This is a genomic window from Amycolatopsis stemonae (assembly GCF_054781455.1).
On record NZ_BAAGUJ010000008.1, the window covers coordinates 165,506 to 221,059 of the forward strand.

The following is a 55,554-nucleotide window of genomic DNA, read 5'->3' on the forward strand; positions in this document are numbered from 1 at the left end:
CTTGAGGACCACGGTGTTACCGGTGGCCAGCGCCGGGGCGATCTTCCAGGCCAGCATCAGCAGCGGGAAGTTCCACGGGATGATCTGGCCCGCGACGCCCAGGGGCTTCGGGTTGGGCCCGTAGCCCGCGTATTCCAGCTTGTCCGCCCAGCCGGCGTGGTAGAAGAAGTGCGCCGCCGCCGTCGGGACGTCGGAGTCGCGCGACTCCTTGATCGGCTTGCCGTTGTCGAGGCTCTCCAGCACCGCCAGTTCGCGTGAGCGCTCCTGGATCAGCCGCGCGATGCGGAAGAGGTACTTGGCGCGCTCGGTGCCCGGCATCTTGGACCACACCGAGTCGTACGCCTTGCGCGCGGCCTTCACCGCGGTGTCCACATCGGACTTCGACGCGGTGCCGACCTCGGCGAGGACCTCTTCGGTGGCCGGGTTGATGGTCTTGAGCGGCTCACCCGAGCCGTCGACGAACTGGCCGTTGACGAACGGCTTGTAGTGGTCCTTCAGGTTCGCGATGGCGCGCGACTCGGGCGCCGGTGCGTACTCGAAAACGGGCATCAGTCCACCGTCACGTAGTCGGGGCCGCTGTAGTGGCCGTCCACCTGGGTGCGGCGCTGCAGCAGCAGGTCGTTGAGCAGGCTGGACGCGCCGAAGCGGAACAGGTCCGGGACCAGCCACTGCTCGCCGGCGACCTCGTGCACCGCGACGAGGTACTTGATCGCGTCCTTCGTCGTCCGGATGCCGCCCGCGGGCTTGACGCCGCGCAGCTCGCCGGTCGTCACGAACCAGTCGCGGACGGCCTGCAGCATGATGTGCGTGACCGGCAGCGTCGCGGCGGGGGAGACCTTGCCGGTGGACGTCTTGATGAAGTCGCCGCCGGCCAGCAGTGCCAGCCACGACGCCCGGCGCACGTTGTCGTAGGTCGCCAGCTCGCCGGTCTCGAGGATGACCTTCAGGTGGGCGTCGCCGCACGCGGCCTTGATCGCCTGGATCTCCTCGAAGACGTCCATGTACCGGCCTTCGAGGAAGGCGCCGCGGTCGATCACCATGTCGACTTCGTGCGCGCCCGCGTCGACGGCGATCTTGGTGTCGGCCAGCTTGATCTCGCGGCTGGTGCGCCCGGCGGGGAAGCCGGTGGCGACGCTCGCGACGTGCACCCCGCTGCCCTTGAGCGCTTCGACGGCCGTGGCGACCATGTCCGGGTACACGCAGACGGCGGCGACGCGCGGGGTGTCCTGGCGCTCGGGATCGGGGCGGACCGCCTTCGCGGCGAGCGCCCGGACCTTGCCGTGGGTGTCGGCGCCCTCCAGCGTGGTCAGGTCGACCATGGAGATGGCGGTGTCGATGGCCCACCGCTTGGCGTCCTTCTTGATGCTGCGCGTGCCGAGGCCCGCCGCGCGCTGCTCGACGCCGACCTGGTCGACACCGGGCAGCCCGAGCAGGAACCGGCGCAGGCTCGCTTCGTCGCGAGTCGCGTCCGCCAGCGGTGCCGGGGTGGCCGGCGCCGCTGACGTGCTGGTCGTGGCTGTCATGCCGCTGAGTCTAGGCGGCGGGTCCGACAGTGTGCGGGGTCCGGAGGTGGGTCACTCGGTGTGACGTTATCGGCAGGTCGTGTCACGTTGGTGGCCGGGGACCAAGGAATGTCGCAACAACTGTGGTTCTATTTAGGCGAGAAAAGTGGTTGGCGCGGGTTGGGAGCCGAGATGACTGCTCTGCCTGACTGGATGGAGCTTCCGGTCACGGGCTTGAGTGTCGCCGATTACGATGCGTTGCCAGAAGAAATCTGCCGTCGCATCGAGATCGTTGATGGAGCCATCGTCGTGAACCCGGCACCTCGCCGCCCGCACCAGATCTTCGCCAGACGGTTGGCGAACGTCCTCGAGGCGGCATCCGGCCCTGACCTCGAGGTCGCCACCGACGTCGACCTGCGGCTGCGTGACGTGCCGCTGCTCAACCGGCGTCCGGATGTCGTGGTGTACAGCTCGAGCTTGCCGGGCGAAGCGGTGCTCAGGCCGGAACATTGCAGTCTCGTGGTCGAGGTCATGTCACCCGGCTCGGTCACCGCGGACCAGATCGACAAGCCCGGCGAGTACGCCGCCGGTGGGATCCAGCACTTCTGGCGCGTCGAGAACACCGACGACCCCGGGAAGCTCCGTGTCTTCCGCTACCAGCTCGACCCCACGACCAAGACCTACGCGCCCGCGGCCGTGCACGACGGGCCGTTCACCGTGACCGACCCCTTCACGGTGAACGTCGACCTCGCCGGGCTGCTCTAAGCGCCTTCGATCTGCGGTGGTTCCGACCGCTTGGCCGGCTTCCGGTAGACGACGACCCCGCCCCAGAACCCGAGCCCGTTGATCTTCACCGTCGGTGCGGTCGGCGGTGCGGGTGGTGCCCCCGACTTGTCCTCCAGCACGAACCCGCCCATGAAGCCGATTCCCGTGACGTCCACGTTGATGTCGTCCGGGACCGTGATCTGGATGCCGCCCATGATGGCCACGGCCGTGATCGTGCACTGGCGGTCCGCGAAACGGGCTTGGCGCAGGTCGATCTCCGTGCCGCCCCAGAACGCGAAGCTGTTGTGTTGCGGGGGGAGGACCCAGCTGCCCTTGCGGACCGCGCCCGACAGCACGCCGATCGACACCGGGCTGCCCGGGTGGCCGCCGATGCGCTGGTCCGGGAAGGCCAGCGCCCGCGTGGTCGCCGGCTCGATGGCCGCCGGCGACGTGGGGAGGTCCGCCGTCACCGGTTTGAGTTCGCCGAGCGTCTTCGCCGCGTAGACCGTCGAGAGCCGCTCTTCCAGCTCGTTCACCGTGATCCGCCCTTCCGAGAGGGCGTTGTGCAGCACCTGCGCGACGCGTTCACGGTCCGCGTCGGAAGCCCGCATCTGGTCGGGCGTCAGTTCGCTCACCCGGGGCAGCCTAGCGGCGAAAACCACCCTGTGTGTCCATCTTCCGGAGGACACTGAGCCCATGGTCGAGTTTCCGGACGGCACCCGCGTACGAGGCCGGGGGCTGGGCAAGCCACGCCCGGAGGGACCCGAGCCGGATTTCGGGCTCTACCTGGGTACGAGCCGGCTGCGGCGCAAGCACGGTGGCGGCATCACGTGGCCGCACGAGTGGATCACCTGGCCGGACTTCCTGCTGCCCGTCAACCCCGAAGAAGCCCGCGAAAAGATCAAAGCCCTCCACGCGCGTGCCAAGACCGAATCCGTCGAAGTCGCCTGTTACGGCGGCGCGGGGCGCACCGGCACGGTCATGGCCTGCCTGGCGATCCTGTCCGGCGTCCCCGCACACCAAGCCGTCGCCTGGACACGAGAGCACTACCACGAACGCGCCGTCGAAACGCCCTGGCAGCGCGGCTGGGTGAAGAGCTTCGCGAAACGACTAGATTGACCCGCATGGATGTGCACGTCGTCGACCACCCCCTCGCGAAGGCCCGGCTCTCCACGATGCGCGACGCGCGCACGGACAGCGCCGCGTTCCGGGCCGCGCTGCACGAGCTGACCGTCATGCTGGTCTACGAAGCCACGCGCGACGTGCCGGTGAAGACCGAGCGGATCCACACGCCGGTCGCCCGCACCGAGGGCTACACGCTGGCCAAGCCGCCGCTGCTGGTCCCGGTCCTGCGGGCCGGCCTCGGCATGGCCGACCAGGCGCACAAGCTGATCCCGGACGCGCAGATGGGCTTCGTCGGCCTCGCGCGCGACGAGGAGACGCTCAAGCCGACGCCGTACCTCGAGTCGCTGCCGGAGTCGCTCGCCGACCGGCCGGTCCTGGTGCTCGACCCGATGCTCGCCACCGGCGGCTCGATGGAGTACACGATCCGGCTGCTGACCGACCGCGGCGCCGACGACGTCACGGCCATCTGCGCGCTGGCCGCGCCGGAAGGCCTGGCGCACCTGGAGAAGACCGGCCTGCCGGTCCGGGTGGTCACGGCCAGCATCGACGAGCGCCTCAACGACTCGGGCTTCATCGTGCCGGGCCTGGGCGACGCGGGTGATCGCCAGTACGGCGCCGTCTGAGCCGTTGCCGGTCCTGAAGTGGCGGTGGATCGCCGTGACGGCCGCCGGGGTCGCGGTCGTGACGGCCGGGTTGCTCTGGCTCTTCCTGGCCTGGTCCGGGCAACCGGACGCGCCGGTGCGCATCGACGCGGTCAAGACGGCGTTCGGCGTGGGCGCCGGCGCGGGCGGGGTGTTCGCGCTGTGGCTGGCGACGCGCCGCCAGCGCACGCTCGAGTTGCAGCTCGCCGAGACGACCCGCGTCGCGGGGGTGACCGAGCGGGACCTGGAGGAGCGGCGCGTCACCGAGCTGTACACCAAGGCCGTCGAGCAGCTCGGCAGTGACAAGCCGCCGGTGCGCCTCGGCGGGCTGTACGCGCTGGAGCGGCTCGGGCAGGACAACCCGAAGCAGCGCCAGACGATCGTGAACGTGCTGTGCGCCTACCTCCGGATGCCCTTTGACGGCCCGCCCGCGGGGCTCAGGGGCACGACCGCCCGCCGGCTGGCCGAGGACCCCGACGCGGGCGAAACGCTGGTCCGGCTGGCCGCGCAGGACCTGCTCAAGGCGCACCTGACCCACGACGCGGCCGGCTACTGGCCCGGTATGTCGCTCGACCTGCAGCGGGCCACCCTCGTCGACTTCCGGCTGAGCGGCTGCAGCGTGGAGGCCGCGGACTTCAGCCGGGCGAAGTTCGTCGGCGCGGTCCACATCCGCGGCACGACCTTCGCGCGCCGGACCGGCTTCTACGGCACGGAGTTCACCGCGCTCGCGAACTTCGACCGCACGGTCTTCGCCGAAGGTGCGTTCTTCACCCGGGCGCACTTCGGCGGCGACGCCGTCTTCACCCGGACCCGGTCAGGCGGCCGGTTCGAGTTCGCGAACGCCGTCTTCGACGGTGAAGCCGAGTTCGAAGACGGCGAGCACGCCGGCCTCGAACTGGCGGGGGCGGAGTTCGGTCAGGACAGCGGTTCCTGAGGCCGCAGCCAGCCGGAGGCGTTCGCCCGCAACGCCGTTTCGTACGAGCTCGTGACGTCGAAGCCCTCCGGCAGGTTGCCGGTCAGTTCCAGGGAGACGAGCCCGTGCACGAAGGCCCAGCAGCCGACCGCGACGGTCTCCGGGGGGACGTCGAGGAAGACGCCGTCGGCGATCGCGCGGCGGATGATCGCCTCCAGGGGCTCCAGCGTTTTGCGGGCCAGCTTCTCGGCGTCTTCGTTGGGCTCGAACCCCGGCAGGGACTTCGTGAACATGATCCCGTAGAGGTTCGGGTCGGCCAGCGCGCTGGCGCGGTAGGCGCTGCCGAGCGCGACGAGGTCTTCGACCGGGTCGCCGGTCAGGGGCGTGCCCGCCATGCGGGCGCCGAAGCGCCGGAACCCTTCCGTGTAGAGCGCGTTCACCAGTTCGGGTTTGCCGCCGAAGAGGGAGTACACGGCGGTGGTCGACGTGCCGGCGTCGGCGGCAAGCTTGCGCAGGGAAAGCGCCTTCGGCCCGTCGGCAGCGATGAGCTCACCGGCGCGGTCGAGCAGTTTCAGCCGCAGCGCTTCGTCGTGCGTGCGTGGTCGAGCCATCCACGCAGCGTAGCGCAACACTGTTATGAATCGCCAGGCCGGGAGTTGACCTGGAGTGCACTCCAGGTCGTAGTGTCGAGGTCATGAGCTACTCGATAGCGGAAGCCGCGCGACGTAGCGGACTGTCCATCGACACCCTCCGGTACTACGAGCGCATCAAACTGCTCGACCCGCCCGCCCGCGACACCGCCGGGCGCCGCGCCTACTCCGACGAGGACCTCGGCTGGCTGGGGTTCCTGACCAAGCTGCGCACCACCGGGATGCCCATCAAGAGCATGCGCGAGTACGCGTCGCTGCGCCGGCACGGCGTGGCCAGCGCGGGCCGCCGCAAGGCCCTGCTGGTGGAGCAGCGCCGGTCGGTCGCCGAGCGGATCGCCGAGCTGCAGGCCTGCCTCGACGTCCTCGACTACAAGATCGACAACTACGCCCAGGTCGAGCGCAAGGTGCTCGGCGTCGAACCCGGCATGGAGGAGATTTCCGCGTGAAGACCAGGAAGCTCGGCGCCCTGGAGGTCAGCGCCCAGGGGCTCGGCTGCATGGGGATGAGCCAGTCCTACGGCGTCCGCGACGACGAGCAGGAGTCGGTCGCGACGATCCACCGGGCGCTCGACCTCGGGGTCACGCTGCTGGACACCGCGAACGTCTACGCCAACGGCGTCAACGAGGAGCTGGTCGGCCGCGCGATCGCCGGCCGGCGCGACGAGGTCGTCCTCGCGACGAAGTTCGGCATCGTGTGGACCGACGGCGCGATGGGCGCGCGCGGTGACGCGGAGTACGTCAAGAAGAGCTGTGACGAGTCGCTGCGCCGGCTCGGCGTCGACCACATCGACCTGTACTACCAGCACCGCGTCGACCCGGCCACGCCGATCGAGGAGACCTGGGGCGCGCTGGGCGAGCTGGTGGCCGCCGGGAAGATCCGGTACGCCGGGATCTCCGAGGCGAGCGCGGCGACGATCCGCGCGGCGCACGCGGTGCACCCGGTGACCGCGCTGCAGAGCGAGTGGTCGCTGTGGACCCGCGGCATCGAAGGCGAAATCCTCGGCACCTGCCGGGAGCTGGGGATCGGCGTCGTGCCGTTCTCGCCGCTGGGGCGCGGATTCCTGACGGGCGCGGTGAAGTCCGTGGCGGACCTGCCCGAGGACGACATGCGCCGCGGCCTGCCGCGCTTCGCGGAGGGCAACTTCGAGCGCAACACGGCGATCGTCGACGCGCTGCGGAAGCTGGCGGAGGAGAAGGGCGTCACGGCCGGTCAGCTGGCGCTCGCCTGGGTGCAGTCCCACGGCGAGGACGTCGTGCCGATCCCGGGGACCAAGCGCCGCAAGTACCTCGAGGAGAACGTGGCGGCGGCTTCGCTGGACCTGACGGCGGACGACCTCGCGGCCATCGAAGCGGCCGCGCCGGCGGAAGCCGTCGCGGGGGAGCGCTACCCGGAGCGGCTGGCGCGCGCCGCCGGCCGGTAGGCAACTCCTTCTGAGCCTTTTCTGAGATCTCCGGAGCAGGCTCGGCATCGATCAAGGTGCCGAGCCTGCAGGAGGTCGTCGTGGCGGAAGTGCTCGATTGTCTGGTCGTCGGGGCCGGGCCGGCCGGGCTGCAGCTGGGGCAGCACCTCGGCCACGCCGGGCACCGGTACCTGGTGCTGGAGGCCGGTTCCGCGCCCGGCCACTTCTTCGAGACCTTCCCCCGGCACCGGACCCTCATCTCCATCAACAAGAAGCACACCAGGTACGGCGATCCCGAGCTGCGCCTGCGGATGGACTGGAACTCGATCCTCGCGGAAGGCGACGACGAGCCGGTCCTGTTCACGGACTACAGCGAGAAGCTCTTCCCGGACGCCCCGGATCTGCTTCGCTACCTAGCCGACTACGCGGCGAAACACCAAGTGCAGGTCCGCTACGACACCCGGGTGACGCGCATCCGCCGCGATCCGGAAAGCGCTCTCTTCATCGTCACCGCCGGTGATGACGAATGGCAGGCGCGCCGGCTCGTCCTGGCCACCGGCGTCACCAAGCCGTACATCCCGCAGTTCCCCGGCGTCGAGCTGATCGACCAGTACGCGGACGTCGACGTCGACCCGAAGAGCTTCACCGGCCAGCGTGTTCTCGTGCTGGGCAAGGGGAACTCCGCCTTCGAGACCGCCGACAACCTGTGCGAGACCGCCGCGGTCGTGCACGTCGGCGGGCCGCGGCCGGTGAAGCTCGCCTGGCGCACCCACTTCGTCGGCCACCTCCGCGCCTACAACGCGGGCATCCTCGACATGTACCAGCTCAAGCTCCAGCACGCGATCCTCGACGGCGAGGTCCGCGAGGTCCGCAAGGACGCCGACGGCTACCACGTCAAGTTCTCCTTCGCCCGCGCCGACGAGGTCATCAAGGAGATCCGCTACGACCGCGTGATCGGCTGCACCGGCTTCCGCTTCGACGCTTCCCTGTTCGACGAGGACTGCCGTCCCGAGCTGACGATCGACGACCGCTTCCCGGCGCAGACGCCGGACTGGGAGTCGGTCAACGTGCCCGGCCTCTACTTCGCCGGCACGATCACGCAGGTCCGCGACTTCAAGAAGGCCACGAGCGCGTTCATCCACGGCTTCCGCTACGGCGTCCGCGCGCTGGCGAAGGTCCTGGACGAGCGGTACCACGACACGCCGTGGCCGAGCGTCGAACTACCCGCCAAACCGGACGCGCTCACCGAAGCCGTGATCACTCGGATCAACCGGAGTTCCGCGCTGTACCAGCAGTTCGGCTTCCTCGGTGACGTCCTCGAGATCGACGGCGACACCGCCCGCTACCGCGAAGAGGTGCCGGTCGACCGGGTCCTCGCGAACCCGCCCGAGGACGCCTACGTCGTCACCCTCGACTACGGCCCCGACCACGACAAGATCGACCCGTTCGACTTCGTCGCGCGCGCGGCCCAGGACAAGGCGAACGACCACGGCGAAGGCCACTACCTGCACCCGATCGTCCGGCACTACCGCCGCGGCGAGCTCGTCGCCACCCACCACGTCACCGAGAACCTCGAGAACGAATGGGACAAAGAGGTGCACGTCGAGCCGCTGACCGCGTTCTTCGCGCGGGAGCTGTGATGCGGACGGTCGCGGAGTTCGAGGCGGCGGCCCGGCAACGCCTCGATCAGGTGCACTACGACTACTTCGCGGGCGGCGCGCAGGACGAAATCACCTTGGCGGAGAACGAATCGGCGTTCAAGAAGCTGCGGCTGCTGCCCCGGGTGCTGCGCGGCAGCGACAAGCGCGACCTGAGCCTGACGCTGCTCGGGACGCCGTCCTCGATGCCGATCCTCGTCGCCCCGACGGCGTTCCACCGGCTCGCGCACGCCGATGGTGAGGTGGCTACCGCGCGGGCCGCTGCCCGGGCGGGCACGATCATGATCGTCAGCATGGCCTCGACCACGGCGATCGAGGACATCGCCGCGGCGGCCCGCGAGGTCGCGCCGGATCCGGGCCTGTGGTTCCAGCTCTACCTGCAGCCGGACCTGGAGTTCACCGAGGCGATCGTGCGGCGCGCCGAAGCCGCGGGGGTGAAGGCGTTCGTCGTGACCGTCGACTCGCCGGTGCTCGGCCGCCGCGAGCGCGACGACCGCAACGACTTCCACGACCTGCCGGCCGGGCTGGTCGTGGAGAACCTGCGCAACATCGGCGAGAACCGCAGTGGCGGGAACACCAGCCACGTCCGCGAGATCGTCATGTCGGCCGGGCTGAACTGGGACCACATCGCGTGGCTGCGGGGGAAGACGAAGCTGCCGGTGCTGATCAAGGGCGTCCTGCACCCCGAGGACGCGCGGCTGGCGGTGCACCACGGCGTCGCCGGGATCGTCGTGTCCAACCACGGCGGCCGGCAGCTCGACACCGTGCCCGCCACGATCGACGTCCTCCCCGAGATCGCGGCGGCCGTCGGCGGGGCGATCCCGGTGCTGCTCGACGGCGGGATCCGCCGCGGCACCGACGTCGTCAAGGCCCTCGCCCTGGGCGCGGACGCGGTCGGCGTCGGCCGCCCGGTCGTCTGGGGCCTGGCCGCGGCCGGCCGCGACGGCGTCACGCAGGTCCTGGAGCTGCTGCGTGACGACTTCGACCAAGCGCTGGCCATGTGCGGCGGCCGGCACCCGGCCGACCTCACCCCGGACCAGGTGCGGCGATGATCGGCAAGGCGCTGGCGGCGGCCGCCGTGGCGACCGCGCCCGCGTGGCTGCCCGGCCGGGTCGTGGCGCTGCGCATGAAGATCTTCGCGCTGGTCAACGGCGAGGACACGGTGACGATCCCGGGCGAGCAGGTCGGCGCCCGCGACTTCAAGCGCGTCTACGCCGATCCGGCGGCGAACGGCCGCAGCCAGGGCGCGGCGCTGTCCGACCTGTTCTGGTACTGGCTCGCACCCGGGCCCGAGGTGCACCAGGAGCACCTCGAACCCGGGCCGCGCTACGACGAGGTCGCCAAGTGCACCCGGCACATCCTGGTCAAGTCCAAAAAGGACTCCGAAGAGCTGGCCCGCCGGGTGGCCGCGCACGTCCTCGAGGACCTCGGCCCGGGGCTGGTCCGGCTGCGCGACGAGATGATGCCGATCTGGGCCGAGCTGTACTACGAGCTGGTGTTCGACGAGCCGTGCCCGCCGGAGGCACGGGACCTCATCGTGGGGCACGCCGACGACGTCGTCTCGGCCCTGAAGTGCGTGCGGCCGCGGAACATGCGCCGCCGGGCCCGGCTGACGAAGTACCTGCGCCGGCGCCTCGCCGACATCCCGCACCCGCTGCCGGACTCGCTGACGCCGGAGGAGCAGGCTTTCTACCTCCAGGGCACGTTCTTCAACACCGCCGTCGTGCAGATGTCCGAGGCGATGGCGCACCTGCTGATGATCATCGCGCAGGACCCGGACGTCCAAGCCCGGCTCGCCGCGCACCCGGACGACGACGCCTACCTGGACCAGGTGATCCTGGACGGCCTGCGCGCGTTCCCGCTGTTCGGCATCGCGCACCGGATCTCGACCGCGGACATCGAGCTGCCGGACCTGACGATCCCCGCCGGGACAGTGCTGTGCTTCAGCTACCCGGGTTTCGCCTCGCAGACGGCGAAGGACGACTTCATCCCGTTCGGGGTCGCGCAGAACCGCGCCTGCCCGGCCCGCGGCCTGGCCCCGGTGACCATGCGCGTCGTGGCCCAGGAGGTCCTGCGCCGGTTCAGCCTCGCCTCGACGGCCGGGCACACGCGCTCGATCCCCAACCGCGGCCCGGTGCTGCTCACGCCGCGCGGCGCCCGCCGCAAGCACGCGCCGCTGGTGTGGCTCGCGGTCCGCGACCGCTGGGAAGACGTCTGGCGCAGCTTCGCCCAGCTGGTCTTCGGGACGTACATGGTGCTCGACGCGCGGAAGCAAGCCCTCTGTTCCAGGTACTTCGCCGGAGGTGAGTCATGAGCCCGTCCGAAGCGGCGCCGGTCTTCTTCCTGGCCGTCGTGGTGATCCTCGTCGTGGTCAGGCTGGTCTGCCTGGTCGCGGTCAAGCTCGGCCAGCCGCCGGTGGTCGGGGAGATGATCTCCGGCGTGCTGCTCGGCCCGTCGCTGCTCGGCCTGCTGCTGCCGGGCGTGCAGGCCGCCCTGTTCCCCGACGCCATCCGGTCGCTGCTCTACGTCGGCGGCCAGATCGGCCTGGTCATCTACATGTTCGGCGCCGGTTACGAGTTCAGCTTGAGCAGCATCGGGAAGTCCCGCAAGGCGGTCGCCGCGATCTCCTCGGCCGGGACGCTCGTGCCCCTGGTGCTCGGCTTCGGGGTCAGCGCCGTCGGCCTGAGCTGGGTCGGCATCGGCAAGGAGGGCGTTTCGCCGGTGACGTCGATGGCCTTCGTCGGCGTCGCGCTGGCGATCACGGCGTTCCCGATGCTGGCGCGGATCATCACCGAACGCGGGATCGCCTCGACCCGGTTCGGCTCGCTGGCGCTGGCCTGCGGCGCGCTCGACGACGTGCTGGCGTGGGTCCTCCTGGCCGTCGTGCTCGGCATGCACGCCGGTTCGGCCGGGCCGGTCGCGCTCGCGCTCGGCGGCGGTGTCCTGTTCGCGGGGCTGGTGTTCATCGTCGGGCGGCGGCTGCTGGCCAAGGCGATGAGCAGCGAGCGCGTGAGCGTCGACCAGCGCGTGCTGATCACCGCGATGACGTTGTTCGCGGCGGCCTGGTTCACCGACACCATCGGGCTGTACGCGGTGTTCGGCGCGTTCTGCGTGGGCATCGCGTTCCCCCGCGCGCCCGCGGCCGACGCCGTGCTCGCGAAGATCATGCCGATCGGGCGGATCGTGTTCCTGCCGCTGTTCTTCACCTATTCCGGCCTGAACACCCGGTTCGCGCTGCTCGCGGACCCGAAGCTGCTCGCGTTCGCGGTGGTGTGCGTGCTCGTCGCGATCGTCGGCAAGCTGGGGGCGTCCTGGGGCGCGGCGCGGCTGGCGGGGGAGCCGCCGGCGATCGCCTCGCGCGTCGGCGTGCTCGTCAACGCGCGCGGGCTGATGCAGCTGATCGCGCTCAACGTCGGGCTGGCCGCCGGGATCGTCTCGCCCGCCTTGTTCACGGTGCTGGTGCTCGTCGCGTTGGTCACGACCGTGATGACCGCGCCGGTGCTCGGGTGGCTCGACCGGCGCGATGCCCGCAAGGGGACCAGCGAGGTGCTCCCGACGGCCGAGCCGGTCCCGGTAACCGGGAAAAGTTGAGGGTTCAATTCCGGAAGATCACTGCCAGTATGGGTTCGTGCACGATGGGGCGGCTAAACCGAGAGTGCTCTTGGTCGAGGACGACCGCGAACTGGCGGGCCTGCTCGCCGAACTGCTCGCGGAGGAGGGCTACGAAACCGACGCGGCGCACGACGGCCAGCGGGGCCTGCACCTCGGGCTCACCGGGCAGTACGACGTGATGGTCATCGACCGTCGCCTCCCGGTGCTGGACGGGCTCGAGCTGCTCGTCCGGCTCCGGGCGCGCGGGGTGACCACGCGGGTCCTGGTGCTTTCGGCGCTGGGCGAGCTCGCCGACCGCGTCGGCGGCCTCGACGCCGGTGCCGACGACTACCTCGTCAAGCCGTTCGAGGCCGAGGAGCTGCTGGCCCGGCTGCGCGCGCTCGGCCGTCGCGACCTCGAGGGTGCCGAGTGCCTGCCGGTCGGCACCGCGGCCCTCGACCTGCTGCGGCACGAGGTCGTGCTGCCGCGCGGGGAGCGGATCACGCTGTCCGGGCGGGAGTTCGAGCTGCTGCGGACCCTGGCGCAGCGGCCCAAGGCGATCCACCCGCGCGCGACACTGCGCACGAGCGTCTTCGCCGACTCCACCGGGGAGTCCATTGTGGACACCTATGTGTACTACCTGCGGCGCAAGCTCGGCCGCGACGTCGTCCGGACCGTGCACGGCCTCGGCTACCAGATCGGCGCGGTATGAGACCCGACCCCGAAGAGCGGGCCCTGCGGCGGGCGCGGTGGGCGATCACCGCGCAGATCGCCGTGGTGGTTTCGCTGCTGGTGGCGGTCGCGGGCGGGATCGCCTACGGGATGCTGATTTCGCGGCAGCACGCCGAGGCCGACCGCACGCTGGCCCGCACGACCGAGCTGGGCCCGGCCGCGACCCCGCCGGGGTGCGTCTGGCTGTTCACCCCGGCCCTGCACGCACCCGCGGGCCCGCCGCCGGCCGGGATGCCCATCCCGGCGTTGACCGCGACTGTGCCGTCCCCCGGCGACGTCCACACGGAACGGCGTTCGATCGGCGGCATGACGTACACGATCCGCGTCGAGAACCGTGGCGGCGTCGTCTCGCAGGCGTTCTTCGAGGAGCTGTACCAGATCCAGGACCGTTCGGCGCTGGTGTCCGGGCTCATCGTCGCCGAGGTGCTCGCCCTGCTGGCGGCCGTGCTGTGCGGCCGCGTGCTGGCGTGCCGCGCGATCCGCCCGCTGGCCGACGCGCTGCGGCGGCAACGGACGTTCGTCGCGGACGCCTCCCACGAGCTGCGTGCCCCGCTGACCCGGCTGCACACGCGGGCGCAACTGCTGGCCCGGCGCGCGTCCGGCCGCGACGCGGCGGACCTCGACCAGCTGGTGCGCGGCACGCGGGAGCTCGGCGACGTCGTCGAAGACCTGCTGCTGTCGGCGCAGGCGTGCGACCGGCAATCGCTGGAGCTGGTGGAACTCGGGTCGCTGGCGGAGGAAGCCGTCGCGGCGGAGGCGGTGCGCGCGGGGGAGGGCCACGTCCGGCTGGCGGTGACGCGCGAGCGGCGCGAGTACGTCGTCCAGGGGGTCCCGACGGCGCTGCGGCGCGTGCTTTCGGCGTTGCTGGACAACGCTTTGGGCCACACCCCACCCGGCGGCTCGATCGAGGTGTGGCTGGGCGTGCCGGACGAGCGGCACGTGGAGCTGCGGGTGCGCGACACGGGCGTCGGCTTCCCGGCGGCCGACGCGGAACGCATCTTCGAGCGGTTCGCCCGCGGCTCGGACGGCGACGGCCGCCGCTTCGGCCTGGGCCTGGCCCTGGTCCGCGAAGTGGTGACGGGCCACGGCGGCACGATCGCGGCCGCAGGCCGTCCCGGCGACGGAGCCACGTTCACCCTGCGCCTGCTCCGCGCCGACCCGGCGTGATCAGAGAGGCATCACGCGTGATTGGACGGGCATCACGCGTGACTGGAGGGGCATCGGCGTGATGCCTCCCCAATCACGCGTGATGCCTCTGGGAACACGCGTGATGCCCCGCTGAGCACGGGGTTCAGGCCAGCAGGGCCTGGACCGCGGCGGGGGCGTCGGCGATGGCGACCGGGTTCTGCTCGCGGGTGGCGAGGCTGCGGACCGTGACGTTGCCCGCCGCCCAGTCCTCCTGGCCGACGATCACCACCGCGACCGCGCCCGCCTTGTCCGCGCGGCCGAGCTCCTTGCCCAGCTTGCGGTGCTCGATCGGCGTCGACGTGCGGAGCCCGGCGGCGCGCAGGGACCGCGCGACCGAACGGGCCTCGTCCGACAGGTCTTCGGTCACCGGGATCACCATGACGTCGACCTCGCTGCGCGGCGCCGGCGTGAGGCCGTGCGTGTCGAGGAAGTCCATCAGCGTGACGTCACCCATGCCGAACCCGATGCCCGGGATCTGCTGCGGCGTGAACATCGACGCGAGGTCGCTGTAGCGGCCGCCGCCGAAGAGGGCGCGGCGGTTTTCCGGCGAGGTGTCGAAGACCTCGAACACCGTCGACGTGTAGTACGCCAGCCCGCGCACGATCATCGGCTCGTACTTCACCAGGCTGCCCGCGCTGCCGTTCAAGACGCGCACCAGGTTCGACTGCTCGCGCACCTCGGCCGGCAGCTCGTCGAGCAGCGCCTCGCCCGCACTGAGCGTCTCGGCCAGCTTCTCGAACCCCTTGTCCGACAGGCCGATCTCGGCGGCGCTCTCCGCCAGCTTCTCGCGCGGGTACTTCTCCCAGCGGTCGACCAGCGCGAACACCTGGGCCAGGTGGTCCTCGGAGACGCCCGCGACGTCGGTGAGCGCCGACGTCAGCAGGTTCCGGTCGTTGACGCGCAGCACGAACATGTCCGGCGTCGCGCCCAGCGCGGCCATCAGGTCGTGCACCAGCTCGAAGATCTCGATCTCGCAGTTCGCGCTGTCCGAGCCGAAGATGTCCGCGTTGATCTGCCAGTGCTCACGGACCCGGCCGCGCTGCGGCGCCTCGTACCGGTGGCAGTTCGGGTGGCTGTACCAGCGGACCGGGAACGACAGCGACTTCGCGCTCCCGGCGATCATCCGGGCCACCGACGGCGTCATCTCCGGGCGCAGCGCCAGCCGCCGCCCGCCCTTGTCGGTCAGCGTGTACAGCTGCTTGTCGGCGAGCTCCTGACCGGACTTCCGCTCGTAGATCTCGGCCGATTCGAGGATCGGGCCGTCGTAGCGGAGGAAGCCGCGGCGCTCGAGGACCTCGTAGAGATGTCCGAACACCTGGGTGCGCACGGACATCTCGGCGGGCAGGAAGTCCCGGGTCCCCTTGTAGGGCGCGGTCGGCAGGTATTCAGGCACGTCACCCAGCTTAACGACCGGGGCTCAGGCGAAGGCGACCCCGTAGGCCGTGAGCAGCGTGGCGGCGCCGAGGAGCACGGCTCCGGCCGACGTGACGCGCCCGCCGAGCTTGCCCCGGTCCGGGACCAGGTGCAGGAAGAACCCGCCGGACTGGGCGAGGATCCCGAAGAGCAGCAGGAAGCAGGCGATCCACAGCGTGCTGCCGGAGAAGGTCGTCCGGCTCAGGATCTGCAGCGCGACCAGGGCGAGGATCAGCAGGACGCCGGCGTGCGCGTGGCCGGCGCGGAACATCGCGCGCTGGTGTTCGGTGAGCTTCTTCTCGCGCAGCACGCCCATCAGCGCGTAGCCGCCGTACATCACGGTCGGCAGCGAGACCAGGGCGATCACCGTGAACAGCTGGGTCGGTCCGTGCATCGGGGACTCCTTCGAGGTGGGTGAGCGCAACAGTAACACTGTTTTAAAACGCTGTCACCAAATCAGGCGTTCCCCGATCGGGGACCTAGGCCGCCCGGCCGCGGGCCAGCACCAAGAGCGGGTTCCGGAGCGCGGACAGCGACGCCAGCGGATCGCCCTCGACGACGAGCACGTCCGCGGCGAGGCCCGCTTCGAGCCGCCCGGTCACGTCGGCGAGGCCCAGCCCCGCCGCGGAGTCGCAGGTGGCGATCTCGAGGATCCGCCGCCGCGGGAAGCCCAGCCACTCGTACAGCTCCAGCGCGCCCACCGGGTCGTCGAACACCGAGCCCGGCAGGCCCGCGTCCGTCCCCGACAGCAGCCGGACGCCGTGTTCTTCCAGCCACGGGAGCCGCCCGTACATCGCCTGCGCCGCGTCGTCACCCAGTTTCTCGACGATCACCCGCCAGTTGCGGCTGCTCGTCGAGCACGCCGAGATCCCCGACGCCGCCATGCGCGCGGCCACGGCGTCGCGGCGGTCGAACGAGCGCGGCCCGGTCAGGAAGCTACAGTGCTCGATCGTCGACACCCCGGCCGAAACCGCCGCCTCGATCGCGTCCGCGCCGTGCGCGTGCGCGGCCACCGGGAGCCCGTGCGAAGCCGCGTGGGAGACCACCACCGAAAGCTCGCGCTCGGAGAACTGCGACTCCCACATGTCCGCGCCGCCCTCGGTGATCTGGCCGCCGCTGGCCATCACCTTGATCACGTCCGCGCCCGCTTCGGCGTTGGCGTCGACCAGCGCGCGGATCTCGTCGTCGGAAGCGACCGCGCCGCCGAAGAAGTGGCAGTGCCCGTCCGGCACCGTGATCGGCGGGCCCGACACGAGCAGCCGCGGCGCGGCCTCGCCGTCGAACGACTGGCGGACCGCCGCACCGAGGTGCCCGCGGTCGCCGAGGTCCCGCACCGTCGTGACCCCGCTGCGCAGCATCGAAGACAGCCGCGAGCGCGCGTCATCCACCGACGTGCCGGCCGAGAAGTGCGCCAGCATCTCCCGGGACGCGTCGAAAGCCAGGTGCACGTGGACGTTGAACAGCCCGGCCAGCACGGTGGCGGTGGGGAAGTCGTGCCGCTCGGCGTCCGGTGACGCCTGCGCGACGACGTCCGCGCGCGGGCCGGCCGCCACGATCACGTCGTCGCGGACCAGCACGGCGCCGTCTTCCACCGGCGCCGACGGCCGGGGCAGCACCCGGCCGGCGGTGATCAGGATGTCCACGTCACGCCCCGTTCTCCAGTGCGGCCGACAGCGCGAGCAGCGGCCGGACGTCGGATTCGATGTCGTCCGCCGGCGCGGGCAGGATCTGCTTGGCGTGGCCGTCGCTCTCCTCGCCGGCCGCGTGCCGCTCCAGCGCCGTCTTCAACGCGGCCGCCGCGGCGCCGGGGTCGGTCGCGACGACCTCGCCGAAGTCCGCGTCCAGGTAGGGCGAAAGCTGCACCAGGCCGTCCCGGATCTCGATCACCCGGCGGTAGTGGACGCGGTGGATGCTGCGCGGCGAAAGCCGTTCGCTCCGGCGGCGCGGCGGCGTCCGCAGCACGATGCTGGGGAAGGCCTGGACCAGGACCGTCCACAAGGGACCCAGTGCCTGGTGCTCCCGGCGGTGCTGACGTCGGCGTCGCAGCGCCGCAACGCGCGCCCGGACGCCGGGGTAGGTGACGCCGAGCAGGAACAGGATCCCGCCGATGATCACGAACGGCACCCCGAGCAGCAGCAGGACCTTGACGACCGGCCCGAACGCCCACGCCACCACGATGTACAGCGCGCGGAAGATGCTGCCGATCGCCGCGCAGGCCATGCCGGCCGCGCTGAGCCGCAGGCCGATCCGCAGGTGCCGGTCGGCCACCCGCTGGTAGCGCACGATCCAGGCGGTGCAGGCGATGAGGCCGTAGATCAGGTACAGGCCGGCGCCGAGGTAGAACACGGCGATCCCGGAGTCGTGGATCGTCGACGGCCCGAGCGGGAGCCCGCGCAGCTGCGGCGGGGTCAGGGCCATCGCGACGATCATCAGCGCGATCGCTGCGGCCAGCGGCACCAGCTCCACCGCCACCCGGCGGTAGCGCCGCGGGCCGAGCGCCGAGCCGAGGAAGAAGATGACCAGCGCGCACACGCCGCACGCCAGCAGCGCGTTGTTGGCCACGCGCGCGGCACCGAGGCCGAGGACCGCGTCGACCTCGTCGGACACCACCGGCTGCTGCAGCAGGAACGCCGCGGCGAACCCGGCGACGCACGCCGTCACTGCCCAGTTCGGCACCGTCGGCGCACGTTGCACCTGGTAGATCCGCCACGCGAGCGCGGCGGCGAACAGCACCAGCGCGACGATGTTCACGGGGCTGAAAAGTGTGCTCACAACCACCCTTGGTGATCGCCGAGCGCCCCCTGGATCCGGCGGAGATCCCGGTCCGCAGCGCGCCGCGGGATCGTGTAGTTCAGGACCGACGCCCACTCGAGGATGATGGTCGCGACGGTCTCGGCTTCCCACTCGTGCGCGTCATCGTAGGACGACCGGCGCAGCGCGCGGTGTACGGCATCCGGGTCAAGATCCGGAACCGGGCCGCGCAGGAAGTCCGCCGGCTCGGCGTCGCCGTGCGGGTGGTGGTCGGCCAGCATGTGGCCGAGCTCGTGCAGGATGATGTGGTCCTGGTGGGACTTCGTCGTTTCGGCCTGGTAGAAGATGTAGTCGGCCGCCGACGTCGCGATCCAGCAGCCGAACGGGCCCGGCACCTCGAGCGGGTAGGCCATCAGGCGGATCGGCTTCCCGCGCTGCTCCCCGAGCCGCGCGCACAGGACTTCGACGTCGAGCGGCGGGCCGATGTCGAGCTGCTTGAGCAGCTTGCGGCAGCGGCGGCGCAGCTCCCGTTCCTTCATCGCGCGGCGTCCTCCGGGTTCCGGCCCTCGCGTTCGGCCCGTTCGTAGCGCTCCACCAGCTCCAGCAGGTCCATGACCTGCCTTCGCCCCTGCGGCGAAAGCTCCTGCGCCCGCATCGCCATCAGCTGCGCTTCCCCGGCCGGGGGTGCGGCCGCCTCTTCGTCGAAGAAGTACGTCACGGGCACGCCGAACAGCTTCGCCAGCGCCTCGACGTAGTGGATCTTCGGGTTGACGCGCTTGCCCGTGGCCAGCTGCTGCAGGTAGGCGGGCGACATCGCCGGCCCGCCGGCCCGCTCGACGGCCGCCGAGATCTCCCGGTAGCTGTGCGGCGCGCGGCCGTCCACCCGAGCCGCCTCGATCAGGGCGCTGAGGCGCTCCGCGAAGGTGCGTTCCCGTGCCATCTCCGCCCCCTAGGTTTCCGCCGTGAAAATTCTAGCCGGGAAACCACTGTACGCACATGTTGACAGCTATCGTATGCAGTGGTTTACAGTTGGCGCGCCTCTCGTCTTGCTCTCCGTACCCTGGGGGTGTACGGAACCGCAAGACGAGAGGCCGTCGTGTCCGCCGACTCGTCATGATCGGCCGTCTGTAGTACGCTTCGGGAGCCAAGGTTGAACGCCCTCGCGGCGATCCCTTGGCCAACGGCCTGTTGCCGGAGGTCGACCCCCAGGGCTTCCGGTGACAGGCCCCCTAATCTTCTTGAATGTCTCCGTTTGAATGTCTCCGTCAGGCCATCACCGTCGCGGCGAGCGTGCCGCCCAGTTCGGTGCAGGCGTCGAGGGTCTTCTTGTCCGGGTCGCCCGTCGTGATCACCGGGTCCGCCGCCTTCGCCCAGCCCAGCCCCGTCGTGATGGCCAGCAGCTGGCGCTCGGTCCCGGACGTGTCGCTGTTGCCGTGGATCCAGTAGCCGAACGGACGGCCGCGCGTCGCGTCCAGGCACGGGTAGTAGACCGTGTCGAAGAAGTGCTTCAGCGCACCGCTCATGCTGCCCAGGTTCGCCGGGGTGCCCAGCAGGTAGCCGTCCGCCTCGAGGACGTCGGGCACGGTCGCCGCCAGCGCCGGCCGGCGCACGACCTCCACGCCCTCGATGTCCGGGTGCGCCGCCCCGGCCAGCACCGCTTCGAACAGCGCCTGCGTCGACGGCGACGGCGTGTGGTGCACGATCAGCAGCCTCGGCATCAGGCGAGCAGCTCCTCGACGGTCCGGCGCAGCGCCGTCAGCCGTTCCTGCGCCGCGGCCCGCGCGTCTGCCAGCGAGCCCGTCACCGGCGTCACGACCTGCAGGTACGCCTTCAGTTTCGGCTCGGTCCCGGACGGGCGCACGACGACGCGGACGCCTTCGCCGGTCAGGCGCAGCACGTCCGCGTCCGGCAGCAGGTCTTCGAGCGTCACCGCGACCCCGCCCAGCTCTGCCGGCGGCGTCGCCCGCACCTTCGCCATCAGCTGCCCGCGGACGGCGAGGTCCGTGACGCGCAGCGAAACCTGGTCGGTCAGGTGGACGCCGTACCGTCGCGCCAGGTCGTCGAGGACGTCCAGCGGTGTGCGGCCCTCGGCCTTCAGCCGCGCGGCGTACCCGGCGGCCAGCGTCGCGGCGGCGATGCCGTCCTTGTCCCGCACGAAGCCCGGGTTGACGCACAGGCCGAGCGCTTCTTCGTAGGCGAACACGAGCCCTTCGCCGGCGCGGACCAGCCACTTGAACCCGGTCAGCGTCTCGGCGTAGTGGGCACCCTCGGCCTTCGCGATCTCGCCGAGCATCGACGACGAGACGATGGTCGTCGCGACCAGCGGGTCCGACAGGACCGTGCGGTCCACTGTGGACAGCAAGTACGAGCCGAGCAGCACGCCCGTCTCGTCGCCGCGCAGCATCCGCCAGGAACCGTCGCGCTCGCGGACGCCGAGCGCGCACCGGTCGGCGTCCGGGTCGAGGGCGATCGCCAGGTCGGCGTCCACATCGGACGCCAGCGCGAGCAGCTGGTCCGTCGCGCCCGGTTCCTCCGGGTTCGGGAACGACACCGTCGGGAAGTCCGGGTCCGGTGACGCCTGGTCGGCCACCAGGCGCAGGTCGGTGAACCCGGCCCGCTCGAACGCCGCGTGCAGCGTGTCGGCGCCGACGCCGTGCAGCGCCGTCGCGGCCACGCGCACCACGCGGTCCGCGCCCATCGGCAGCGCCGCCACCTCTTCGAGGTAGGCGTCCAGCAGGTCGACGACCTGGGCACCCGGCGCCCGCGGCACGCTCACCGCGGCGGGCGCGGCCTCGATGGCCCGCTCGATCTCGCCGTCGGACGGCGGCACGATCTGCCCGCCGGTCGCGTCGTAGAGCTTGTACCCGTTGTCCGCCGGCGGGTTGTGCGACGCGGTGATCTGGATGCCCGCCACCGCGCCGAGCCGGCCGACGGCGAACGCGAGCACCGGCGTCGGCAACGGCTTGGGGAACACCTTGACGTCGAAGCCGGCCGCGGACAGCACCTCGGCGGCCGCGGTCGCGAAGGCTTCCGAGCCGTGCCGCGCGTCGCGGCCGACGACGACCAGCGTGCCCGCGTGCCCGTGCGCCTTCAGCCACTGGGCGACCCCGGCCGTCGTCCGGGTGACGACGGCGACGTTCATCCCGTTCGGCCCGGCGCGCACCGGCCCGCGCAGCCCCGCGGTGCCGAACTCGAGCGGCCCGGCCATCCGGTCCGCCAGCTCGTCGCCGGCCGCGGCGTCGCCGCCCATCGCCCGGGCGAGGACGTCCTGCAGCTCGGCGCGGGCGTCGTCGTCGGGGTCGTCGGCGATCCAGCGGAACGCGGCGTCACGCAGGGTGGAGGTCACAGTCACCGCGCCAGCCTACGGGCTAGGGTCGGGGGAGTGCGCTTGCTCTTCACCTCACTGGGGTCCTACGGTCACACGTTCCCGCTCGTCCCGCTGGCGGTCGCCGCGCGCGACGCGGGCCACGACGTCGTCTTCGCCACGTCCGAAGATTTCCTGCCACAGCTGACCAAAGCCGGGCTCGAGACGGCCGCGGCCGGGCTCGCCATCAGAGACGCGTTCGGCCAGGCGTTCGCCGGAGCCGGCCCGGCCGGCCCGCGGCGCCCGCCGGGCGAAATCCCGCCGGAGGTGCTCGGCCCGATCGTCGCGAAGGTGTTCGGCGAGCTGATGCCGGGCCGGTTCGTCGCCGACCTGCTGCCGCTGTTCGAGCAGGTCCGGCCGGACCTGGTGGTGAGCGAGTCGGGCAACTCGGGCGGCGCGTTCGCCGCGATGAAGGCCGGGATCCCGGTGGTGGCGCACGGGTTCGGCCGGGTGTCGGCCGACGACCCGATGGTCGTGCAGATCCGCGACGCGATCCGCGCCCACGCCGCGGAACTGGGCATCACCGTCGGCGAAGACCTCGCGTTCGGCGGCCCGTTCGTCGACATCTGCCCGGAATCGGTGCAGGAGCCGGGTTTCCTGGCCCGCACGACGCGCGTCCCGCTGCGGCCGGTCGGCTGGAGCGAGCCGGGCGAGCTGCCCGCGGGCGTGCTGGACCGCTCGCGGCCACTGGTCTACCTGACGCTCGGCACGGCGATGGGTCACGCGGGCGTCCTCGGCGCGGCGATCGAAGGTCTGTCCGGGTTGGACGTCGACGTCTTGGTCGCGACGGGCCCGACAGTCGACCCGGCGGCGCTCGGCGAGGTGCCGTCGAACGTCCGGCTCGAAGCGTGGGTCCCGCAGTCGGAGCTGCTGCCGCACGTCGACCTGGTGGTCCACCACGGCGGCAGCGGCACGACGCTCGGCGCGTTCGGCGCGGGCCGGCCGCAGCTGCTGCTCCCGCAGGGCGCGGACCAGTTCAGCAACGCGGACGCGGTCGTCGCGGCCGGCGTCGGCGCGCGCCTGCTCGCCGCCGAGGTCACGGCCGAAGCCGTGGCCTCCCGGGCCCGCACGTTGCTCACGGACACCGCGGTCGCCGACGCGACCCGCACCCTGGCGGCCGAAGTCGCGGCCATGCCCTCCCCGGCCGACGTCGCCGCCCAGCTCCCCGGCTTCGCCTGAGCCGATGGCGGCACTTCCCCGGGAAGTGCCGCCATTCCGGTCAGGCGCGGGAGACCAGCTCCCGCAGCAGGGAGCCCATCTTCGTGGCCGCGGCGCGGCCGGCTTCCAGGACCTCTTCGTGGTTCAGCGGCTCGCCGGTCATGCCCGCGGCCAGGTTCGTGACCAGGGACAGGCCGAACACCTCGACGCCGGCCGCGCGGGCCGCGATCGCCTCCAGGACCGTCGACATGCCGACCAGGTCCGCGCCCAGCGTGCGCAGCATCCGGATCTCCGCCGGCGTCTCGAAGTGCGGCCCGGTCAGGCCCGCGTAGACGCCTTCCTCCAGCGACGGGTCGATCTCGCGGGCGATGCCGCGCAGCCGCGCCGAGTACAGGTCGGTCAGGTCGACGAAGTTCGCCCCGACGATCGGGGAGCGCGCCGTCAGGTTCAGGTGGTCGGAGATCAGCACCGGCTGCCCGACGCGGAACCCTTCGCGCAGCCCGCCCGCCGCGTTGGTCAGCAGCACCGTCCGGACGCCGGCCGCCGCGGCCGTGCGCACGTTGTGCACGACCGGGTCGATGCCCTTGCCCTCGTAGAAGTGCGTCCGCCCCAGCATGACCAGGACGTTCTTGCCGTCGATCTTCAGCGAGCGGATGGTGCCGCCGTGGCCCACCGCGCCGGGCGTGGTGAAGCCGGGCAGTTCGGCGAACGGGATCTCCGTCTCGCACTCCCCGATGACGTCCGCCGCCGGGCGCCAGCCCGATCCCAGGACCACCGCGATGTCGTGCGCGTCCACGCCGGTGCGCTTGGCGATGGCGGCCGCGGCCTCGTGTTCAGTCATGCCAGGGAGCGTATCCGGACGGCCCGGACCACGAGGAACACCACCAGCCCGAACGGCGAGAGGAAGATCGTCAGCAGCAGGATCGGGCTGACGACCCACGGCGAGATACCCCGCTCGCGCCCCTCGAAGTACATCCACCGCGCGACGAACAGGTCGAACGCGATGAGGTGCGCCCAGACGAGCCCGGCGCCCCACGGCGTGGCCAGCAGGGTCCGCAGGACCCCGAGGTCGGGCGAGAGCATCGCCCGGCCCCACTCGCCGAAGTGCGGCAGTTCGAGCGCGAAGTAGCAGACGAGCGGCAGGAGCGGCACCCACGGCGACCGCATGACGCGCGCGGTCCACCGCCACTCCGGCGCCAGGATCATCAGCGCCCAGAACGGCGCCGCCAGCGGGAACGCGAGGCCGAAGAGGGTCATCGGACGCGCACCGCGGCCCAGGACCCGAGCCCGACGCCCGCCACGAGCACGGCGAACGCGCCCAGCGTCAGCGCGTCCGGGTGCACGAGCGACTGCGCCCGCAGCGCCTGCCACGTCACCAGCCCGGTCAGGCCCGCGTACCCGGCCGCGCCGACGAGGACGAGCCGCGCGCGGACGACGTCGTCGCGCAGCCGGGCGAAGCGCGGGGCCAGGGCCGCCAGCGCGATGGCCAGCAACGGCAGCGCCTGCAGCGCGTGCATCCCGACGAAGTGCGGGATCCGCAGGTCGCCGGCGACCGTGCTCCAGCCGAGGATCGGCAGGCCGGGGCCGCCGTCGGGGAGCCCGACCGTGTGCGCGCCGACCATGTCCGGCCGCCCGCCCGCCTGCCACTGCGCGAGCTGCTGCGCGGTCGGGTTCGTCATCAGGATGCCGAGCGAGATCCCGACGAGCGACAGCACGGCGCCGGCGCGCACGGCCCAGAAGCTCGCCCGGTCTTCGAGCTTCGTGAACATCACCAGCACGGTCAGCGCCAGCGTCGCGACCCAGAGCCCGATGATCATCTTGGCCATCACGCCGTAGATCGCGGCGTCCAGCGGGGTCGCGACGTTGAAGTGGCTCGCCCGGCCGCGCACGGCCTGGACCACGAGCAGGAAGTACTCGGCGCCGAAGATCAGCACCAGGAAGTTCGTCAGCCGGCCCGCCGTGCGCCGGAACCGCGGCAGCAGCGAGACGAGCCAGCTCCAGGTGGCGAAGTAGAGCGCGCCGGACACCGCGAACTTGAACGGCTTGGCCCAGATCGGCGCGCCCTCGAGGGTTCGCTGGTCGAGGAGCAGCGCGGCGACGCACAGCACCGCGACCACCCCCAAGGTGGCGGCGGCGACCGCGGACGGCCGGTGCCACCCGTGGGTCCGGCTTCGGACGTCGGCGAGGATGGTCATGGTCCCTCCCAGAACGGATAGTCAAACTCTCCGTTATGGGAAGCTAAGCTATCCATACTGAGAAGTCTTCAGGGTTGACCCGGAGTCCCACCCTGGGATCGGAGCGGATGCGCATGCGGATGGCCGAACTGAGCGCCGAGTCGGGCGTGCCGGTCGCGACCGTCAAGTACTACCTGCGCGAAGGCCTGCTCCCGGCGGGCGAGCGCACCAGCCCCAACCAGGCCCGCTACTCCGCGGCGCACGTCCAGCGGCTGCGGCTGGTCAAGGCCCTGACCGAAGTCGGCGGACTGCCGCTGGCGTCGGTCGGCGCGGTCCTCGCGGCGATCGACGGCGACCAGACCCCGCACGAGACGATGGGCGTCGTCCAGCAGGAGCTGGCCGGGACCCCGCCGAAGGTGTCGGAAGAGGCCGCCGCGTGGGCGACCGCGCTGCTCCGGGACTTCGCCGAGCGCCACGGCTGGAAGTGGCACGAGCCCGAGAACCGGACGGTCGGCAACCTGGTCGCCGCCTTGGCCACGGCGAAGGAGCTCGGGCACGAGAAGCTCGCCGACCGCCTCGACGAGTACTTCGGGCTGGCGGTGCGCGTCGCGGAACTCGACGTCGAGGTCGTGACCGGGTTGACGTCGTTCGACAAGATCATCGAGGCGGGCCTGGTCGCCACCGTGCTGGGCGACCGGATCTTCACCGGCCTGCGGCACCTCGCCCAGGAACGCGTCTCCCGCGAGATCCTGGACCGGGCACCCTAGTCCGAGACCTTCAGCGTCGGCGCGACGCGGTCGAAGACGTCTTCCCTGGCCGCGGTCTCCTGCACGGCCGGCGCGGTGACCGAGAGGACCCACAGGCTGGTGCCCGCCTCGATCAGGTTCGCGAACGTCACGCGGGCGCCGCCGGTCTGCTCGCCCTGGGGCAGGGCGGCGCCCTCGGTGACGCGGTAGGTCAGCGACGTGCCCTTGCCGTCCGGCATCTTCTGCGTCGGGAAGAACACGAGCCCGTTGTCGGCGTTGGACTGCTTCAGCCAGGCGATGTACTCGTCGTCGTTGTCGAACTGGGCGAAGTACTTCGTCAGCCGCTCGAGCCGCAGCGACCGGCGCCCGTCCGGCGAGACGTACTGGATGGCCAGGCTCAGCCCGAACTTGGTGTTGTGCGGGGCGACGAACCGCTGCCAGCCCTCCGGCACGTCGAGGGTGAACTGCCCGCCGTCGCCGTTGGTGTAGCTGCCGTTGCCGGTCTGGGACACCAGGTTCGGCGCCGGCACCTCGGTCGGCTCGTTCGGCGTGCCCGCCGGTGCGGCGGCCGGGGGGAACAGCGACTGCCCGCCGACCGTCCTGGCCAGCGCGAACCCGCCGCCCGCGGCCACCAGGAACAGCAGCACGGCGACGGCGATGAGCACGACGGTCGCCGCGGTGGTGCGCCGTCCGGGCCGCGGCTGCGGGACGAACACCGTCGCGGGCTCCGGGGTGGACGCGGGTGCCGGGGCGGGCGGCCGCAGGAACGGCAGCGGGCCGGGGTCGGCGGCGAGCTCGCTGCTCGACCCCTCGGCCTTCTTCTCCGGCTTCTCCGGCAGGACGGTCTTGATCACCTGGGTGTCGGACGCGTCCGGCTGCGCGGACGTCTTCTTGCCGTCCGGCGTGTGGAACAGCTCGGGCCCGAACAGGTCGAGCGGCGTCTTCGTCTGCAGCGGGTAGAGCCGGTGGCGGACGTCGCGCAGGGTGATCCGGTCGCCGGGCTCCTTCTTCATCAGCGCGCCGATGACGTCGGCCAGCGGGCCGGCCTTGGGGGCGGGCACCTTGCCGTTGACGACCTTGCCGACGGTCTCCAGCGGGTCGCCGTCGGCGTCGTACGGCGGCGCGCCCTCGACCGCGGCGAACAGCGTCGCGCCCAGGCCCCAGAGGTCCGCGGCCGGCGTGACGGCGCCGCCCGAGGCGACCTCCGGCGCGATGTAGGCGGGGGAGCCGAGCATGATCCCGGTGCGGGTCATGGTCGCCTCGGAGACGTTGCGCGCGATGCCGAAGTCGGTCAGCTTGATCCGGCCGTCGCTGGCGACCAGGACGTTGCCGGGCTTGACGTCGCGGTGGGTGATCCCGGCGGCGTGCGCGGCCTCCAGCGCGGACGCCACGGCGATGCCGACCGCGGCCGCCTGCCCGACGGTCAGCGGCCCGTGGTCGCGCAGGATGTGCGCGAGGCTGCGCGAAGGCAGCAGTTCCATGACCACGAACGGCTGGTCGTCCTCGCGGGCGACGTCGTGCAGGATGATCACGTTCGGGTGAGAGAGGACGGCGATCGCGCGGGCTTCGCGCAGGGTGCGTTCCCGCAGCTCGTCCGCCTGCGACGCCGGGATGCCCGGCGGCACCTTCATCTCCTTGACGGCCACCTGGCGGTGCAGGAACTCGTCGTAGGCCGACCACACCGTGCCCATCGAGCCGGAGCCGAGCACCGAACGCAGCCGGTAACGACCGGCGACCACTCGTGTCTCTTCGCTGGAGGGGGGCACCCCCTGATTGTGTCGTACGCGACCGACCCTTATCTGCTTAGGGGCGCGACTAGAGTCACAGGTCGGACGCGGCCCGTGCCTCTACCATCACTGGGTATGACTGAAGTGGCCGGTCCGGAGTCAGCGCCGATCTCCGAACTCGACCTGGCGGCCGAGTTCCCCCAGGCGACGCGCGAGCAGTGGCAGGAGCTCGTCGCCGGTGTCCTGCGCAAGAGCGGCAAGCTGCCGGAGGACTTCGCGGGTGCCCCGGAGAGCAAGCTCGTCACGCGGACCTACGACGGGATCGAGATCCAGCCGCTGTACACGGCGGAAGACGTGCCGGGCGAAACCGGATTCCCGGGGTTGCCGCCGTTCGTGCGCGGGTCCCGCCCGGACGGCCAGGTCAGCACCGGCTGGGACGTCCGCGCCCGCTTCACCGGCGAGGACGCGCGCGCGGTCAACAAGGCGATCCTCGCCGACCTCGAAGGCGGCGTGACGTCGATCTGGCTGTCCGTCCCGCCCGCTTCGCTGGCCGACGCGCTCAACGAGGTCTACCTCGACCTGGCGCCGGTCGTCCTGGACGCGGGCGCCTCGTACGAAGAAGCCGCCGCCGCGTTGTTCGAGTTGTTCGACGAGCGCGAGATCCCGGCGAGCGAAGCCACGGCCGTGCTCGGCGCCGACCCGATCGGGCTCGCGGCGCGCACCGGCTCGGCCGCCGACCTCGGACCGGCCGCCGCGCTCGCCGCGCGTGTCGCCGCGAAGTACCCGAAGGTGCGCACGATCGTCGCCGACGGCTTGCCGTTCCACGAGGCCGGCGGGTCGGACGCGCAGGAGCTGGGCGCGCTGGTCGCCGCCGGCGTCGCCTACCTGCGTTCGCTGACGGACGCGGGTCTCGACGTCGAGGCCGCGGCCGGGCAGCTCGAGTTCCGGATCGCCGCGACGGCCGACCAGTTCTCCACCATCGCGAAGCTGCGCGCGGCCCGCCGCCTGTGGGCGCGCGTCGCCGAGGTGTGCGGCTTCTCTTCGCCGATGCGCCAGCACGCCGTGACGTCGCCGGCGATGCTGACGCGCCGCGACCCGTGGGTGAACATGCTGCGCACGACGGTCGCCTGCTTCGGCGCGGGCGTCGGCGGCGCGGACGCCGTCACGGTGCTGCCGTTCGACGCCGCGATCGGCAAGCCCGACGCCTTCGCCGCGCGGATCGCCCGCAACACCCACGCCGTGCTGCTGGAGGAGTCCAAGCTGGCCGGCGTGGTCGACCCGGCGGGCGGCTCCTGGTACGTCGAGAAGCTGACCGACGACCTCGCGCACGCGGCCTGGGCGGAGTTCACCGCCATCGAATCCGCGGGTGGCCTGGTCGAGGAGCTTTCTTCCGGCGCGCTGGCCGGGCGGCTCGCTTCGACGTGGGAGAAGCGCTCGAAGCGGATCGCCACCCGGCGCGACCCGCTCACCGGCGTCAGCGAGTTCCCGAACCTGGCCGAGAAGCCGGTGACCCGGGAGCCACTCGAGTCCACTGTGGAAGGCGGGCTGCCGCGGCATCGCTACGCCGAAGGCTTCGAGGCGCTTCGCGACGCTTCGGACGCGTACCTCGCTTCGCACGGTGAGCGGCCCAAGATCTTCCTCGCGACGCTAGGCCCGGTCGCCGCGCACACGGCGCGGGCCGGGTTCGCGGCCAACCTGTTCCAGGCGGGCGGGATCGAAGCCGTCAACCCGGGCGCGACCGACGACCTGCCGGGCGCGTTCCGCGAGTCCGGCGCGAAGATCGCCTGTCTCTGCGGCACGGACGACGCGTACGCCGCTTCGGCGGCCGAAGTCGCCGCGTCCCTCGGCGCCGAGTTTTTGCTGGTGGCGGGCAAGGGTACCTATGACGGAGTGGACGCCAACGTCTTCGCCGGCTGCGATGCCCTCGACGTCCTGAACGGCCTGCACGTCAAGCTGGGAGTCACCCGATGAGCATCCCGAACTTCGCCGGCCTCGACCTCGGCACGCCGTCGCCGGGTGACCGCGACGCCTGGGCTCGCGCGGTCCAGGAAGCCACCGGCAAGGGCCCGGACGCCCTGGACTGGGAGACGCCCGAGGGCATCGGCGTCAAGCCGGTCTACACGGCGGACGACCTGTCCGATGTGGACTTCCTGGGCACGTACCCGGGCATCGCGCCGTTCCTGCGCGGCCCGTACCCGACGATGTACGTCAACCAGCCGTGGACCATCCGCCAGTACGCCGGGTTCTCGACGGCCGAGGAGTCCAACGCCTTCTACCGCCGCAACCTCGCCGCCGGGCAGAAAGGGCTTTCGGTCGCCTTCGACCTGGCCACCCACCGCGGCTACGACTCCGACCACCCGCGCGTCTCCGGCGACGTCGGCATGGCGGGCGTCGCGATCGACTCGATCTACGACATGCGGCAGCTCTTCGACGGGATTCCGCTGGACAAGATGTCGGTGTCGATGACGATGAACGGCGCGGTGCTGCCGGTGCTCGCGCTGTACGTCGTCGCGGCCGAGGAGCAGGGCGTCAAACCGGAGCAGCTCGCGGGGACCATCCAGAACGACATCCTCAAGGAGTTCATGGTCCGCAACACCTACATCTACCCGCCGCAGCCGTCGATGCGGATCATCTCCGACATCTTCTCCTTCACTTCGCAGCACATGCCGAAGTACAACTCGATCTCCATCTCCGGCTACCACATGCAGGAAGCCGGGGCGACCGCCGACCTCGAGCTGGCCTACACGCTCGCCGACGGCGTCGAGTACCTCCGCTCGGGCGTCGACGCCGGGCTGAGCGTCGACAAGTTCGCCCCGCGGCTGTCGTTCTTCTGGGCGATCGGCATGAACTTCTTCATGGAGGTCGCGAAGCTGCGCGCGGCGCGGCTCCTGTGGGCGAAGCTGGTGAAGGGCTTCTCGCCGGAAAACTCCAAGTCCCTTTCACTGCGGACGCATTCGCAGACGTCGGGCTGGTCGCTGACCGCGCAGGACGTCTACAACAACGTCGTGCGGACGTGCGTCGAGGCGATGGCCGCGACCCAGGGGCACACGCAGTCGCTGCACACGAACGCGCTCGACGAGGCGTTGGCGCTGCCGACCGACTTCTCCGCGCGGATCGCGCGCAACACGCAGCTGCTGCTGCAGCAGGAGTCCGGCACCACGCGCGTGATCGACCCGTGGGGCGGCAGCGCCTTCGTCGAGAAGCTGACCTACGACCTCGCGCGCAAGGCGTGGGGCCACATCAGCGAGGTCGAGCAGGCCGGCGGCATGGCCAAGGCGATCGACGCGGGCATCCCCAAGCTGCGCATCGAAGAGGCCGCCGCACGCACGCAGGCCCGCATCGACTCCGGCCGCCAGCCCGTCATCGGCGTCAACAAGTACCAGGTCACCGACGACGAAGAGATCGACGTCCTCAAGGTCGACAACGCGGGCGTCCGGACGCAGCAGCTGGAGAAGCTGCGGCGGCTGCGCGACGAGCGCGACTCCCAGGCGACCGAGGACGCGCTGCGGCGGCTGACCGAGGGCGCCGGGAACGGCGGCAACCTCCTGGAGCTGGCCATCGGCGCGGCCCGGGCGAAGGCCACCGTCGGCGAGATCTCCGACGCGCTCGAGAAGCTCTGGGGCCGGCACTCCGGGCAGATCCGGACGATTTCGGGCGTCTACCGCGAAGAGGTGGGTAAGTCGCAGAACGTCGAGAAGGCGCGTCAGCTCGTCGAAGAGTTCGCCGCGGAGGAGGGCCGCCGGCCCCGCATCCTGGTCGCGAAGATGGGCCAGGACGGGCACGACCGCGGCCAGAAGGTGATCGCGACGGGCTTCGCCGACATCGGCTTCGACGTCGACGTCGGCCCGCTGTTCTCCACCCCGGCCGAGGTCGCGCGGCAGGCGATCGAGGCGGACGTGCACGTCGTCGGCGTCTCGTCGCTGGCCGCCGGGCACCTTTCGCTGGTGCCGGCGCTGCGCCACGAGCTCGCCGAGCTGGGCCGCGAGGACATCATGGTCGTGGTCGGCGGCGTCATCCCGCCGCAGGACTACCCGGCGCTGCGCGAGGCCGGCGCCGCCGCGATCTTCGGGCCCGGCACGGTGCTCGCGGACGCGGCCATCGACCTGCTCGGCCAGCTGACGGCGCAGGAGTCCTGACCCTTGCCGCGCAAGATCGACGTCACCGCCTACGCGAAGGGCGTGCTGGCGGGCGACCGCGGAACGCTGTCGAAGGCGATCACGCTGGTCGAGTCGCAGCGGGAAGACCACCGCGCGCTGGCCCAGGAGCTGCTGGTCGAGCTGCTGCCGTCGGCCGGCGGCGCGCGGCGCATCGGGATCACCGGCGTGCCCGGTGTCGGCAAGTCGACATTCATCGACCAGCTGGGCACCGACCTGACCGCGGCCGGCCACCGCGTGGCCGTGCTGGCCGTCGACCCGTCGTCGACGCGCACCGGCGGGTCGATCCTCGGCGACAAGACCCGCATGGCGCGCCTGGCGGTCGACGAACGGGCGTTCATCCGGCCGTCGCCGACGTCCGGGACGCTGGGCGGCGTCGCGCGGGCGACGCGCGAAACGATCGTCCTGATGGAAGCCGCCGGCTACGACACCGTGCTGGTGGAGACGGTCGGCGTCGGGCAGTCCGAGGTGACCGTGGCGAACATGGTCGACTGCTTCCTGTTCCTGACGCTGGCCCGCACCGGTGACCAGCTGCAGGGCATCAAGAAGGGCGTGCTGGAGCTCGCCGACGTCATCGCGGTCAACAAGGCCGACGGCGACCACGAGCGGGACGCCCGCAAGGCCGCCAGGGAGCTCTCGGGCGCGCTGCGGATGATCTACGGGCCCGAGGCGTCGTGGACCCCGCCCGTGCTGACCTGCAGCGGCCTCCACAACCTGCGGCTCGACGAAGTCTGGGGCGCGATCGAGACGCACCGCGACACGCTCTCGGCGTCCGGCGAACTCGACGCCCGCCGCCGGCAGCAGCAGGTCGACTGGACGTGGGCGATGGTCCGCGAGCAGCTGCTGAGTCGCCTGGCGGCACATCCGGACGTGCGAACGGTCGTTCCCGACGTCGAACGGGCGGTGCGAGACGGTGAGCTGACGGCTACCCTCGGTGCTCAGCGGATCCTCGACGCGTTCAGTCCACCTCGTGGTGGCTGACAGCCGGGGCGGTCCGCGGGGAGAATGCCTGGTCGTGGCGAAGGGATGACATGGCGAAACTGCGGGGTCTGGTCCTGGTCGGGCTGCTGGGCGCGGTGCTGTTCACCGCGTCGCCGGCGCTGGCCGAGCCGGTGCGCCCGGCGGCCGTCACGGTGGCCGTGACGCACGCCGGAGCGGCGTTCGCGCCTGCTCAGACCCAGCCGCCGGGCCCGGTCCTCGACCCGGCCCAGACCGACAAGGCGAACACCCAGAAGACGAAGAACAAGCTGATCGCGGGCTTGATCGCGGTCGTCCTGCTCGGCGTCGTCATCTGGGGCCGGCGGATCCGTTCGAAGCGGGCCAAGGGGTCCTGACGCCTTCGGCTTTGCCGAAATCCTGCACGCCGTTCAACGCAGATCCAGTACCGGCCATCTCGGACGGCCACGTTGGAGGCGCGCCTTGCCTCCTGCATGGTGCACGATCGTCTGCAAATGCGTACGACAGATCGATCGGCACGATGCGTGACCCCAGCCGCTGCGCGGGTTACCCGTGTTGCGGGAGGAGGTGCGGCGTGACGGTGTTGGACTCACGGCCGGACGTTCCAGGCGACCCCCATGGGCGCATGATGACCCCTATGGAGGGGCCTGAGGCGCTCATTTCCGAAGCCGGCGTAAGCATGGCTCCCGTGGAGGACCTTGGTGCGGGCCGCGGCCCGTTCTGGCTCGACGACTGGCTGCGCGCCAACGCGACCGACGTGCTCGCCTGGCGCCGGCACATCCACGCGCACCCGGAGCTGTCGCGGCACGAGTTCGCGACCACGGAACTGGTCGTCACGCTGCTGCGCACCGTCGGGCTCAAGCCGTGGGTGCTGCCCGGCGGCACCGGCGTCGTCTGCGACATCGGCAGCGGCGAGCGGTGCGTGGCGCTGCGCGCGGACATGGACGCGCTGCCGCTCACCGAGGCGACCGGGCTGCCCTACGCGTCGACCGTCGAGGGCGCGGCGCACATGTGCGGCCACGACGCCCACACGGCGATCCTGCTGGGCGCGGCCCGTGCCCTGGCCGGCGCGCCGGAGCTGCCCGGCCGCGTCCGGCTGATCTTCCAGCCCGCCGAGGAGGTCATGCCCGGCGGCGCGCTGGACATGATCGCCGCGGGCGCGCTGGAGGGCGTCGAGCGGATTTACGGCCTGCACTGCGACCCGCGGCTCGAGGTCGGCAAGGTCGGCATGCGCGTCGGCGCCCTGACGTCGGCGGCGGACCTGATCGAGCTGCGCCTGACGTCCCCGGGCGGCCACACGTCCCGGCCGCACCTGACCGCCGACCTGGTCCACGCGCTGGGCACGGTGATCACGGGCCTGCCGGCGCTGCTGTCGCGCCGCGTCGACCCGCGGTCGGGAACGGTCCTGGTCTGGGGCGCGGTCCACGCGGGCCAGGCGGCCAACGCGGTCCCGCAGGACGGCGTCCTGCGCGGCACGCTGCGCACGGCGGACCACGAGGTCTGGACGGCGCTGGAGCCCCTGGTCGCCTCTTCGGTGGAGTCCCTGCTGGCCCCGACCGGCGTCGGCTTCTCCCTGGACTACCGCCGCGGCGTCCCCCCGGTGGTCTCGGACGCCGAGTCGACGACCTTGATGCGCGCGGGCACCGAAGCCGCCCTGGGCGAGGCCGCCGTGGCTTCGACCGAGCAGTCCTCGGGCGGCGAAGACTTCGGCTGGTACCTGGAGCACGTCCAGGGCGCCTTCGCCCGGCTGGGCGTCTGGCCAGGCGCCCCGGAACCCCAGTCCGACATCCACCGCCCGACGTTCATCCTGGACGAACGAGCGCTGCTCTGCGGAGTCCGAACCCTGGTCCACACAGCCCTAGCCACCCTCGCCTAGTGATGCCCCTCCAATCACGCGTGATGCCTCCCCAGACACGCGTGATGCCTCTTTCCGCACAGGGTTATCCACAGGCATAGCGAGTTGTCCACAGGTCACGGAATCGGCCCTTCCCTTCGACGCGGGAAGGGCCGATTCTCGAGTTCATGATCGATTGGGGAGGACGACATGGGGCGGTTTCACGGGCCGAGGCTGATCGGGTTCTGGGGCGGCGGGCGGTGCTCGAAGGGCTGGCGACGGGGGTGCTCGCGCAGCCCTGGCGCGGCGTGCTCATCCACGCGGCCGATTCGCTGAACCTGCGGACGCTGGCTCAGGCCGCGTTGATCCACGTCGGGCAGCCCGCTGCCCTGTCCGGAGCGACTTCCCTTGCGCTGCATGGGTTTTCGACTGACGGGAACATAGTGATCCATCTGTCCGTACCGCCGGCGAAACGGGCACGTTCGAAGCCTGGACTGGTCGTGCACCGGGCCGAATTCGAGCCTTCGGACGTGATCGAACTCGACGGTCTTCCGGCGTTCTCGCTCGACCTGGCCCTCGCCGACCACCTCTGCGACGGCGACCCGCACACCGCCTTCGCGACGCTCGACCAGGCCATGGCCGGGCTCTCGCCGGACCACTGCCGGACCCTCCGGGACAACGTCCGCGACCGCCTCGTCGACCGCCGGGACCGGCGAGGTATCCACAGGGGGCAGATGTTGCTGGCGCTGGCGACGGGCAGGGCCGAATCACCCCCGGAGAGCATCCTCCGGCTGATCGTGGTCGAGGCAGGGTTCCCGGTTCCGGAAGCGCAGTTCGAGATCACCGCGATCGACGGCCGTCGGCTCTACGTCCTCGACATCGCCTGGCCCGAGCTCCGGATCGCCCTCGAGTACGACGGCTTCGCGGCGCACGAGGAACGGCACGAGCGCGACGCCGAACGGGACGAGCGGATGGCCGGCCGGGGATGGCTCACCATCCGCGCGACGGCGGTCGATCTGCGGGAGCCGGGCCGTGTCCTCGCCGAGTTACGAGACGCGTTCAAGCTCCGATCGGGGCATCACGCGTGATCGGAGGGGCATCACGCGTGATCAGGCGGGCATCACGCGTGATTGGAGGGGCATCAGCCGGTGATGCCGGAGCAGGGGCGGGTGCGGAGGTCGTCGACGTAGTCGGCGGGCGCACCGGCGGCCTCCGCGGCATCGGCCAACACGCCCAGGTAACGCGCGGAAGGCAGGCCGCCCTCGTAGGCGTCCAGGACGTAGAGCCACGCCAGCGCCGAGCCGTCCATCGTCTGGACGCGCAAGCGGATCTTCGAGTGGATCCCCAGCTCGCCGCCTTCCCAGCGGTCCAGCCCGGCCTCGTCCAGCGACGTCACGTCGTAGAGAACGACGAAGACCCGGGAGGCCGGGTCCTCGACGATCGTGGCCAGGGCACCTTCCCAGCCGAGGTCCTCGCCGCCGAAGGTCAGGCGCCACCCCTCCAGCCAGCCGGTGCCGGCCATCGGCGAGTGCGGCGCGCGCTCCAGCATCTGGGCGGGCTCCATGTTCGATCCGTACGCGGCATACAACGGCACGCCGACAGCGTAGCGACACCTTCCTCGCCCGAGCGGACGCACTCGCCGTGTTCGCCCACTTCAGTGTCCGGTCACCTTCGCCGCGTACGGTGTGAGCACCGCAAGCTCAGCCCAGAGGAGGACCCAGGTGACCAGGATCGTGATCATGGGCGGGGGCCCGGCCGGCTACGAAGCCGCGCTGGTCGCAGCCCAGCACGGCGCCGACGTCACGATCGTCGAGAAGGACGGCCTGGGCGGCGCCTGCGTGCTCTACGACTGCGTTCCGTCGAAGACGTTCATCGCGAGCTCTGGCGCCCTGGCGAAGATGCACGACCTCGGCGAGCTCGGCATCAACACCGACCTGGCGGACACCAGCATCGACCTCCCGACCGTCCACGGCCGGGTGAAGGGGCTCGCGCTCGCCCAGTCCGCCGACATCCGCGCCCGCGTCCAGCGCGAGGGCGTCCGCGTCCTCATCGGCGAGGCGCGCTTCTGCGACGAGGAGCCCGGCCTCGCGACGCACAAGGTCGCCGTGACGACGTCCGAGGGCACCGAGAAGCTGCCCGCCGACGTCGTCCTGATCGCCACCGGCGCGACCCCGCGCGTGCTGCCCGGCGCGGTGCCGGACGGCGAGCGCATCCTCGACTGGCGCCAGCTCTACGAGCTCGACGAGCTGCCCGAGCACCTCGCCGTGATCGGCTCGGGCGTCACCGGCGCCGAGTTCGCGTCCGCCTACACCGAGATGGGCGTCAAGGTCACCGTCGTCTCCAGCCGTGACCGTGTCCTCCCGCACGAGGACGCGGACGCTGCCGCGGTGCTCGAAGAGGTCTTCTCGCAGCGCGGCACGACCGTCGCGAAGCAGGCGCGCGCCGACCGCGTCGAGCGCACCGAAAAGGGCGTCGAGATCTTCCTCGCCGACGGCCGCGTGATCGAAGCCAGCCACGCGCTGATGACCGTCGGGTCGGTGCCCAACACCAAGGACATCGGCCTCGACAAGGTCGGCATCTCGCCCGGCCCCGGCGGGTTCATCACCGTCGACCGCGTTTCGCGCACCTCCGTTCCCGGGATCTACGCCGCCGGCGACTGCACCGGCGTGCTCATGCTGGCCTCGGTGGCGAGCATGCAGGGCCGCATCGCGATGTGGCACGCGCTGGGCGAAGGCGTCGCGCCGATCAAGCTCAAGACCGTCGCCGCCAACGTGTTCACCCACCCGGAGATCGCCACCGTCGGTATCAGCCAGCAGGCGATCGACTCCGGCGAGGTGCCCGCGCGCACCATCATGCTGCCCCTGGCCACCAACGCGCGCGCGAAGATGGAGGGCCTCCGCCGAGGCTTCGTGAAGCTGTTCTGCCGCCCCGCCACCGGCGTGGTCGTCGGTGGAGTCGTCGTGGCGCCGCAGGCGAGCGAGCTCATCCTTCCCATCGCGCTCGCCGTCCAGAACCAGCTCACAGTGGACCACCTGGCACTGACATTTTCGGTGTACCCGTCGCTGTCGGGCTCGATCACCGAGGCCGGGCGCCAGCTCATGCGTCACGACGATCTCGACTGACGAAGCACGCAACCCTGCGCGTCTCGTCGCGTCTTGTCGGTTGTAAGGCTGAAGAACGTGAAGGGTGCGAAGGTGCGCAAAACGGTGGTTTTCGTTGCGGCAGCGGTAATCGGGGCGACGGCGCTGGCGGCGCCCGCGACAGCGCAGCAGAGCACCAGTCCCAGCGCGCCCGCCGGCAGCGTCCAGCTCAACGTCAACACCGCGATCAACAAGACGCTCGTGGACAAGTACGTCCGCGACGCGCCGAACGTCGCGCTGGCGAAGTGCGAAGGCGCTTCGCCGGCGTTCTCCTCGCCGGCGCTGACCTTCTCCAACTACACCCCGGGCCCGTTCATGGGCGTCGACGCGAACATCAGCGCGGACGCCGCGCTCAAGCCGGGCACCGGGGCGGGGACGTACCCGCTGACCGTGACGTGCGGCGGAAACACCTACCGCACCCAGTTCACGGTTCCCGCGCCGCAGGTTTCGAGGGTGCCGTCCGGTGCCGCGAAAGCGGGCGACGGGAGCATGGCCGGCTGATCGAAACAGCACCGAAAAACCGCCTCGGAGCACACTCCGGGGCGGTTTTTCACGAGCACCCGGCGCAGGTTGCGAAGGTGCCCGAGGGCGCGCCGCAGCGGTCTCCTGCCGGCGCGACGGATCCGGCGGCGCCCCTGAACCGGCGCGGCGAGCGGGGGTAACGTCAGGCCACCCTGAGAAGCACGAGGGGAGAGCATGACCACGAGGATCACGAACCGGCGGGGCCTGCTGATCGCCGTCGTCGTGGCGCTGCTGGTGGCGCTGGCGGTCCTGGCCCTGACGCTCGGCGGCGGGCCCGGAGCGCCGACCGCGCAGCCGCCGCCCGCCCGGCCCGCCGCGGTGAACCCGGCACCCGCGGCCGGCGGCCGGGACGCCGTCGCGGCGCTGCCGAAGTCCGATCCGGTCTCGATCGACATCCCGAAGATCCGCGCGCACTCGTCGCTGGTCCCGCTGGGGGTCAACGCGGACAACACGATCCAGGTGCCCCCGGTGACCACACCGCTGCAGGCCGGCTGGTACACCTACGCGCCGACGCCCGGCGAGGTCGGCCCCGCCATCGTGCTGGGGCACGTCGACGGCAACCACCAGAAAGGCATCTTCTACCGGCTCAAGGAACTGGCCGCCGGCGACCGAGTCTCGATCGCGCGCAAGGACGGGAGCACGGCGCTGTTCGAGGTGACAAAAGTGCACCAGGTGCCGAAACAGGACTTCGAGAACGAAGGCGTCTACGACGACACAGCGGGCCCTGAACTGCGGCTGATCACCTGCGGCGGCGTCTTCGACCGGAGCGCGCACAACTACGTCGACAACATCGTCGTCTACGCCAAGCTCGTCGCCTCCTGAGGTCCTTCGGCCCTGGTTTTGTCGGTGGTGGGTGCCAGACTGTGTCGGCCGTCACCCGAGGCGGCACGGACGAGGGTTGGGAGACGAGATGTTGTTCCGGGACGAGCGCTGGCCTGACGGCACGCCCAGCTGGGTGGACCTGATGGTGCCGGACCAGGCGAAAGCGGTGGCGTTCTACAGCGGTCTGTTCGGCTGGGACGTGCAGACGGGCGGTGAGGAAACCGGCTTCTACGGCATGGCGGAGCTGAGCGGCCGTCCCGTCGCCGGGATCGGCCAAACCCCACCGGGACAGGAAATGCCCGCGGTGTGGACGACTTACCTGTCGGTGTCCGACGTGGACAAGACGGCCACGGCGATCACCGAGGCCGGCGGCCAGATCGTCATGCCGGTGATGGAAGTGATGAAGGAAGGCCGGATGGCCGTCGCGGCCGACCCGGCGGGCGCGGTCTTCGGCCTGTGGGAACCCGGCCACCACCTGGGCACCCAGGTCACGGCGGCACCCGGCACGCTGGCGTGGAACGAGTGCATGAGCCGCGACTACCCGGCGGCGAAGGCGTTCTACGAGCAGGTCTTCGGGTACGGCTTCCAGGACCTGTCCAACGACGACTTCACGTACGCGGTGCTGCTGGTCGACGGCCGCCCGGTCGGCGGTCTCGGCGCGCTGCCCGCCTCGGTGCCGGCGGAGGTCCCGTCGAACTGGTCGACGTACTTCTCGGTGGCGGACGCGGACGCCAGCGCGGCGAAGGTGGTCGAACTCGGCGGCCAGGCGCTGGACCAGCCGTTCGACTCGCCGTACGGCCGCCAGGTGCGGGTCGTCGACGACCAGGGCGTGCCGTTCCTGGTCATCGCGCCGAACGAGCGGTCCGGGAAGCCGGAGGGCTGGGACGACTGAACGTGCGGGCCGGAGGCGCCTGCGACGCCCCCGGCCCGAGCCGGTCAGTCCTCTTCGGAGACCCAGTCGAAGGTCTTCGTGACGGCCTTCTTCCAGTTGCGGAACTCGCGCTCGCGGCGGGAGTCGTCCATGGCCGGCTCCCACTGCTTGTCCTGAGCCCAGTTGGTGCGGATGTCGTCTTCGGACTTCCAGAACCCGACCGCCAGCCCGGCGGCGTAGGCGGCGCCCAGCGCGGTGGTCTCGTTGACCACCGGGCGGATCACCGGCACGCCCAGGATGTCGGCCTGGAACTGCATGAGCAGCTCGTTGACGACCATTCCGCCGTCCACCTTGAGGGAGGTCAGCGCAACACCGGAGTCCGCGTTCATGGCTTCGAGCACCTCGCGCGTCTGGAAGGCCGTGGCCTCCAGGACGGCGCGGGCGAGGTGACCCTTGTTCACGAACCGGGTGAGCCCGACGATCGCGCCGCGAGCGTCGGATCGCCAGTAAGGAGCGAACAGACCCGAGAACGCCGGGACGAAGTACGCGCCGCCGTTGTCCTCGACGCTGCGCGCGTGCTCCTCGATCTCGGCCGCGGTCGTGATCATGCCGAGGTTGTCGCGCAGCCACTGCACCAGCGAGCCGGTCACCGCGATGGAGCCTTCCAGCGCGTAGACCGTGTCGTTCGAGCCGATCTTGTAGCAGACCGTGGTGAGCAGCCCGTTCTCCGACATCACCTTTTCGGTGCCGGTGTTGAGCAGCATGAAGTTGCCGGTGCCGTAGGTGTTCTTGGCTTCGCCGGGCGAGAGGCAGGCCTGGCCGAACGTCGCGGCCTGCTGGTCGCCCAGGATGCCCGCGATCGGCACGCCGGCGAGCGCGCCCTTCTCGCGGACCTTGCCGTACTCCTCGGACGAGGAGCGGATCTCCGGCAGCATCGAAAGGGGGATGCCCATCTCACCGGCGATCTCGGCGTCCCACTGCAGGGTGTCGAGGTCCATCAGCATGGTGCGGGAGGCGTTGGTCGGGTCGGTGACGTGCACCCCGCCGTTGGCGCCGCCGGTCATGTTCCACAGCACCCAGGTGTCCATGTTGCCGAAGAGCAGGTCACCGGCTTCGGCCTTCTCGCGCGCGCCTTCGACGTTGTCGAGGATCCACTTGATCTTCGGGCCGGAGAAGTACGTCGCGAGCGGGAGGCCGACCTTCGCGCGGTAGCGCTCCTGGCCGCCGCCGAGGTTGCCGAGCTCGGTGACGATCTTGTCGGTGCGGGTGTCCTGCCAGACGATCGCGTTGTACACCGGCTTGCCGGTCGTCTTGTCCCAGACCAGCGACGTTTCGCGCTGGTTGGTGATGCCGACGGCGGCGATGTCGCTGGCGTGGATGTCGGCCTTGGCCAGCGCGCCCGCGGCGACCTGGCGCGTGTTCTCCCAGATCTCTTCGGCGTTGTGCTCGACCCAGCCGGCGCGCGGGAAGATCTGCTCGTGCTCGCGCTGGTCGACGGCGACCACGCGGCCTTCGTGGTTGAAGATCATGCACCGGGTCGACGTGGTGCCCTGGTCGATCGCGGCTACGTACGAAGTCATGTGTGCTCCAGGAATCCGTTGGGTGAGGCGATCAGGTCAGGTTGTGCACGCCGAGGTAGAGCAGCGCGGCGAGCGCGCCACCGGCCAGCGGGCCGACGACCGGGATCCACGAGTAGCCCCAGTTGGCGTTCGCCTTGTTCCTGATCGGCAGCAGGAACGCGTACGCGATGCGCGGGCCGAGGTCGCGGGCCGGGTTGATGGCGTAGCCCGTCGGCCCGCCGAGCGAGGTACCGATCACGAGGACGACGAACGAAACGCCCGCGTAGCCGAGCGCGGAGTTGCCGAAGTTCGGGGTGCCGCCGTCGCCCGTGGCGAACACCGGGCTGAGCAGGATCCAGGCGACCAGGACGAACGTGCCGATGACCTCGGTGACGAGGTTCCACACGGTGTTCGGGATCTGCGGTGCGGTGGAGAAGATCCCGAGCGTGTTCTCGGGTTCGGGGTGGTCGTCGAACTGCAGCTTGTAGGCCGCCCAGCAGAGCACGGCGCCGATGATCGCGCCGGCGAACTGGCCGATGAGGTAGAAGGGCACGTCGGCCCACTTGGTCTTGTTCGCGATGGCCAGGCCCAGGGTGACCGCGGGGTTCAGGTGCGCGCCGCTGGGCGCGGCGATGCTGGCGCCGGTGAACACACCGAACGCCCAGCCGAAGTTGATGAACAGGAACCCTGCGTTGTGACCGTTGTTCTTGCGAAGCACGTGGTTGGCGACGACACCGTTGCCGAGCAGGATCAGCGCGGCCGTTCCCAGTAGTTCCCAGACGATTATTGCCCCAGCACTCACCGCTGCACCTCCACACTGGACACTCTGCGCAGGGTCGATCACGGCGTGCCACGGCACCGTTGCCGACCCACGTCCGCGCGACGTTACCGGGGCGTAGAAGCGGATTCCAAGCACCGGGTAGCCGAATCTTTTTACCCGTCCGATCGAAAGCCGGCGGATACGCGCCGCGGCCGACACGCACGAGGTGCCGGTTTCCGCCGTGGTTGCAGCGGATCGGTGAACCGGAGGCACGGCAAGATCGCGGAGGGTTACGCCACACGTGTCGTCCGTGGACGGGCGGATGATCACCAGGTCGTGCGATGCTGGAAGCCTCGCCAGCACGAGGAGGAATGTCACGTGGCGCAGCACGCAGCGGAGACGAACCCGGCTCGACTCGGCCCGGTCCGGCGGGAAGAGACCTGGCAACGGCTCGGCAAGGAGACCTTCGACCTCGTCGTCATCGGTGGCGGTGTGGTCGGCGCGGGCACGGCGCTGGACGCCGCGACGCGCGGGCTGCGGGTCGCGCTCGTCGAGGCCCGTGACCTCGCATCGGGGACGTCGAGCCGGTCGAGCAAGCTCTTCCACGGCGGCCTGCGCTACCTGGAGCAGCTCGAGTTCGGGCTGGTCCGGGAGGCGCTGCGCGAGCGGGAGCTGATGCTCACGACGATCGCGCCGCACCTGGTGAAGCCGGTCAGCTTCCTGTACCCGCTGACGCACCGCGTGTGGGAACGGCCGTACACCGCCGCCGGCCTGCTGATGTACGACACGATGGGCGGCGCCCGCAGCGTCCCCGGCCAGAAGCACCTGACGCGCGCGGGCGCGCTGCGGATGGTGCCGGCGCTCAAGCGGTCCGCGCTGATCGGCGGGATCCGCTACTACGACGCGCAGTCCGACGACGCCCGCCACACGATGACCGTGGCGCGCACGGCGGCGCACTACGGCGCGGTCGTGCGGACGTCGACGCAGGTCGTCGGGTTCCTGCGCGAAGCCGACCGGGTGTCGGGCGTGCGCGTGCGCGACGTCGAGGACGGCCGCGAGACGGAGATTTCGGCCGCCGCGGTGATCAACTGCACCGGCGTCTGGACCGACGAGCTGCAACGGCTCTCGGGCGGCCGCGGGCGGTTCCGCGTGCGCGCCAGCAAGGGCGTGCACATCGTCGTGCCGCGTGACCGGATCGTGTCGGAGTCGGGGATGATCCTGCGCACCGAGAAGTCGGTGCTGTTCGTGATCCCGTGGCGCAACCACTGGATCGTCGGGACGACGGACACGGACTGGAACCTGGACCTGGCGCACCCGGCGGCGACGAAGCACGACATCGACTACCTGCTCGAGCACGTCAACAGCGTCCTGGCGACGCCGCTGACGCACGACGACATCGAAGGCGTGTACGCGGGCCTTCGCCCGTTGCTGGCGGGGGAGAGCGAAGAGACGTCGAAGCTCTCGCGCGAGCACGCGGTGGCGCGGGTGGCGCCGGGCCTGGTCGCGATCGCCGGTGGCAAGTACACGACGTACCGGGTGATGGCGGCGGACGCCGTCGACGCGGCGGCGGTCGACCTGCCGGGCCGCTCGCAGCCGTCGATCACGGACAAGGTCCCGCTGCTGGGCGCGGACGGCTACCACGCGCTGGTCAACCAGGCCGACCACCTCGCCGCCGAGCACGGCCTGCACCCCTACCGGGTGAGGCACCTGCTGGACCGCTACGGCTCCCTGGTCAACGAGGTCCTGGCCTCGGCGGAGGGCCGCCCGGAGCTGCTGAAGCCGATCGAACACGCCCCGGACTACCTGGGCGTCGAGGTGGTGTACGCGGCTTCGCACGAGGGCGCGCTGCACCTGGAGGACGTCCTGGCCCGCCGCACGCGCATCTCGATCGAGTACGCGCACCGCGGCGTGGACTGCGCCGAGCAGGTGGCCGGCCTGGTGGGCGAGGTCCTCGGCTGGTCACCCGAAACGGTGAAACGCGAGATCGAGGTCTACAACGCCCGTGTGGAGGCGGAGCGCGAGTCCCAGTCCCAGCCGAGCGACGAGGCGGCGGACGCCCTGCGCTCGGCGGCCCCGGAGGCCCGGGCGGGCATCGTGGAGCCGGTGAGCTGAACCGTCCACAGCCTGGCCGAGTTGCCGCCGAAGGCGAGCGGCCGGGACCAACGGCGTCGCGCGAGGCTCGCCGTCAGGATGTGCGGTGCCAGCGGATCAGGCGTTCGCCCGTCGGGGCCCGGTCGGCTTCCGGGCCGACCAGGGTGAACCCGCACCGCTCCGCCACGATCGCCGACGCCGTGTTGCTCTCCTCGTAGCGATACGTGACTTCCGACAGCTCCAGACCACCGAAGCCGAAGCGCAACGCCGCGTTCAGCGCCGTCGTCGCGATGCCCTTGCCGCGCTCTGCCGGGTGGACCCAGACCGTCGCCTCCGCGTACGCCGCGGGGAGGTTCAGCTCGCGGAGGCCCACTTCGCCCAGCAATCTGCCCGATGTCGGCTCGGCGATCGCCCATGAACAGCGCTCGTCGCCTGCCCATTGGGCTGCTCGCAGGGCTACGTACTCCGTTGCCTCGTCGAGGGTTCGCAAGCGGTAGTTCAGCACGTACTTGCGGTGCGTCGGGTCCGCGAACGCCTCCATCAGCACCTGCCGGTCGTCGAGGTGCCGGTCGGCGCGCAGTTGGCGCAGGTAGTACGTGCCCGCGTTGATCTCCACCGGTTCCACTCCACCCAGCCTAGCCAGGCCGCGAGACCGCCGGGTGATCACGTGGGGTCAGAGCAGCCTCGCTGGGGAACAGCCGGGCCGCCTCGCCGACGACGTGGTCCGGCTCGCCCGCGCACGATCGGGTGGTCGTCGGCCAGAGGACGCGGATCACGCCTGGATCGCCGGGACCTGGGCGTTCACGGCCGTGCCGCCGCCGGGCGTGCTCTCGATCGACAGCGTGCCCGCGACCCGCCGGACCCGCTGGCGCATCCCGTCGAGGCCGAAGCCGGTGCCCTCGCCGCGGTCGCCGGGCCGGAAGCCGACGCCGTCGTCGACGACGTCGAGCAGCACGACGTCGTCCGAATAGGACAGTGTCAGCCCGACTCGCGACGCCTTCGCGTGCTTCTCCGCGTTGGCCAGGGCTTCCTGCGCGACGCGGTAGAGCGCGACCTCCAGGTCCGGCAGCAGCGGCCGGGGATCGCCGGTCGTCTCCGCGCGGACGTCGATCCCCGAGGTGGCCGCGACGCGCCGGGCCAGCTCGGAAAGCGCTTCCGGCAGGTGGGCCGCGTCGAGGGGCTCCGGCCGCAACGCCTGCACCGCGCGACGCGCTTCGCCGAGGCTGTCGCGCGCGAGCGTGCGCACCAGCTCCAGCCGCCGGGCGCGCTCGGGGCCGTCCGCGCTGTCGGCGGCCTGCAGCTGCGTGACGATCCCGGTCAGGCCCTGGGCCAGCGTGTCGTGGATTTCGCGGGCCATCCGCTGCCGCTCGTCGTGCACGCCCGCGTCGCGTGCGCGGGCGACGAGCTGCGCGTGCAGGGCCGCGTTCTCGTCCAACGCGGCTTCGAGCCGCACGTTCAGCTTCCGCCGCGTCTCGCTTTCGGCGCCGACGAACCAGGCGGCGTACAGCAACGGCCCGGCCAGCGACAGGACGAGCACCCAAGTCGGGCTCGGCGACCCGGAGTTGGCGGCCAGCAGCGGCAGCATCGCCGTCGCGGCGACCGCGAAGAAGCCCCAACGCGCCGGGAAGAGCACGAAGGCGAGCGGGTAGCCGAAGGACGCGAAGCCCATGAACGTGTCGTTGCGCGCGGCCAGCACGGTCGCGAGCGCGAGCACGCCGGCGTAGTAGGCGGCGGCCGGCCACGGGTGCGTCGCGCGGTGCGGGAACAGCGGGATCAGCAGCGGCACCCACAGCGCCGCGGCCACCACGAAGACCAGCGTGGTGCCCCCGTGCGCGTCGCGGCCGCCCCAGATCACGCACGCGGCGAGCGCGGCCAGGCCGACGCCGGTGAAGACCGGCCCCGCCAGTCGTTCGCCTCGGGCGTTCAGCGCACCGCCCGGAACCACGCCCATCACGCCGTTGATTCTCACAGGCTCAGCGCCGCCGGCGGACTCCCGCGAGCGCCGCGACCACCAGCGGCAGCGCGACCGAGATGATCAGCAGCCGGCCGCGGGACAGGATGAGCACCACGATCGCGAGGACGATCGCGATCGGGACCGCGCTGCGGGTCAGGAACGTCGACAGGGCGCTTTCGCCGGGCATGACCGGCACCTGGGGCGCGGTGGCCCCGTTGAGCAGCGCGCTGGGGCGCGGGGACGGCAGGTCGTCGAACAGCGGGACGAGTTCGCTGACCCGCTTCGCCGCGGTCACCTTCGCCGAGCGCGTGCCGTACTCGTCGATGTCGAGCCGGCCGCTGCGGACGTGTTCTTCGAGGACGTCCAGGGCGTCCTGGCGTTCGGCGTCGCTCAGCCGCATGTCGCCCACGGCCGGATCAGTGGTCCAGTCCGCGCCGGTGGTCGCGGTAGGAGTCGCGCAGCTCGCGCCGGCGGTCCCGGTCGCGCAGGTGCCGCTCCCGGCGGTCGCGGTGGTCGTGGTCGTGCCCCCACATCGCCCGGCCGAAAATGCCGAGCCCGATCGGCACGAGGATGAACGCGCCGTGCACGACGCCGGTGGCGATCAGGGCGATCGTCACGAGGAAGGCGAACGGCACGAAAGCGGTGATGAACCGCTGCGCCGGGGACCACCCCACCGGACGCGCGGGCTGCTGCGGCGCGGGCGCGGCAGCGGGTTCCGGAGCCGCGACGGTCTTCGGCGCGTCGTCGTACTGGGGGTGCGGCGCGGGCAGGTCCGCGAAGATGTCGACGAGCTCGCCGCGCGTCTTCGCGGCGGTGATCCGCGCCGAGCGCTCGCCGTACTCGTCGATGTCGATCCGCCCCGCGCTCATGTGCTCACCGAGCGCGGTCAGCGCGGATTCGCGGTTCTGGTCGCTGATCCGCAGCTGCGGAGACGGGACTTCGGTCACGTAGTCGATGGTAGGCCGCCTCGGGGGCGGCCCACCACGACATCTGTAACGAACTGCCCTACTTGATCTCGAGAAGCTGCGTGCCCTGCGTCACGGCGGCGCCGACCTCGACCGAAAGGCCGGTGATCGTGCCCGCTTTGTGTGCGGTGACCGGGTTTTCCATCTTCATCGCCTCGAGGACGACGATCAGCTCACCGGCTTCGACCGTCTGGCCCTCTTCGACGGCGACCTTCACGATGGTGCCCTGCATCGGCGCGGTGACGGCGTCGCCGCTCACCGCGGCCTTGCCGCCGCCGGCGCGCTTGCGCGGCTTCGCCTTGACGGCGGTGCCGCCCCCGCCGCCGCCTTCGAGCGCGAACCCGCCCGGCAGCGACACCTCGAGGCGGCGCCCGCCGACCTCGACGACGACGTTCTGGCGAGGCGCTTCTTCGGCGGTCTCGGCTTCCGGCGCCACGAACGGCTCGATCCGGTTGTCGAACTCCGTCTCGATCCAGCGCGTGTGCACGCTGAAGCCGTTCTCGTCGCCGATGAACGCGGGGTCGTCGACGATCACGCGGTCGAACGGCAGCACCGTCGCCATGCCCTCGACGACCATCTCGGCCAGCGCGCGACGGCTGCGCTCCAGGGCGTTGTTCCGGTCCGAGCCGGTGACGATCAGCTTCGCCAGCATCGAGTCGAACTGGCCGCCGATCACGCTGCCGGACTCGACGCCGGAGTCGACGCGCACGCCCGGCCCGCTCGGCGCGACGAACTTCGTCACGGTGCCCGGGGCGGGCAGGAAGCCGCGGCCGGCGTCCTCGCCGTTGATGCGGAACTCGATCGAGTGGCCGCGCGGCTCGGGGTCTTCGGTGATCCGCAGCTTCTCGCCGCGCGCGATGCGGAACATCTCGCGCACCAGGTCGAGGCCGGTGGTTTCCTCCGACACCGGGTGCTCGACCTGCAGCCGCGTGTTGACCTCGAGGAACGAGATCGTGCCGTCGGTCGCGACGAGGTACTCGACCGTGCCGGCGCCGTAGTAGCCGGCTTCCTTGCAGATCGCCTTCGCCGACTCGTGGATGCGCTTGCGCTGGTCGTCGCTCAGGAACGGCGCCGGCGCCTCCTCGACGAGCTTCTGGTGCCGCCGCTGCAGCGAGCAGTCGCGGGTGCCGACGACGATCGCGGTGCCGTGCATGTCGGCCAGGACCTGGGCCTCGACGTGGCGTGGCTTGTCCAGGTACCGCTCGACGAAGCACTCGCCGCGGCCGAACGCCGCGACCGCCTCGCGGGTGGCCGACTCGAACAGCTCGGGGATCTCTTCGCGGGTGCGCGCGACCTTGAGGCCGCGGCCACCGCCGCCGAACGCGGCCTTGATGGCCACCGGCAGGCCGTGCTCGTCGGCGAACGCGACGATCTCTTCGGCGTCCTTGACCGGCTCCTTGGTGCCCGGCACCAGCGGCGCGCCCGCGCGCATCGCGATGTGGCGCGCGGTGACCTTGTCGCCGAGGTCGCGGATCGCCTGCGGGCTCGGCCCGATCCAGGTCAGCCCGGCGTCCAGGACGGCCTGGGCGAAGTCCGCGTTCTCCGAGAGGAAGCCGTAGCCCGGGTGCACCGAGTCGGCGCCCGCGCGCTTCGCGGCGTCGAGCAGCTTGTCGAAGTTGAGGTAGCTCTCGGCGGCCGTGGTGCCGCCGAGCGCGAAGGCTTCGTCGGCCAGGCGGACGTGCGGTGCGTCGCGATCGGGATCCGCGTACACCGCGACACTGGTCAGACCGGCGTCCTTCGCGGCTCTGATCACCCGTACCGCGATCTCGCCCCGGTTGGCGACCAGGATCTTGGTCACCGGACCACCGGTGGATTCGCCGACCTGCTCGGCCACCCCGCACCTCCTGCGTCCCGACAGCTGCATTGCTGACCGCTTTCGCGGTACGGGGAAGTCTACGGATATGACGTCGCGAGTCCCTTGAGTGAGAGCTGAACCACGCTCAGGAGTGGTGCCGCAGCTCCGCGGGCAGCGGCGAGTCGAGCACGATCACGTCGTACGGGTTGGCCGCGTGCACCGTCGGCAGGTGCTCGGTGTTGACCAGCACCCACGGCTGGTGCTCGCCGCAGCAGTCGATCAGCCGGTCCAGCGCGGTGAACGCGACCAGCGCGGTGCGGCCGTCCGGGGTGCGGCGCAGCTCGATCGACGCGCCTTCGGTCTCGGCGCTGGCCGGGCCGGTGGGCAGGTAGAGGGCGGGGGGAAGGTTGGGGTTCGTCACCCGGACAACATAGACGGACACGCTCCGCCACCCCGGGGTGCCTCGGGCGGGTGCCCGGCCGGGGGATTTCAGCCACACCGGCCCGGGGCGCTGCCCACACACAGTCGCGAAGCGGCTTACGCTCTGTCTCATGCGGACTTCGGCGGCGCGCACGCCCCGGTCGGCGCTGCTCACCGCGGTGCTGGCCGGGGTGGTGACCCTCGGCGCGATCGGCGCGGTGTTCCTGCTGCGGCCGCGGCCCGAGGCGCCGTCGGGCGCGGCCGAACCCGCGGCGGCGCCGGTGCCCCCGGCGGTGACCTGCGGCAGCGGGCCGTGCCGCCAGCTCGCGGCGGTGACGGTCGGCGGGACGCCGGTCGTGCTGCTGGCCGACGCGTCGGGTGGTTCGGCGCGGGTGCGCGTCGGGCCCGAGCCGGGCACGGTGTTCGAGCTGTCGATCGCCCAGCTGGGCGTGCGGCTGGACCAGAACTCGCTGCGCTGCATCGACGGCGCGGCACCGACGTGCCTGGTCCGCGGCGCCGTCGGCGAGCACGGCGACGCGGCGTACGGCGAGTTGCTGGTCGCGAGCGGGGGAGTGTGGCGCGACCAGGGCAAGCCGTACTTCTCGGACGCCGGCTCGCTGTCGCTCTACGACGTCACGGCCGACGGGCGCCCGGACGTGATCGTGGTCCGCCACGACTGCCCCGGCACGGACTCGGGCACGCCCAAGTGCGCCGCGGCGCCGGTGCTGGGCCAGGTGTACGACCTGACGGGCAAGTCCGTCGGCTGCACGCGCCGGGTGACGTCCCCGTCGGACCTGCGCGGCTGGCCGGACGTCCGCCTGACCCGCGCCGACCTCCGCGCCTGCCCCTCCTGACCGGAGCCGTCACTCCACGGGAAAGCGCGGTCAGGCGGGGGCGGGTTCCGTGTGGCGGGCCGCCGAGCCGTCGTCGGTCGTCTGGGGGCGGTCGGTGGGGGCGTCGAGGACCTCGTCGTCGAGGAGACCCTCGCTGCGCGCCACGATCGTCGGGACCACGATCTGGCCGGCCACGTTCGTCGCCGTGCGCATCATGTCCATGATCGGGTTGACCGAGTAGATCAGCGCCAGGCCGAGCGCGACCTGCTTGGCGTCGAGGCCGATGAACGACGTCGTCAGCGTGAACGCCGTCAGCCAGCCGGTGGTGCCGGCCGTCGCCAGGGCGCCGACCACCGCGACCACCACGATGCCCACGTACTGCCAGAAGTTCAGCGACACCCCGGCCAGGTTGGCGACGAAGATCGCCGCGATCGCCGGGAACACCGCCGCGCAGCCGTCCATCTTCGTGGCGCTGCCGAGCGGGGTCGCGAAGGCCGCGTACGCCGGCTGGACGCCGAGGTTCACCGCGGACTGGCGGGTCAGCGGCAGCGTCGCGGCCGAGGACTGCGAGGCGAACGCGAACTGGATCGCCGTGCCGGCCTTCGCGAAGAACTTCAGCGGGCTGACCTTCGCCACGAACTGCAGCAGGATCGGGTAGACGACGAACAGCACGAGCAGGCAGCCGACGTACACCGCGAGCGTGGTGGAGAACAGGGGGCGGAACAGCGCGTCGCCGTAGTTGGAGACGGCCGCGCCGATCAGGCCGATGATGCCGATCGGGGCCAGCCGGACGATCCAGCCGAGGTAGCGCTGGATGATCTCGAACACGCTCGTCGTGAAGTCCACGAACGGCTTGGCCTTGTCACCCAGGCTGTAGGCGGCGGCACCGATCACCAGCGCGAGGAACAGCACCTGCAGTGTCTCGCCGTCGGAGAACGCTTTCACGAAGTTCTCCGGCAGCAGCCCGTTGACGAAGGCGTCCCACGAGCCCCAGTGGTCGACGCTCTTCGCCGCCTTGTCGGCGTTCTTGGCCGTCGCCGTGACGCCGCCGAGCCCGCCCGATCCGGGGTTGAAGATCCGGCCGACCGCGATGCCGATCAGCGACGCGACGAACGAGGTGATGGCGAACCACAGGACGGTCTTGCCGCCGAGGCGCGCGGCGGTGCGGCCGCCGCCGAGCTTCCGGAGGCTGTTGATGCCGACCACGATCGCCGTGAAGACCAGCGGGATCACCGCGATCTGCAGCAGCGTGGTGAAGATGGTGCCGATCTGGTCGAGGAGATCGGTCAGCCAGCCGGCCTCGGTCTGCCGTGCGACGACGCCGAGTGCGGCGCCGACGACGAGCGAGCCGAGGACCGCGGCCGCGAACACCCGCGGTTTGGTGTAGGTCCGGACAAAAGACACGGGGCGACTCCGGTGCTCGAAAGTTTCTCGTTTTGCCTCGTGAAGAGAACGTCAGGCAAGCGAGCACTCTTCCGGATCACCCGTTCGTGTGGCGCTCTTCTCAGGATGCGGGACGCCGCCAGAGATCGACGACGCTCACCCCGACCTCGGCGAGCAGGCGGCGCGTCAGCGGCAGGCTGATGCCGATGACGCTCGTGTGGCCGCCGTCGAGCCCGTCGACGAACCAGCTGCCCAGGCCGTCGATCGTGAACCCGCCGGCCACGTGCAGCGGCTCGCCGGTGGCGACGTAGGCGTCGATCTCCGCGGTGCTCGGCGTGCCGAACCGGACGGTGGTCGACTCCCAGCCGCTGGTCTCTTTCGCGCGCGTCCCGCCGTCGAGCCGGACGACGGCGTGCCCGGTGAGGAGTTCACCGGATGACCCCGCCATCGCGGCCCAGCGCTCCCTCGCGATGTCCGGGTTCGCCGGTTTGCCCACCATCTGCCCGCCGATGTTCAGCATCGAGTCGCAGGCGACGACCACGGCGTCCGGGTGGACCGCCGCGACCTGGTCGAGGACGGCTTCGGCTTTGGCCGCGGCGAGCGCCGCGACGAGCTCGGACGGCGAAGGGCCGGTCAGCGAGGCGGCGACGGCGTCCTCGTCGACGCCCGAGACGAACACGGCCGGGTCGAGGCCCGCGGAGCGCAGGAGGGCGAGGCGGGCGGGGGACTGGGAGGCGAGGACGAACTGCACACCCGGAACGTACCCGGACGCCTGTCGTGACCGAATTGTGACCGGCACCACTCGGTTGCGGAGTTAGTTTGTTGTGGCTCGCAACATATGGCACCGGGATGCTCGGAGGTGACCGATGACCGTGCGCGTGACGGCCACGTCAGCCGCCAGGTCGCAGCCGCTGTGGTGGGCCAGGCTCCGGACGCCGAAGGACCGGGAGACCGTCCGCGCGGACTCGGCGCGGGAGTCGAAGACCGCGCGCTGAAGCCACCGCTCCCGCGGTCCGGGCGAGCCTCCGGCACCCGACACCGGAGGCTCGCCCGGTTTTCAGGCCGCGGCGGTCTCGGGGGCCGGCGCCGGGGTTTCCCAGCGCGGCTTGACCCGTCGCATCACGGCCGCCGAGAACACGCCCAGCAGCAGTACCGCCATGGGCAGCAGCATCGTCACGCGGGCGGCGTCGGTCAGTCCACTGTGGACCGCTTCGGAGGCGAGGCGACCCGCCTGGGCGGCGATCTCGGCCGGCAGGCCCGGCATGGACGGCGCGCCGCCCGAAGAGCCGAACTCCCCGGTGTTCGCCGCCGCGTGCGCGATCCCCTCGGCGAACGGCGCCCGGTACTGCGCCGGGAGCTGTGAAGCCGCCTTCGCCGCTTCGTCCGCGATGGACGAGCTCACCTGGGCCTGCAGCAGAACACCGATCGCCGCGGACCCGAGCACGCCGCCGACCTGGCGAGACGTGTTGAAGATGCCCGAAGCCGTCCCGGCCAGGCGAGGCTCCACCGACCCCATCGTCATGTTGCTCATCGGCGAGAAGATGCAGCCGATGCCGAGCCCGCACACCAGCAGTGCCGGGACGAGGCTCCACGGGTTGGTCGTCGGCGACGCCTGCAGCGCGATGACGCCCAGGCCCGCCGCGAGCGCGGTCAGCCCGAACATCACCAGGTACTTGCCGTTCACCTTGTCGGAGAGGTTCCCGACGAACGGCGCGACGATGCCCGACAGCAGCGACATCGGCGCGGTCAGCAGGCCCGCCATCGTCGGGGTCAGGCCGAGCACCGACTGGATGTAGATCACCAGCGGCAGGAACATGCCGGTCATCGCGAAGCCGACCGTCGTCGCGGTGAGCGTGCCCGCCGAGAAGTTGCGGTTGGCGAACACCTGCAGCGGCAGCAGCGGCTCGCGCCTGTTGTACTTCTGCCACACCAGGAACGCGACCAGCAGCAGCACGCCGGCGCCGATGATCTCGAACACCGTGATGCCGCCCCAGACGGTGCCCCAGTCGTACTGCTGGCCGTTCTGCACGCCGAACACGATGAACAGCAGCGCCAGGCTCGAGAGCACGATGCCGATCAGGTCGAACGAGTGGGAGTGCTTCGGCTGCCAGTCCGGGACCAGCGCCAGCGTCAGGCCGATGGCGATCACGCCGATCGGGACGTTGACGTAGAAGATCCACTCCCAGCCGAAGTGGTCGACGAGCACGCCGCCGAGCAGCGGGCCGGTGATCGTCGCCAGCCCGGCGACGCCACCCCACATGCCCATCGCCGGGCCGCGCTTGGCCGGCGGGAACAGGTGCGTGATGAACGCCAGCGTCTGCGGCGTCATCAGCGCGGCACCGAGCCCCTGCACGGCGCGCGCGGCGATCAGCATCTCGACGTTGCCGGACAGGCCGCACCACAGCGACGCGCCGGTGAACACGACCAGGCCGGCGAGGAAGACGCGCTTCGGGCCGAAGCGGTCGCCGAGTCGGCTGGTGAACAGCATCGGCACGGCGTAGGTGAGCAGGTAGACGCTGATCACCCAGACGACCGAGTTCAGCCCGGCGTTCAGCTTGGTCAGCATGGTCGGGATCGCGATCGACACGATCGTCGTGTCGAGCAGGATCATGAAGAAGCCGAGGCACAGCGCGCCCAGCGCCGCCCACGGGTTAGCTTGTCTTGCGTTCATCGTCGTCTTCCCCGGTGATGAGCTTGAGGATGGGTTCGTGGTGGTTGTCCTGGAACGGGATCCGCCCGGACTTGAGGTCTTCGTGGAGGCGCTCGGTCCACTCGAGCTCGAACTTCCGCTGGTCGGTCTTGTAGCGCCAGTCGATCCAGTAGATCGGCGGGGTCTCGTCCTCGGCCAGCCGCTGCAGCACGGCCTGGTCGGCGGCCACCGCGGCGCGCAGCCGGGTGATGCGGTGTTCGAGCTCGATCAGGGAGGTCTCGCGCCCCAGCTCGTCGATCACGGCGAGCCCGGACAGGTAGGCCGGGAACTCTTCGGTGAGGTCCCCCAGCAGTTCGCGGCCGCGCTGGTTGAACTCGTCCAGCCCGGCCGGGGTCATGCCGTAGACGGTCCGTTCGGGCCGCCTGCCGTCGCGCTGCGTGTCGACGACCTGGATGAAACCGCTGCGCTGCAGGCGTTCCACGGTGTGGTAGAGCGACCCGGCCTTCACGTTGACGCGGGTGTTCACGTACCGCTCGCGCATGAGCTGGGCCATCTCGTACGGGTGCATGGGCTTCTCGTGGAGCAGCTCCAGCACGGCGAGGCCGAGCGGGGTCAGCTTGGCCGAGGCCATGATCGTTAGTCCCTTCGGATGACTCCATGTCGGTTATTCCACGTGGACTATACGGCGCAGACCAAGGCGTGGTCCACGGCTATTTCCGTGACCGTCCGTACACGGCACGGAGGCCCCCATGATCTCGTCATGGGGGCCTCCGTGGCTTCTCTCAGAACGGCCAGTCGGCGTTCTTCCCCGCCTCGAGCAGGGGAATCATCCGGAACGCCTGGTCGGTCAGGCCACCGAACGCGTGCCGGTGCGCGGTGCCGGACGGCGCGTGACCGTACCGGTAGCCGGCCAGGTTCCACGTGTACAGCGGGACGTGCGCGGGCAGCGCCTGCCCGACGTCGCCGTACGACGCTTGCTCGTCGGTGAGGATGACGACGCGGTCGTGCTGCGCGAAGTGCCGCTTCACCGCGGCCACCGTGTTCGTGCCGCCGCCGAGGAAGTACCCGCGGGACTTCCAGCGCTCGACGTCGCTCAGCAGCGAGCCGCCCGGGCGCAGCTTGAACACCTTCGTGTGCGCGCCGCCCAGCAGGAACCCGTCCGAGAACGACACGACGTCGGCGTCCGCGCACCGGCGGCCCAGCGCCAGGCCGAAGACCGCGGCCGCGTCCCAGCGCATGAGCGTGCCGTCGCGGCTGAAGCCCATGTTCATCGACGCCGAGGTGTCGACGAGCACGAGCGTCCGGCCCGGCAGGGCGGGCACGTTCGCCAGCGAGTGCGCGATCGCC

The 55,554-nt window shown here is 71.2% G+C and carries 57 protein-coding genes (2 of these 57 only partly in view); 27 read left to right on the top strand and 30 right to left on the bottom strand.

All coding sequences use genetic code 11. The features are described 5' to 3' along the window. Window positions 1-549, bottom strand: the 5' end (the start) of a protein-coding gene (locus ACYVLJ_RS28255; protein WP_460440946.1) for an aldehyde dehydrogenase family protein. 885 nt of this gene lie to the left of the window's left edge; 549 of the gene's 1,434 nt are visible here — the first part of the coding sequence; the start codon lies at window positions 547-549; the stop codon falls past the left edge of the window. Beyond that, window positions 549-1,523, bottom strand: a complete 975-nt coding sequence (deoC, locus tag ACYVLJ_RS28260; protein WP_451977691.1) for a deoxyribose-phosphate aldolase — start codon at window positions 1,521-1,523, stop codon at window positions 549-551. The genes ACYVLJ_RS28255 and deoC overlap by 1 nt, the downstream gene beginning before the upstream one ends. Window positions 1,524-1,631: 108 nt before the next feature. Between deoC and ACYVLJ_RS28265 the strand changes: the two genes are divergently transcribed. Beyond that, window positions 1,632-2,267 carry a Uma2 family endonuclease gene (locus ACYVLJ_RS28265; protein WP_460440947.1) on the top strand — a complete coding sequence of 212 codons (636 nt, stop codon included), beginning with the start codon at window positions 1,632-1,634 and terminating at the stop codon, window positions 2,265-2,267. Here the strand turns inward: ACYVLJ_RS28265 and ACYVLJ_RS28270 are convergent. Next, window positions 2,264-2,878, bottom strand: coding sequence for a DUF1707 SHOCT-like domain-containing protein (locus ACYVLJ_RS28270; RefSeq protein ID WP_451978168.1), 615 nt, complete (start codon window positions 2,876-2,878; stop codon window positions 2,264-2,266). The two genes, ACYVLJ_RS28265 and ACYVLJ_RS28270, sit on opposite strands and share 4 nt — an antisense overlap. 85 nt (window positions 2,879-2,963) lie before the next feature. On the opposite strand from ACYVLJ_RS28270, the gene ACYVLJ_RS28275 reads away from it, so the two are divergent. From ACYVLJ_RS28275 to ACYVLJ_RS28285, 3 genes are read left to right on the top strand one after another with little or no spacing between them, the layout of a single operon-like run. Further along, a complete protein-coding gene (locus ACYVLJ_RS28275) occupies window positions 2,964-3,386 on the top strand; it encodes a protein-tyrosine phosphatase family protein (RefSeq protein ID WP_451977685.1) in 423 nt (140 codons plus the stop codon). Window positions 3,387-3,391: 5 nt separating this feature from the next. Beyond that, on the top strand, window positions 3,392-4,015 hold the full coding sequence (gene upp, locus ACYVLJ_RS28280) for a uracil phosphoribosyltransferase (protein WP_361101620.1): 624 nt from the start codon (window positions 3,392-3,394) through the stop codon (window positions 4,013-4,015). A gap of 34 nt (window positions 4,016-4,049) precedes the next feature. Continuing rightward, window positions 4,050-4,967 carry a pentapeptide repeat-containing protein gene (locus ACYVLJ_RS28285; RefSeq protein ID WP_460440948.1) on the top strand — a complete coding sequence of 306 codons (918 nt, stop codon included), beginning with the start codon at window positions 4,050-4,052 and terminating at the stop codon, window positions 4,965-4,967. Here the strand turns inward: ACYVLJ_RS28285 and ACYVLJ_RS28290 are convergent. Continuing rightward, entirely contained in the window at window positions 4,949-5,557 is a 609-nt protein-coding gene (locus ACYVLJ_RS28290) for a TetR/AcrR family transcriptional regulator (protein WP_460440949.1), read from the bottom strand. The genes ACYVLJ_RS28285 and ACYVLJ_RS28290 overlap by 19 nt on opposite strands. Before the next feature lie 83 nt (window positions 5,558-5,640). Between ACYVLJ_RS28290 and ACYVLJ_RS28295 the strand changes: the two genes are divergently transcribed. The 8 genes from ACYVLJ_RS28295 (at window position 5,641) to ACYVLJ_RS28330 (ending at window position 14,143) form a co-directional block, all read left to right on the top strand. Further along, window positions 5,641-6,042, top strand: a complete 402-nt coding sequence (locus tag ACYVLJ_RS28295) for a MerR family transcriptional regulator (RefSeq protein WP_451977676.1) — start codon at window positions 5,641-5,643, stop codon at window positions 6,040-6,042. A gap of 50 nt (window positions 6,043-6,092) precedes the next feature. Beyond that, window positions 6,093-7,016, top strand: coding sequence for an aldo/keto reductase (locus ACYVLJ_RS28300; RefSeq protein WP_460441131.1), 924 nt, complete (start codon window positions 6,093-6,095; stop codon window positions 7,014-7,016). Between the two features lie 80 nt (window positions 7,017-7,096). Then, the gene (locus tag ACYVLJ_RS28305) at window positions 7,097-8,635 is read left to right on the top strand and encodes a Rossmann-fold NAD(P)-binding domain-containing protein (protein ID WP_460440950.1); all 1,539 of its coding nucleotides are present in this window, start codon (window positions 7,097-7,099) and stop codon (window positions 8,633-8,635) included. Continuing rightward, on the top strand, window positions 8,635-9,705 hold the full coding sequence (locus tag ACYVLJ_RS28310; protein WP_460440951.1) for an alpha-hydroxy acid oxidase: 1,071 nt from the start codon (window positions 8,635-8,637) through the stop codon (window positions 9,703-9,705). The genes ACYVLJ_RS28305 and ACYVLJ_RS28310 overlap by 1 nt, the downstream gene beginning before the upstream one ends. Continuing rightward, a complete protein-coding gene (locus ACYVLJ_RS28315; RefSeq protein WP_460440952.1) occupies window positions 9,702-10,967 on the top strand; it encodes a cytochrome P450 family protein in 1,266 nt (421 codons plus the stop codon). Before ACYVLJ_RS28310 ends, ACYVLJ_RS28315 begins: the two co-directional genes overlap by 4 nt. Beyond that, window positions 10,964-12,244 (top strand): cation:proton antiporter, encoded by a 1,281-nt coding sequence (locus tag ACYVLJ_RS28320; RefSeq protein WP_451977664.1) that lies wholly within the window; start codon window positions 10,964-10,966, stop codon window positions 12,242-12,244. The genes ACYVLJ_RS28315 and ACYVLJ_RS28320 overlap by 4 nt, the downstream gene beginning before the upstream one ends. Window positions 12,245-12,308: 64 nt before the next feature. Beyond that, window positions 12,309-12,956 (top strand): response regulator transcription factor, encoded by a 648-nt coding sequence (locus ACYVLJ_RS28325; protein ID WP_460440953.1) that lies wholly within the window; start codon window positions 12,309-12,311, stop codon window positions 12,954-12,956. After that, complete coding sequence (locus ACYVLJ_RS28330) at window positions 12,953-14,143, top strand: sensor histidine kinase (protein ID WP_451977658.1); 1,191 nt, start codon at window positions 12,953-12,955, stop codon at window positions 14,141-14,143. Before ACYVLJ_RS28325 ends, ACYVLJ_RS28330 begins: the two co-directional genes overlap by 4 nt. A 124-nt stretch (window positions 14,144-14,267) precedes the next feature. Here the strand turns inward: ACYVLJ_RS28330 and hisS are convergent, their stop codons facing one another. The 8 genes from hisS to ACYVLJ_RS28370 form a co-directional block, all read right to left on the bottom strand. Then, entirely contained in the window at window positions 14,268-15,557 is a 1,290-nt protein-coding gene (hisS, locus tag ACYVLJ_RS28335) for a histidine--tRNA ligase (RefSeq protein WP_460440954.1), read from the bottom strand. Window positions 15,558-15,581: 24 nt separating this feature from the next. Further along, entirely contained in the window at window positions 15,582-15,971 is a 390-nt protein-coding gene (locus tag ACYVLJ_RS28340) for a hypothetical protein (protein WP_460440955.1), read from the bottom strand. A gap of 85 nt (window positions 15,972-16,056) precedes the next feature. After that, window positions 16,057-17,220 carry an amidohydrolase family protein gene (locus ACYVLJ_RS28345; RefSeq protein WP_460440956.1) on the bottom strand — a complete coding sequence of 388 codons (1,164 nt, stop codon included), beginning with the start codon at window positions 17,218-17,220 and terminating at the stop codon, window positions 16,057-16,059. Between the two features lies 1 nt (window position 17,221). Continuing rightward, entirely contained in the window at window positions 17,222-18,349 is a 1,128-nt protein-coding gene (locus tag ACYVLJ_RS28350) for an MAB_1171c family putative transporter (protein WP_460440957.1), read from the bottom strand. Beyond that, window positions 18,346-18,867 (bottom strand): hypothetical protein, encoded by a 522-nt coding sequence (locus tag ACYVLJ_RS28355; protein ID WP_451977643.1) that lies wholly within the window; start codon window positions 18,865-18,867, stop codon window positions 18,346-18,348. Before ACYVLJ_RS28355 ends, ACYVLJ_RS28350 begins: the two co-directional genes overlap by 4 nt. Further along, window positions 18,864-19,268 carry an XRE family transcriptional regulator gene (locus ACYVLJ_RS28360; RefSeq protein WP_360684221.1) on the bottom strand — a complete coding sequence of 135 codons (405 nt, stop codon included), beginning with the start codon at window positions 19,266-19,268 and terminating at the stop codon, window positions 18,864-18,866. Before ACYVLJ_RS28360 ends, ACYVLJ_RS28355 begins: the two co-directional genes overlap by 4 nt. Window positions 19,269-19,593: 325 nt before the next feature. Continuing rightward, window positions 19,594-20,046, bottom strand: coding sequence for a flavodoxin family protein (locus tag ACYVLJ_RS28365; RefSeq protein ID WP_460440958.1), 453 nt, complete (start codon window positions 20,044-20,046; stop codon window positions 19,594-19,596). Beyond that, on the bottom strand, window positions 20,046-21,680 hold the full coding sequence (locus ACYVLJ_RS28370; RefSeq protein WP_460440959.1) for a phospho-sugar mutase: 1,635 nt from the start codon (window positions 21,678-21,680) through the stop codon (window positions 20,046-20,048). The genes ACYVLJ_RS28365 and ACYVLJ_RS28370 overlap by 1 nt, the downstream gene beginning before the upstream one ends. Window positions 21,681-21,710: 30 nt before the next feature. Here ACYVLJ_RS28370 and ACYVLJ_RS28375 point away from each other — a divergent pair, with 30 nt between their 5' ends. After that, window positions 21,711-22,871, top strand: a complete 1,161-nt coding sequence (locus tag ACYVLJ_RS28375; protein WP_460440960.1) for a glycosyltransferase — start codon at window positions 21,711-21,713, stop codon at window positions 22,869-22,871. Window positions 22,872-22,911: 40 nt separating this feature from the next. Here ACYVLJ_RS28375 and ACYVLJ_RS28380 read toward each other — a convergent pair whose 3' ends face one another. Genes ACYVLJ_RS28380 through ACYVLJ_RS28390 form a run of 3 tightly spaced genes read right to left on the bottom strand, consistent with a single transcriptional unit; the run spans window position 22,912 to window position 25,045 of the window. Beyond that, window positions 22,912-23,691, bottom strand: coding sequence for a purine-nucleoside phosphorylase (locus ACYVLJ_RS28380; RefSeq protein ID WP_451977629.1), 780 nt, complete (start codon window positions 23,689-23,691; stop codon window positions 22,912-22,914). Continuing rightward, complete coding sequence (locus tag ACYVLJ_RS28385; protein WP_460440961.1) at window positions 23,688-24,107, bottom strand: ABA4-like family protein; 420 nt, start codon at window positions 24,105-24,107, stop codon at window positions 23,688-23,690. The genes ACYVLJ_RS28380 and ACYVLJ_RS28385 overlap by 4 nt, the downstream gene beginning before the upstream one ends. Next, window positions 24,104-25,045, bottom strand: a complete 942-nt coding sequence (locus tag ACYVLJ_RS28390) for a hypothetical protein (RefSeq protein WP_460440962.1) — start codon at window positions 25,043-25,045, stop codon at window positions 24,104-24,106. The genes ACYVLJ_RS28385 and ACYVLJ_RS28390 overlap by 4 nt, the downstream gene beginning before the upstream one ends. Window positions 25,046-25,158: 113 nt before the next feature. Between ACYVLJ_RS28390 and ACYVLJ_RS28395 the strand changes: the two genes are divergently transcribed. After that, entirely contained in the window at window positions 25,159-25,791 is a 633-nt protein-coding gene (locus ACYVLJ_RS28395) for a MerR family transcriptional regulator (protein ID WP_460441132.1), read from the top strand. Here ACYVLJ_RS28395 and ACYVLJ_RS28400 read toward each other — a convergent pair. Then, window positions 25,788-27,509 (bottom strand): serine/threonine-protein kinase, encoded by a 1,722-nt coding sequence (locus ACYVLJ_RS28400; RefSeq protein WP_451978158.1) that lies wholly within the window; start codon window positions 27,507-27,509, stop codon window positions 25,788-25,790. The genes ACYVLJ_RS28395 and ACYVLJ_RS28400 overlap by 4 nt on opposite strands. Window positions 27,510-27,632: 123 nt before the next feature. Between ACYVLJ_RS28400 and ACYVLJ_RS28405 the strand changes: the two genes are divergently transcribed. The 6 genes from ACYVLJ_RS28405 (at window position 27,633) to ACYVLJ_RS28430 (ending at window position 35,530) form a co-directional block, all read left to right on the top strand. Beyond that, window positions 27,633-29,468 (top strand): methylmalonyl-CoA mutase family protein, encoded by a 1,836-nt coding sequence (locus tag ACYVLJ_RS28405; RefSeq protein WP_460440963.1) that lies wholly within the window; start codon window positions 27,633-27,635, stop codon window positions 29,466-29,468. Further along, a complete protein-coding gene (gene scpA / locus ACYVLJ_RS28410) occupies window positions 29,465-31,633 on the top strand; it encodes a methylmalonyl-CoA mutase (protein ID WP_460440964.1) in 2,169 nt (722 codons plus the stop codon). The genes ACYVLJ_RS28405 and scpA overlap by 4 nt, the downstream gene beginning before the upstream one ends. Window positions 31,634-31,636: 3 nt before the next feature. Then, window positions 31,637-32,632, top strand: coding sequence for a methylmalonyl Co-A mutase-associated GTPase MeaB (gene meaB / locus ACYVLJ_RS28415; RefSeq protein ID WP_451977614.1), 996 nt, complete (start codon window positions 31,637-31,639; stop codon window positions 32,630-32,632). A gap of 50 nt (window positions 32,633-32,682) precedes the next feature. Continuing rightward, entirely contained in the window at window positions 32,683-32,985 is a 303-nt protein-coding gene (locus ACYVLJ_RS28420) for a hypothetical protein (RefSeq protein WP_451977611.1), read from the top strand. A 197-nt stretch (window positions 32,986-33,182) separates the two neighbouring features. After that, window positions 33,183-34,484: an amidohydrolase gene (locus tag ACYVLJ_RS28425; RefSeq protein ID WP_460440965.1), complete on the top strand. Its 1,302-nt coding sequence runs from the start codon at window positions 33,183-33,185 to the stop codon at window positions 34,482-34,484. A 146-nt stretch (window positions 34,485-34,630) separates the two neighbouring features. Then, entirely contained in the window at window positions 34,631-35,530 is a 900-nt protein-coding gene (locus ACYVLJ_RS28430; protein WP_460440966.1) for an endonuclease domain-containing protein, read from the top strand. Window positions 35,531-35,583: 53 nt separating this feature from the next. Here ACYVLJ_RS28430 and ACYVLJ_RS28435 read toward each other — a convergent pair whose 3' ends face one another. Then, window positions 35,584-36,036, bottom strand: coding sequence for a gamma-glutamylcyclotransferase (locus ACYVLJ_RS28435; protein ID WP_451977605.1), 453 nt, complete (start codon window positions 36,034-36,036; stop codon window positions 35,584-35,586). Between the two features lie 127 nt (window positions 36,037-36,163). Here ACYVLJ_RS28435 and ACYVLJ_RS28440 point away from each other — a divergent pair, with 127 nt between their 5' ends. The 4 genes from ACYVLJ_RS28440 (at window position 36,164) to ACYVLJ_RS28455 (ending at window position 39,818) form a co-directional block, all read left to right on the top strand. Continuing rightward, entirely contained in the window at window positions 36,164-37,564 is a 1,401-nt protein-coding gene (locus ACYVLJ_RS28440) for an NAD(P)H-quinone dehydrogenase (protein WP_460440967.1), read from the top strand. 72 nt (window positions 37,565-37,636) lie between these two features. Next, window positions 37,637-38,083: a hypothetical protein gene (locus ACYVLJ_RS28445; RefSeq protein ID WP_451977599.1), complete on the top strand. Its 447-nt coding sequence runs from the start codon at window positions 37,637-37,639 to the stop codon at window positions 38,081-38,083. A gap of 195 nt (window positions 38,084-38,278) precedes the next feature. Next, window positions 38,279-38,926, top strand: coding sequence for a class F sortase (locus tag ACYVLJ_RS28450; protein WP_460440968.1), 648 nt, complete (start codon window positions 38,279-38,281; stop codon window positions 38,924-38,926). 88 nt (window positions 38,927-39,014) lie between these two features. Further along, window positions 39,015-39,818, top strand: coding sequence for a VOC family protein (locus tag ACYVLJ_RS28455; RefSeq protein ID WP_451977593.1), 804 nt, complete (start codon window positions 39,015-39,017; stop codon window positions 39,816-39,818). A 44-nt stretch (window positions 39,819-39,862) separates the two neighbouring features. Here the strand turns inward: ACYVLJ_RS28455 and glpK are convergent, their stop codons facing one another. Together glpK and ACYVLJ_RS28465 are read right to left on the bottom strand one after the other, a co-directional pair. After that, window positions 39,863-41,377 carry an FGGY family carbohydrate kinase gene (gene glpK, locus ACYVLJ_RS28460; protein WP_460440969.1) on the bottom strand — a complete coding sequence of 505 codons (1,515 nt, stop codon included), beginning with the start codon at window positions 41,375-41,377 and terminating at the stop codon, window positions 39,863-39,865. A gap of 31 nt (window positions 41,378-41,408) precedes the next feature. After that, window positions 41,409-42,158: an MIP/aquaporin family protein gene (locus ACYVLJ_RS28465; RefSeq protein ID WP_451977587.1), complete on the bottom strand. Its 750-nt coding sequence runs from the start codon at window positions 42,156-42,158 to the stop codon at window positions 41,409-41,411. Between the two features lie 336 nt (window positions 42,159-42,494). Between ACYVLJ_RS28465 and ACYVLJ_RS28470 the strand changes: the two genes are divergently transcribed. After that, on the top strand, window positions 42,495-44,228 hold the full coding sequence (locus ACYVLJ_RS28470) for a glycerol-3-phosphate dehydrogenase/oxidase (protein WP_451977584.1): 1,734 nt from the start codon (window positions 42,495-42,497) through the stop codon (window positions 44,226-44,228). A gap of 73 nt (window positions 44,229-44,301) precedes the next feature. Here ACYVLJ_RS28470 and ACYVLJ_RS28475 read toward each other — a convergent pair whose 3' ends face one another. From ACYVLJ_RS28475 to ACYVLJ_RS28500, 6 genes are all read right to left on the bottom strand, one after another. Next, window positions 44,302-44,832 carry a GNAT family N-acetyltransferase gene (locus ACYVLJ_RS28475; RefSeq protein ID WP_451977582.1) on the bottom strand — a complete coding sequence of 177 codons (531 nt, stop codon included), beginning with the start codon at window positions 44,830-44,832 and terminating at the stop codon, window positions 44,302-44,304. Between the two features lie 147 nt (window positions 44,833-44,979). Beyond that, complete coding sequence (locus ACYVLJ_RS28480; protein ID WP_460441133.1) at window positions 44,980-46,158, bottom strand: sensor histidine kinase; 1,179 nt, start codon at window positions 46,156-46,158, stop codon at window positions 44,980-44,982. A 22-nt stretch (window positions 46,159-46,180) separates the two neighbouring features. Next, complete coding sequence (locus ACYVLJ_RS28485; protein WP_451977580.1) at window positions 46,181-46,570, bottom strand: DUF1707 SHOCT-like domain-containing protein; 390 nt, start codon at window positions 46,568-46,570, stop codon at window positions 46,181-46,183. 7 nt (window positions 46,571-46,577) lie between these two features. Beyond that, the gene (locus ACYVLJ_RS28490; protein ID WP_460440970.1) at window positions 46,578-47,108 is read right to left on the bottom strand and encodes a DUF1707 SHOCT-like domain-containing protein; all 531 of its coding nucleotides are present in this window, start codon (window positions 47,106-47,108) and stop codon (window positions 46,578-46,580) included. Between the two features lie 58 nt (window positions 47,109-47,166). Beyond that, window positions 47,167-48,960: an acetyl/propionyl/methylcrotonyl-CoA carboxylase subunit alpha gene (locus ACYVLJ_RS28495; RefSeq protein WP_460440971.1), complete on the bottom strand. Its 1,794-nt coding sequence runs from the start codon at window positions 48,958-48,960 to the stop codon at window positions 47,167-47,169. Between the two features lie 106 nt (window positions 48,961-49,066). Beyond that, a complete protein-coding gene (locus ACYVLJ_RS28500) occupies window positions 49,067-49,342 on the bottom strand; it encodes an SAV_915 family protein (protein ID WP_451977571.1) in 276 nt (91 codons plus the stop codon). Window positions 49,343-49,472: 130 nt separating this feature from the next. On the opposite strand from ACYVLJ_RS28500, the gene ACYVLJ_RS28505 reads away from it, so the two are divergent. Continuing rightward, window positions 49,473-50,195 (top strand): hypothetical protein, encoded by a 723-nt coding sequence (locus ACYVLJ_RS28505; protein WP_460440972.1) that lies wholly within the window; start codon window positions 49,473-49,475, stop codon window positions 50,193-50,195. 30 nt (window positions 50,196-50,225) lie between these two features. Here ACYVLJ_RS28505 and ACYVLJ_RS28510 read toward each other — a convergent pair whose 3' ends face one another. Together ACYVLJ_RS28510 and ACYVLJ_RS28515 are read right to left on the bottom strand one after the other, a co-directional pair. Continuing rightward, window positions 50,226-51,578, bottom strand: a complete 1,353-nt coding sequence (locus ACYVLJ_RS28510; RefSeq protein WP_460440973.1) for a dicarboxylate/amino acid:cation symporter — start codon at window positions 51,576-51,578, stop codon at window positions 50,226-50,228. 100 nt (window positions 51,579-51,678) lie between these two features. Further along, window positions 51,679-52,308, bottom strand: a complete 630-nt coding sequence (locus ACYVLJ_RS28515) for a Maf family protein (protein ID WP_451977563.1) — start codon at window positions 52,306-52,308, stop codon at window positions 51,679-51,681. 115 nt (window positions 52,309-52,423) lie between these two features. Here ACYVLJ_RS28515 and ACYVLJ_RS28520 point away from each other — a divergent pair, with 115 nt between their 5' ends. Beyond that, window positions 52,424-52,552 (top strand): hypothetical protein, encoded by a 129-nt coding sequence (locus tag ACYVLJ_RS28520; RefSeq protein WP_451977560.1) that lies wholly within the window; start codon window positions 52,424-52,426, stop codon window positions 52,550-52,552. A gap of 62 nt (window positions 52,553-52,614) precedes the next feature. On the opposite strand, the gene ACYVLJ_RS28525 is transcribed toward ACYVLJ_RS28520, so the two are convergent. The 3 genes from ACYVLJ_RS28525 to ACYVLJ_RS28535 form a co-directional block, all read right to left on the bottom strand. Continuing rightward, a complete protein-coding gene (locus tag ACYVLJ_RS28525) occupies window positions 52,615-54,228 on the bottom strand; it encodes an efflux MFS transporter permease (RefSeq protein WP_460440974.1) in 1,614 nt (537 codons plus the stop codon). Continuing rightward, window positions 54,209-54,838, bottom strand: coding sequence for a PadR family transcriptional regulator (locus tag ACYVLJ_RS28530; protein ID WP_451977554.1), 630 nt, complete (start codon window positions 54,836-54,838; stop codon window positions 54,209-54,211). Before ACYVLJ_RS28530 ends, ACYVLJ_RS28525 begins: the two co-directional genes overlap by 20 nt. Before the next feature lie 151 nt (window positions 54,839-54,989). Beyond that, window positions 54,990-55,554 carry the 3' end of a TROVE domain-containing protein gene (locus ACYVLJ_RS28535; RefSeq protein ID WP_460440975.1) on the bottom strand. It continues 1,013 nt past the right edge of the window, so the window shows 565 of its 1,578 coding nt (coding positions 1,014-1,578); its start codon lies off the right edge, out of view — the gene reads right to left on this strand; its stop codon occupies window positions 54,990-54,992.

Coding starts and splice junctions, on each gene's coding strand:
- deoC (WP_451977691.1), bottom strand. CDS start 1,523: ATGACAGCCACGACCAGCACGTCAGCGGCGCCGGCCACCCCGGCACCG.
- ACYVLJ_RS28265 (WP_460440947.1), top strand. CDS start 1,632: ATGTCGCAACAACTGTGGTTCTATTTAGGCGAGAAAAGTGGTTGGCGC.
- ACYVLJ_RS28270 (WP_451978168.1), bottom strand. CDS start 2,878: ATGCGGGCTTCCGACGCGGACCGTGAACGCGTCGCGCAGGTGCTGCAC.
- ACYVLJ_RS28275 (WP_451977685.1), top strand. CDS start 2,964: ATGGTCGAGTTTCCGGACGGCACCCGCGTACGAGGCCGGGGGCTGGGC.
- upp (WP_361101620.1), top strand. CDS start 3,392: ATGGATGTGCACGTCGTCGACCACCCCCTCGCGAAGGCCCGGCTCTCC.
- ACYVLJ_RS28290 (WP_460440949.1), bottom strand. CDS start 5,557: ATGGCTCGACCACGCACGCACGACGAAGCGCTGCGGCTGAAACTGCTC.
- ACYVLJ_RS28295 (WP_451977676.1), top strand. CDS start 5,641: ATGAGCTACTCGATAGCGGAAGCCGCGCGACGTAGCGGACTGTCCATC.
- ACYVLJ_RS28300 (WP_460441131.1), top strand. CDS start 6,093: ATGGGGATGAGCCAGTCCTACGGCGTCCGCGACGACGAGCAGGAGTCG.
- ACYVLJ_RS28310 (WP_460440951.1), top strand. CDS start 8,635: ATGCGGACGGTCGCGGAGTTCGAGGCGGCGGCCCGGCAACGCCTCGAT.
- ACYVLJ_RS28315 (WP_460440952.1), top strand. CDS start 9,702: ATGATCGGCAAGGCGCTGGCGGCGGCCGCCGTGGCGACCGCGCCCGCG.
- ACYVLJ_RS28320 (WP_451977664.1), top strand. CDS start 10,964: ATGAGCCCGTCCGAAGCGGCGCCGGTCTTCTTCCTGGCCGTCGTGGTG.
- ACYVLJ_RS28330 (WP_451977658.1), top strand. CDS start 12,953: ATGAGACCCGACCCCGAAGAGCGGGCCCTGCGGCGGGCGCGGTGGGCG.
- ACYVLJ_RS28340 (WP_460440955.1), bottom strand. CDS start 15,971: ATGCACGGACCGACCCAGCTGTTCACGGTGATCGCCCTGGTCTCGCTG.
- ACYVLJ_RS28355 (WP_451977643.1), bottom strand. CDS start 18,867: ATGAAGGAACGGGAGCTGCGCCGCCGCTGCCGCAAGCTGCTCAAGCAG.
- ACYVLJ_RS28360 (WP_360684221.1), bottom strand. CDS start 19,268: ATGGCACGGGAACGCACCTTCGCGGAGCGCCTCAGCGCCCTGATCGAG.
- ACYVLJ_RS28365 (WP_460440958.1), bottom strand. CDS start 20,046: ATGCCGAGGCTGCTGATCGTGCACCACACGCCGTCGCCGTCGACGCAG.
- ACYVLJ_RS28380 (WP_451977629.1), bottom strand. CDS start 23,691: ATGACTGAACACGAGGCCGCGGCCGCCATCGCCAAGCGCACCGGCGTG.
- ACYVLJ_RS28385 (WP_460440961.1), bottom strand. CDS start 24,107: ATGACCCTCTTCGGCCTCGCGTTCCCGCTGGCGGCGCCGTTCTGGGCG.
- ACYVLJ_RS28390 (WP_460440962.1), bottom strand. CDS start 25,045: ATGACCATCCTCGCCGACGTCCGAAGCCGGACCCACGGGTGGCACCGG.
- ACYVLJ_RS28395 (WP_460441132.1), top strand. CDS start 25,159: ATGCGGATGGCCGAACTGAGCGCCGAGTCGGGCGTGCCGGTCGCGACC.
- ACYVLJ_RS28405 (WP_460440963.1), top strand. CDS start 27,633: ATGACTGAAGTGGCCGGTCCGGAGTCAGCGCCGATCTCCGAACTCGAC.
- scpA (WP_460440964.1), top strand. CDS start 29,465: ATGAGCATCCCGAACTTCGCCGGCCTCGACCTCGGCACGCCGTCGCCG.
- ACYVLJ_RS28420 (WP_451977611.1), top strand. CDS start 32,683: ATGGCGAAACTGCGGGGTCTGGTCCTGGTCGGGCTGCTGGGCGCGGTG.
- ACYVLJ_RS28430 (WP_460440966.1), top strand. CDS start 34,631: ATGATCGATTGGGGAGGACGACATGGGGCGGTTTCACGGGCCGAGGCT.
- ACYVLJ_RS28450 (WP_460440968.1), top strand. CDS start 38,279: ATGACCACGAGGATCACGAACCGGCGGGGCCTGCTGATCGCCGTCGTC.
- ACYVLJ_RS28455 (WP_451977593.1), top strand. CDS start 39,015: ATGTTGTTCCGGGACGAGCGCTGGCCTGACGGCACGCCCAGCTGGGTG.
- glpK (WP_460440969.1), bottom strand. CDS start 41,377: ATGACTTCGTACGTAGCCGCGATCGACCAGGGCACCACGTCGACCCGG.
- ACYVLJ_RS28480 (WP_460441133.1), bottom strand. CDS start 46,158: ATGGGCGTGGTTCCGGGCGGTGCGCTGAACGCCCGAGGCGAACGACTG.
- ACYVLJ_RS28505 (WP_460440972.1), top strand. CDS start 49,473: ATGCGGACTTCGGCGGCGCGCACGCCCCGGTCGGCGCTGCTCACCGCG.
- ACYVLJ_RS28520 (WP_451977560.1), top strand. CDS start 52,424: ATGACCGTGCGCGTGACGGCCACGTCAGCCGCCAGGTCGCAGCCGCTG.
- ACYVLJ_RS28525 (WP_460440974.1), bottom strand. CDS start 54,228: ATGAACGCAAGACAAGCTAACCCGTGGGCGGCGCTGGGCGCGCTGTGC.
- ACYVLJ_RS28530 (WP_451977554.1), bottom strand. CDS start 54,838: ATGGCCTCGGCCAAGCTGACCCCGCTCGGCCTCGCCGTGCTGGAGCTG.